This window comes from Allorhizobium sonneratiae, assembly GCF_023700755.1.
Classification (GTDB): Bacteria; Pseudomonadota; Alphaproteobacteria; order Rhizobiales; family Rhizobiaceae; genus Allorhizobium; species Allorhizobium sonneratiae.
In genome coordinates this window covers 56959-113529 of record NZ_JAMKOJ010000013.1, presented here as the reverse complement: position 1 = coordinate 113529, position 56571 = coordinate 56959, and the positions used below count along the sequence as shown (strand labels likewise).

51 protein-coding genes (2 of these 51 cut by a window edge) are annotated in these 56571 nt (G+C 58.8%); 32 read left to right on the top strand and 19 right to left on the bottom strand.

The annotated features are described in order from the left end of the window. Positions 1-985: the 3' portion of a CDF family Co(II)/Ni(II) efflux transporter DmeF gene (gene dmeF, locus NAC44_RS19770; RefSeq protein WP_250943288.1), read on the top strand. Its footprint begins 35 nt before the window's first position; 985 of the gene's 1020 nt are visible here — the last part of the coding sequence; its start codon lies off the left edge, out of view; its stop codon occupies positions 983-985. A 67-nt stretch (positions 986-1052) separates the two neighbouring features. Here the strand turns inward: dmeF and NAC44_RS19765 are convergent, their stop codons facing one another. After that, the gene (locus NAC44_RS19765; protein ID WP_250943287.1) at positions 1053-1619 is read right to left on the bottom strand and encodes a DUF6101 family protein; all 567 of its coding nucleotides are present in this window, start codon (positions 1617-1619) and stop codon (positions 1053-1055) included. 446 nt (positions 1620-2065) lie between these two features. On the opposite strand from NAC44_RS19765, the gene NAC44_RS19760 reads away from it, so the two are divergent. The 4 genes from NAC44_RS19760 (at position 2066) to modC (ending at position 6983) form a co-directional block, all read left to right on the top strand. Then, the gene (locus tag NAC44_RS19760) at positions 2066-4261 is read left to right on the top strand and encodes a DUF1217 domain-containing protein (protein WP_250943286.1); all 2196 of its coding nucleotides are present in this window, start codon (positions 2066-2068) and stop codon (positions 4259-4261) included. Between the two features lie 96 nt (positions 4262-4357). Next, entirely contained in the window at positions 4358-5161 is an 804-nt protein-coding gene (modA, locus tag NAC44_RS19755) for a molybdate ABC transporter substrate-binding protein (protein WP_420839992.1), read from the top strand. Between the two features lie 50 nt (positions 5162-5211). Continuing rightward, the gene (gene modB / locus NAC44_RS19750; protein ID WP_250943284.1) at positions 5212-5901 is read left to right on the top strand and encodes a molybdate ABC transporter permease subunit; all 690 of its coding nucleotides are present in this window, start codon (positions 5212-5214) and stop codon (positions 5899-5901) included. Continuing rightward, positions 5901-6983 (top strand): molybdenum ABC transporter ATP-binding protein, encoded by a 1083-nt coding sequence (modC, locus tag NAC44_RS19745; protein WP_250943283.1) that lies wholly within the window; start codon positions 5901-5903, stop codon positions 6981-6983. Before modB ends, modC begins: the two co-directional genes overlap by 1 nt. Here the strand turns inward: modC and NAC44_RS19740 are convergent. The 3 genes from NAC44_RS19740 to NAC44_RS19730 all read right to left on the bottom strand — a co-directional run bounded on the left by NAC44_RS19740 (position 6965) and on the right by NAC44_RS19730 (position 10146). Beyond that, the gene (locus tag NAC44_RS19740; RefSeq protein ID WP_250943282.1) at positions 6965-7330 is read right to left on the bottom strand and encodes a winged helix-turn-helix domain-containing protein; all 366 of its coding nucleotides are present in this window, start codon (positions 7328-7330) and stop codon (positions 6965-6967) included. The genes modC and NAC44_RS19740 overlap by 19 nt on opposite strands. Next, positions 7327-8760, bottom strand: coding sequence for an FAD-binding oxidoreductase (locus NAC44_RS19735; protein ID WP_250943281.1), 1434 nt, complete (start codon positions 8758-8760; stop codon positions 7327-7329). Before NAC44_RS19735 ends, NAC44_RS19740 begins: the two co-directional genes overlap by 4 nt. Positions 8761-9171: 411 nt before the next feature. Continuing rightward, entirely contained in the window at positions 9172-10146 is a 975-nt protein-coding gene (locus NAC44_RS19730; protein ID WP_250943280.1) for an L-threonylcarbamoyladenylate synthase, read from the bottom strand. A gap of 305 nt (positions 10147-10451) precedes the next feature. Between NAC44_RS19730 and NAC44_RS19725 the strand changes: the two genes are divergently transcribed. Further along, positions 10452-11522, top strand: coding sequence for a GGDEF domain-containing protein (locus NAC44_RS19725; RefSeq protein ID WP_250943279.1), 1071 nt, complete (start codon positions 10452-10454; stop codon positions 11520-11522). 59 nt (positions 11523-11581) lie between these two features. Here the strand turns inward: NAC44_RS19725 and NAC44_RS19720 are convergent, their stop codons facing one another. Together NAC44_RS19720 and NAC44_RS19715 are read right to left on the bottom strand one after the other, a co-directional pair. Beyond that, positions 11582-12664 (bottom strand): FAD-binding oxidoreductase, encoded by a 1083-nt coding sequence (locus tag NAC44_RS19720; RefSeq protein WP_250943278.1) that lies wholly within the window; start codon positions 12662-12664, stop codon positions 11582-11584. A 2-nt stretch (positions 12665-12666) separates the two neighbouring features. Next, a complete protein-coding gene (locus NAC44_RS19715) occupies positions 12667-13926 on the bottom strand; it encodes an aromatic ring-hydroxylating oxygenase subunit alpha (RefSeq protein ID WP_250943277.1) in 1260 nt (419 codons plus the stop codon). Between the two features lie 410 nt (positions 13927-14336). On the opposite strand from NAC44_RS19715, the gene NAC44_RS19710 reads away from it, so the two are divergent. Together NAC44_RS19710 and tcuC are read left to right on the top strand one after the other, a co-directional pair. Beyond that, a complete protein-coding gene (locus tag NAC44_RS19710) occupies positions 14337-15740 on the top strand; it encodes a coniferyl aldehyde dehydrogenase (RefSeq protein ID WP_250943276.1) in 1404 nt (467 codons plus the stop codon). 117 nt (positions 15741-15857) lie between these two features. Then, entirely contained in the window at positions 15858-17147 is a 1290-nt protein-coding gene (gene tcuC, locus NAC44_RS19705) for an MFS transporter (protein ID WP_250943275.1), read from the top strand. Positions 17148-17269: 122 nt separating this feature from the next. On the opposite strand, the gene NAC44_RS19700 is transcribed toward tcuC, so the two are convergent. Then, entirely contained in the window at positions 17270-17875 is a 606-nt protein-coding gene (locus tag NAC44_RS19700) for a DUF6656 family protein (RefSeq protein ID WP_250943274.1), read from the bottom strand. A gap of 420 nt (positions 17876-18295) precedes the next feature. Here NAC44_RS19700 and NAC44_RS19695 point away from each other — a divergent pair, with 420 nt between their 5' ends. Then, positions 18296-18766 carry a BA14K family protein gene (locus tag NAC44_RS19695; protein ID WP_250943273.1) on the top strand — a complete coding sequence of 157 codons (471 nt, stop codon included), beginning with the start codon at positions 18296-18298 and terminating at the stop codon, positions 18764-18766. Positions 18767-18822: 56 nt separating this feature from the next. Here the strand turns inward: NAC44_RS19695 and NAC44_RS19690 are convergent, their stop codons facing one another. Beyond that, positions 18823-19812, bottom strand: coding sequence for a transporter (locus tag NAC44_RS19690; RefSeq protein WP_274706978.1), 990 nt, complete (start codon positions 19810-19812; stop codon positions 18823-18825). Between the two features lie 260 nt (positions 19813-20072). Here NAC44_RS19690 and NAC44_RS19685 point away from each other — a divergent pair, with 260 nt between their 5' ends. The 3 genes from NAC44_RS19685 to NAC44_RS19675 all read left to right on the top strand — a co-directional run bounded on the left by NAC44_RS19685 (position 20073) and on the right by NAC44_RS19675 (position 23196). Continuing rightward, the gene (locus NAC44_RS19685; protein WP_250943272.1) at positions 20073-21845 is read left to right on the top strand and encodes an acyl-CoA dehydrogenase family protein; all 1773 of its coding nucleotides are present in this window, start codon (positions 20073-20075) and stop codon (positions 21843-21845) included. A 10-nt stretch (positions 21846-21855) separates the two neighbouring features. Beyond that, positions 21856-22620, top strand: coding sequence for a crotonase/enoyl-CoA hydratase family protein (locus NAC44_RS19680; RefSeq protein WP_250943271.1), 765 nt, complete (start codon positions 21856-21858; stop codon positions 22618-22620). Between the two features lie 261 nt (positions 22621-22881). Next, positions 22882-23196 carry a hypothetical protein gene (locus NAC44_RS19675; RefSeq protein WP_250943270.1) on the top strand — a complete coding sequence of 105 codons (315 nt, stop codon included), beginning with the start codon at positions 22882-22884 and terminating at the stop codon, positions 23194-23196. A 17-nt stretch (positions 23197-23213) separates the two neighbouring features. On the opposite strand, the gene NAC44_RS19670 is transcribed toward NAC44_RS19675, so the two are convergent. Further along, entirely contained in the window at positions 23214-24470 is a 1257-nt protein-coding gene (locus NAC44_RS19670) for a class I SAM-dependent RNA methyltransferase (protein ID WP_250943269.1), read from the bottom strand. Further along, complete coding sequence (locus tag NAC44_RS19665) at positions 24467-25306, bottom strand: TlyA family RNA methyltransferase (protein WP_250943268.1); 840 nt, start codon at positions 25304-25306, stop codon at positions 24467-24469. Before NAC44_RS19665 ends, NAC44_RS19670 begins: the two co-directional genes overlap by 4 nt. A gap of 329 nt (positions 25307-25635) precedes the next feature. Between NAC44_RS19665 and NAC44_RS19660 the strand changes: the two genes are divergently transcribed. Continuing rightward, positions 25636-27681 carry a HAMP domain-containing methyl-accepting chemotaxis protein gene (locus NAC44_RS19660; protein WP_250943267.1) on the top strand — a complete coding sequence of 682 codons (2046 nt, stop codon included), beginning with the start codon at positions 25636-25638 and terminating at the stop codon, positions 27679-27681. Positions 27682-27766: 85 nt separating this feature from the next. Here the strand turns inward: NAC44_RS19660 and dxs are convergent, their stop codons facing one another. Then, on the bottom strand, positions 27767-29689 hold the full coding sequence (dxs, locus tag NAC44_RS19655) for a 1-deoxy-D-xylulose-5-phosphate synthase (protein WP_250943266.1): 1923 nt from the start codon (positions 29687-29689) through the stop codon (positions 27767-27769). 364 nt (positions 29690-30053) lie between these two features. On the opposite strand from dxs, the gene NAC44_RS19650 reads away from it, so the two are divergent. From NAC44_RS19650 to NAC44_RS19640, 3 genes are read left to right on the top strand one after another with little or no spacing between them, the layout of a single operon-like run. Continuing rightward, positions 30054-30500 carry a MarR family winged helix-turn-helix transcriptional regulator gene (locus tag NAC44_RS19650; protein WP_250943265.1) on the top strand — a complete coding sequence of 149 codons (447 nt, stop codon included), beginning with the start codon at positions 30054-30056 and terminating at the stop codon, positions 30498-30500. Between the two features lies 1 nt (position 30501). Beyond that, a complete protein-coding gene (locus NAC44_RS19645; protein WP_250943264.1) occupies positions 30502-31656 on the top strand; it encodes an HlyD family secretion protein in 1155 nt (384 codons plus the stop codon). After that, positions 31653-33194: a DHA2 family efflux MFS transporter permease subunit gene (locus NAC44_RS19640; RefSeq protein ID WP_250943263.1), complete on the top strand. Its 1542-nt coding sequence runs from the start codon at positions 31653-31655 to the stop codon at positions 33192-33194. The genes NAC44_RS19645 and NAC44_RS19640 overlap by 4 nt, the downstream gene beginning before the upstream one ends. 67 nt (positions 33195-33261) lie before the next feature. Here the strand turns inward: NAC44_RS19640 and NAC44_RS19635 are convergent, their stop codons facing one another. Both NAC44_RS19635 and NAC44_RS19630 read right to left on the bottom strand, forming a co-directional pair. Next, a complete protein-coding gene (locus NAC44_RS19635; RefSeq protein WP_250943262.1) occupies positions 33262-33510 on the bottom strand; it encodes an exodeoxyribonuclease VII small subunit in 249 nt (82 codons plus the stop codon). Between the two features lie 2 nt (positions 33511-33512). Next, positions 33513-34448 carry a histone deacetylase family protein gene (locus NAC44_RS19630; protein ID WP_250943261.1) on the bottom strand — a complete coding sequence of 312 codons (936 nt, stop codon included), beginning with the start codon at positions 34446-34448 and terminating at the stop codon, positions 33513-33515. Positions 34449-34568: 120 nt separating this feature from the next. On the opposite strand from NAC44_RS19630, the gene NAC44_RS19625 reads away from it, so the two are divergent. Continuing rightward, positions 34569-34970 (top strand): hotdog domain-containing protein, encoded by a 402-nt coding sequence (locus NAC44_RS19625; RefSeq protein WP_250943260.1) that lies wholly within the window; start codon positions 34569-34571, stop codon positions 34968-34970. Positions 34971-34977: 7 nt separating this feature from the next. Here NAC44_RS19625 and NAC44_RS19620 read toward each other — a convergent pair whose 3' ends face one another. Both NAC44_RS19620 and pdxH read right to left on the bottom strand, forming a co-directional pair. Then, on the bottom strand, positions 34978-35541 hold the full coding sequence (locus NAC44_RS19620) for a biotin transporter BioY (protein WP_250943259.1): 564 nt from the start codon (positions 35539-35541) through the stop codon (positions 34978-34980). A gap of 32 nt (positions 35542-35573) precedes the next feature. Beyond that, entirely contained in the window at positions 35574-36194 is a 621-nt protein-coding gene (gene pdxH, locus NAC44_RS19615; protein WP_250943258.1) for a pyridoxamine 5'-phosphate oxidase, read from the bottom strand. A 100-nt stretch (positions 36195-36294) separates the two neighbouring features. On the opposite strand from pdxH, the gene NAC44_RS19610 reads away from it, so the two are divergent. The 4 genes from NAC44_RS19610 (at position 36295) to NAC44_RS19595 (ending at position 40196) form a co-directional block, all read left to right on the top strand. Continuing rightward, complete coding sequence (locus NAC44_RS19610) at positions 36295-36705, top strand: RT0821/Lpp0805 family surface protein (protein ID WP_250943257.1); 411 nt, start codon at positions 36295-36297, stop codon at positions 36703-36705. A 630-nt stretch (positions 36706-37335) separates the two neighbouring features. Beyond that, positions 37336-38583, top strand: coding sequence for a DnaJ C-terminal domain-containing protein (locus NAC44_RS19605; RefSeq protein ID WP_250943256.1), 1248 nt, complete (start codon positions 37336-37338; stop codon positions 38581-38583). Between the two features lie 184 nt (positions 38584-38767). Then, entirely contained in the window at positions 38768-39586 is an 819-nt protein-coding gene (fabI, locus tag NAC44_RS19600) for an enoyl-ACP reductase FabI (protein WP_250943255.1), read from the top strand. A 13-nt stretch (positions 39587-39599) separates the two neighbouring features. Beyond that, positions 39600-40196, top strand: coding sequence for a histidine phosphatase family protein (locus tag NAC44_RS19595; protein WP_250943254.1), 597 nt, complete (start codon positions 39600-39602; stop codon positions 40194-40196). A 21-nt stretch (positions 40197-40217) separates the two neighbouring features. On the opposite strand, the gene NAC44_RS19590 is transcribed toward NAC44_RS19595, so the two are convergent. Beyond that, a complete protein-coding gene (locus tag NAC44_RS19590; protein WP_420839995.1) occupies positions 40218-40427 on the bottom strand; it encodes a DUF1344 domain-containing protein in 210 nt (69 codons plus the stop codon). Between the two features lie 773 nt (positions 40428-41200). Between NAC44_RS19590 and NAC44_RS19585 the strand changes: the two genes are divergently transcribed. The 7 genes from NAC44_RS19585 to NAC44_RS19555 all read left to right on the top strand — a co-directional run bounded on the left by NAC44_RS19585 (position 41201) and on the right by NAC44_RS19555 (position 49826). Then, positions 41201-44302: a putative bifunctional diguanylate cyclase/phosphodiesterase gene (locus NAC44_RS19585; RefSeq protein ID WP_250943252.1), complete on the top strand. Its 3102-nt coding sequence runs from the start codon at positions 41201-41203 to the stop codon at positions 44300-44302. Between the two features lie 251 nt (positions 44303-44553). Further along, the gene (aroC, locus tag NAC44_RS19580; protein WP_250943251.1) at positions 44554-45648 is read left to right on the top strand and encodes a chorismate synthase; all 1095 of its coding nucleotides are present in this window, start codon (positions 44554-44556) and stop codon (positions 45646-45648) included. Positions 45649-45772: 124 nt separating this feature from the next. Beyond that, entirely contained in the window at positions 45773-46873 is a 1101-nt protein-coding gene (gene ribB, locus NAC44_RS19575; protein WP_250943250.1) for a 3,4-dihydroxy-2-butanone-4-phosphate synthase, read from the top strand. 7 nt (positions 46874-46880) lie between these two features. Further along, positions 46881-47447: a nucleoside 2-deoxyribosyltransferase gene (locus tag NAC44_RS19570; protein WP_250943249.1), complete on the top strand. Its 567-nt coding sequence runs from the start codon at positions 46881-46883 to the stop codon at positions 47445-47447. A 235-nt stretch (positions 47448-47682) separates the two neighbouring features. After that, on the top strand, positions 47683-48009 hold the full coding sequence (locus NAC44_RS19565; RefSeq protein WP_250943248.1) for a hypothetical protein: 327 nt from the start codon (positions 47683-47685) through the stop codon (positions 48007-48009). 539 nt (positions 48010-48548) lie between these two features. Further along, entirely contained in the window at positions 48549-49139 is a 591-nt protein-coding gene (locus NAC44_RS19560) for a DUF4261 domain-containing protein (RefSeq protein WP_250943247.1), read from the top strand. A gap of 75 nt (positions 49140-49214) precedes the next feature. Further along, positions 49215-49826: an imm11 family protein gene (locus tag NAC44_RS19555; protein ID WP_250943246.1), complete on the top strand. Its 612-nt coding sequence runs from the start codon at positions 49215-49217 to the stop codon at positions 49824-49826. 214 nt (positions 49827-50040) lie between these two features. On the opposite strand, the gene NAC44_RS19550 is transcribed toward NAC44_RS19555, so the two are convergent. Continuing rightward, positions 50041-51231 carry a winged helix-turn-helix domain-containing protein gene (locus NAC44_RS19550; RefSeq protein WP_250943245.1) on the bottom strand — a complete coding sequence of 397 codons (1191 nt, stop codon included), beginning with the start codon at positions 51229-51231 and terminating at the stop codon, positions 50041-50043. Between the two features lie 286 nt (positions 51232-51517). Between NAC44_RS19550 and NAC44_RS19545 the strand changes: the two genes are divergently transcribed. Together NAC44_RS19545 and NAC44_RS19540 are read left to right on the top strand one after the other, a co-directional pair. Then, the gene (locus tag NAC44_RS19545) at positions 51518-52195 is read left to right on the top strand and encodes an energy-coupling factor ABC transporter ATP-binding protein (protein ID WP_250943244.1); all 678 of its coding nucleotides are present in this window, start codon (positions 51518-51520) and stop codon (positions 52193-52195) included. Further along, positions 52192-52836, top strand: coding sequence for an energy-coupling factor transporter transmembrane component T family protein (locus NAC44_RS19540; protein WP_250943243.1), 645 nt, complete (start codon positions 52192-52194; stop codon positions 52834-52836). The genes NAC44_RS19545 and NAC44_RS19540 overlap by 4 nt, the downstream gene beginning before the upstream one ends. Here NAC44_RS19540 and NAC44_RS19535 read toward each other — a convergent pair. Continuing rightward, positions 52811-53842 carry a polysaccharide deacetylase family protein gene (locus tag NAC44_RS19535; RefSeq protein ID WP_250943242.1) on the bottom strand — a complete coding sequence of 344 codons (1032 nt, stop codon included), beginning with the start codon at positions 53840-53842 and terminating at the stop codon, positions 52811-52813. The two genes, NAC44_RS19540 and NAC44_RS19535, sit on opposite strands and share 26 nt — an antisense overlap. Positions 53843-54124: 282 nt before the next feature. Next, complete coding sequence (locus NAC44_RS19530) at positions 54125-55624, bottom strand: MFS transporter (protein WP_250943241.1); 1500 nt, start codon at positions 55622-55624, stop codon at positions 54125-54127. A gap of 80 nt (positions 55625-55704) precedes the next feature. On the opposite strand from NAC44_RS19530, the gene soxR reads away from it, so the two are divergent. Together soxR and NAC44_RS19520 are read left to right on the top strand one after the other, a co-directional pair. Further along, positions 55705-56178 carry a redox-sensitive transcriptional activator SoxR gene (gene soxR / locus NAC44_RS19525; protein ID WP_250943240.1) on the top strand — a complete coding sequence of 158 codons (474 nt, stop codon included), beginning with the start codon at positions 55705-55707 and terminating at the stop codon, positions 56176-56178. 204 nt (positions 56179-56382) lie between these two features. Further along, positions 56383-56571 carry the beginning of a D-alanyl-D-alanine carboxypeptidase gene (locus tag NAC44_RS19520; RefSeq protein WP_250943239.1) on the top strand. The gene runs 1122 nt beyond the window's last position, so only the first 189 of its 1311 coding nucleotides appear in the window; its start codon is at positions 56383-56385; the stop codon falls past the right edge of the window.

Here is a 56571-nt window from a genome sequence, read left to right as displayed (position 1 = left end):
GCACGATCATGCCCATTCGCCGGACCGGTTTTCCTATCCGCATCCGCATGATTTTCTCGGTCGCAACCACGCCCGCAACGAGCGGCGTGCCTGGATCGTCATTGCCATTACCGTGCTGGTCATGGTGGTGGAGATTGTCGGCGGCGAATTGTTCGGCTCAATGGCGCTTCTGGCCGATGGCTGGCATATGGCCACCGATGCAGGCGCCATTCTCGTGTCGGCGCTGGCCTATGGCTTTGCCAGACGCTACCGCAATGATCCGCGCTTTACGTTCGGCACCGGCCAGTTCGGCGATCTGGCCGCCTTTTCCAGCGCCATCATCCTGCTGCTGGTTTCGGTCTTTCTGGCGGTTGAAAGTTTCAGGCGCTTCTTTACCCCGGTGCCGATTGCCTTCGATGAATCCATTGCCGTTGCCGTGCTGGGGCTGATCGTCAATATCGCCTGCGCCTTTCTGTTGCACGACCATGGCCACGATCATGACCATCCGGGCCACAGCCATGCCGGACATGATCACTCAGGGCACGATCATTCAGGACATGGTGCGCATCACGGGTCGGAAGATCGCAATCTCAAGGTCGCCTATCTGCATATGGTGGCCGATGCGATCACATCGCTGACGGCCATCATCGCGCTGGCGCTGGGCGCTCTTTATGGCTGGGTGTTTCTCGATCCGGTCATGGGGCTGGTTGGTGCGGCGGTGATCGGCTGGTGGTCGCTCAAGCTGTTGAAGGATACCGGGCTTGGCCTTTTGCATTTCATGCCGCACAGGACCGGATTGCCGGATCGCATCCGCACCCTGCTGGAAAAAGGCGACACCCGGATCAGCGATCTGCATGTCTGGCAGCTTGGCCCTGGACATTATGGTGTGATCGTTTCACTGCGGACGTCAAGCCCGTTATCGGTTGCCCAATACCGGGAACGGTTATCATGCATATCGGAATTGTCACATGTCACGGTTGAGGTTGACGCGGCATCCTCTGTATGAAAACAAAACAGAGACCGGGTTTTACTCCGGTCCCTGTTGAGAAAATCTTCAGTTTTGCCCGGCCTGATTAACTGCGGGCGATGATTTCTTTGCCGGAAATCTTCATGATCACGCCGAGCGATCCGGTGGTGCGACGCACCAGAAAACGCGGACGGCGCTCGGCAAAATGCGAATGACGACGGCGCGGACGCGGCGCATGGGTCTTGATTGCGCCAAGATGCTCTTCCAGGGGGCGGGCTACGCCATCGGCTTCGACCATCAGCATGGGAATGTTGAAGGTTTCTGCCCAGTTACGCCAGTCGGCGGCGATGTCGGACAGGTCATGCGCCACCAGAAGCGGAATGCAAAGCTCCGGATCGTCATGATAAAGTTCGAGCGTAACGGTGATTTCGCCATTACCATGGTCGATGGCGCGGGCTGCAACCCCACGAAAGGCGCGAGCCGGCAGGGCGAAGGAGAGTGGCAGGCCGCTCTCCGGCAGGATCTTGCGCATGACGGCGCCGCGTTTATCCAGTGTAATCGAGACTTTGCCGAAACTGTCGCGCAACGCATAGGATACATGTTGCGGCAGGCGGGAGGGTTCCAGCCTGAAGGTTGCTCCGGCCCAGACGGGCTTCATAACCGTGTTCGTCATCATTACTACCCTTGTTTTACCTGAGAGCCGTTTTCGTGCTCTTCTCATTGGGACTTGTTCGTCCATTGAGTGTGAGGATAGCGTTGTCCTGTTCCGGAGCGCTTAAGAATTGCGGTTAAGAAAACTTTGCTTCACCAGATGGTTATCGAATTCCAATCATCATAGGTTTCATTTTGGTTTATGAGTTTCATCGAATGCTAACGGTTTTTTTAATGCAAGCCATGACTTCTTATGGTATTAATATTTGAGCGCGCATGATGTGGGCAGCGCGTTGAAAATAACCTCTGTGATCTAAGGTCTGTCTTCCTCCGTGGGGCAGATCAGGATTTGCGATCATGAACGGTGTGTGGGCATCGGGTCGCGTCAAGCGCTGATGGCGTTGTCAGGCAGGGGAAAGGATAAGGGACCATGATGGCACCTTCCTGTGATTGAAGGATGGTCTTGGAATGGTTTCCACCTATGTCAGCTACGATCTCGTGACGCGCGACATGAGCAAGAGTCTGCAACGCGTTTCCCAGGAACCGCAGGTCAGCAAGGATGCCGCCTATTACAAGGCCAATATCGGCAATGTGAAGACGGTTGACGATCTGCTCAAGGACGATCGGCTCTACGATTATACGATGACGGCCAACGGCCTTTCCGACATGATCTATGCCAAAGGCTTCATGAAGAAAGTGCTGGAAAGCGATCTGACCGATCAGAACAGCTTCGCCAACAAGCTGACGGATGATCGATACCGCGAATATGCCGCCTCCTTCAACTTTTCCAAGGAAACCACCGATATCCAGACGTCGAACCAGGAAGACGATCTGATCGGCCTCTATAAACAGTCCCTGACCAATCAGCAGGATGATGCGGCGACCGAAACCAGCTATTTTGATACGGCGATCGATCAGGTGAAGTCTGTCGACGATCTGCTCAACAATTCACGGCTGACGGAATATGTGCTGAAGGCCAACGGGCTCGACACGCAATATTATTCCACGGATTTCCTGAAAAAGGTGCTGACCAGCGACCCGAACGATTCAACCAGCTATGTCAACACGCTGACCACGAACAAGCAGACCTATCTCAATATGATCGCTGCCCTCGGCTTCAACACCGATGGTTCACTGAAGAACAGCACAGCGATGACCGCCTCTGCCAAGGAGGACATGGAGCTTTCCTATCTGGAAACCGTGCCCAGCACGGAGGGCGACTATCAGGCCGGGCGCGAGACCGATTATTACAAGGAAAAACTGGCCACTGTCACCAAGGCCTCCGACATCACCGGCGATTCGCGTCTGTTCAGCTATGTGAAGACGGCGTTGGGGCTGAACCCGAACATGCTGAAATCGACCTTCGAAAACATCGTCACCAGCGATCTTTCCGATCCGAAAAGCTACGCCAATACGGAAAGCACGGATGGCTCCTACGCCAAGATCGCCAAGATGTTCAACTTTGACACCAATGGCGATGTTGCCGCCGGCAATGCACAAAACAGCGACCAGTTATCGACGCTGACGGCGCAATATATGACGAACTATTCCGCCGCCGATGACAAGACCACGCAGAGCAACATCGATTTCTATTCCACCCAGATGAAGTCGATCGACACGGTGGATAAGCTTATGGGCAATGAGCGGGTCTACAACATGGTGATGCAGGCCTTCGACATTGATCAGACGCAATACAGCAAGGCGACGATCAAGAAGGTTCTGACCAGCGATGTCAACGACCCGAAAAGCTATGTCAACATGACGCATAACAAGGCGCTGATCAGTCTGGCCAGCGCCTTCAACTTCAAATCTGACGGCACGGCGGGTGTGCCGCTTCTGGCCCAGTCGGAATCGACCATCACCAACACGGCAAAGGACTATATCGTTCAGAAAACCCGCTTCCTGACCGGCAAGGACCAGACAACCGCGAAGGCAGCGGCGGAAAAGGATGCACAATATTATCAGGACAATATCGTCAAGGTGCGCACCTCGGCTGATCTGATCAAGGATCGCAAGCTGGTGGATTTCGTTCTGACCTCCGATGGGCTCGATCCGAGCAAGGTCAGCAACGACATGTTGAAACAGCTGTTTTCCTCCGATCTTTCCGATCCGAAAAGCTTCGCCAACAGTCAGGATGATGAGCGCTATGCCGAGTTCGTCGCCTCCTTCAATTTCAACACAGACGGCAAGCTGGATAAAAGCACCGTCATGGGCGCGCAAAATCGCGGCACGATGGTCAATACCGAGAATCTCTATCTGCACCAGACGCTGGAAACCGAACAGGGGGACAGCAATGCTGGCGTGCGGCTGGCGCTTTATTTCCAGCGCAAGGCGCCGACGATTACCTCCTCCTATGACATTCTCGGCGACTCGGCACTTCTGGAAGTCTATCGAACCGCCTTCAGCCTGCCCTCTGACATGAGCAGTATGGATATCGATCAGCAGGCCAAGGTCATCGATAAGCAGATGGATCTGAAGGATCTCAATGATCCGACCAAGCTCGACAAGTTCCTCAAACGCTTCACCGCCATGTATGATATCGCCAATAATACGGGTGTCAGCTCGTCTGCCAGCGCCGCGCTGGCCATTCTCGGCGGCGGCACCACTTCCGCCAGCATCAGCGCCGATCTGCTGACGTCCGTCAATGCGCTCAATCACTCCTGATTGAGAGAATCAAAGGCAGGGCGCAGATATTGCGCCTTGCCTTTTTCAGATCTATCGATATATCCGTGAAAATATATCGTAAAAGATCGGCAGACGATGCCGAATTGGGAGTTTGTCATGCGCCTGCCTTTGCTTCGTCTTGTCCTCAGCGCGCTTCTGGCGCTGGCCTGGCCGTTGTCGGCCCTTGCTGCCGATGGCGGTGTCACGGTCTTTGCTGCCGCCAGCCTCAAGGAAACCATGACGGCGATTGCCGCGCAGTGGAAGGAAAAGACCGGTCATGACGTTCGGCTGTCCTTTGCCGGCAGTTCGGCTCTGGCAAAACAGATCGATCAGGGTGCGCCAGCCGATCTCTTTATCTCCGCCGATCTCGACTGGATGGATCATCTCGACAAGGAAGGAACGCTGCAACCGGGAACTCGTATCAACCTTTTGGGCAACCGTCTGGTGCTGATTGCACCTGCATCGTCAAAAATCACCGCCGAGATCAAGCCGGGTCTCGATCTTGCCGGGCTGCTCAAGGGCGGTCGGCTGGCCATGGCCAGCGTCAATGCCGTTCCGGCAGGCATTTACGGCAAGGCGGCGCTGGAAAAGCTCGGGCTTTGGGCGAGCGTCCAGGACAAAATCGCTCAGGCCGAAAATGTTCGCGCCGCTTTGGCGCTGGTCGCGCGCGGGGAAGCGCCGCTCGGCATCGTTTATGAAACCGATGCCCGTGTCGATCCCGATGTGAAGGTCGTCGATCGCTTTCCGGTCGGCTCTCACCCGCCGATCGTCTATCCGGCGGCCCTGCTGAAAACCAGCAGCAATCCCGAGGCAAAGGCCTTCCTCACCTATCTGCAATCGGATGCGGCGCGTGAGATTTTCACCAAGGCCGGTTTTACCGTGCTTGATCGTAAATCATGAGCCGGTAAAGGATTAAATCATCGCAGTATTCAGACAGGCAGTGACAGCGCGTGCAGTTTTCGGCGGATGATATAACGGCCATCGGCCTGACGGTGAAAGTGGCGCTGGTGGCGGCGGTCTTGTCCCTGCCGCCGGGCCTTCTGGTGGCTTGGCTTCTGTCGCGCAAGCGGTTTTTCGGGCGTGGATTGCTCGATGGCATCGTGCATCTGCCGCTGATTATGCCGCCGGTGGTGACCGGGTATCTGCTGCTCATCCTGTTTGGCCGCAAGGGTGTGATCGGGGCGGCGCTGGAGCGCTGGTTCGGCCTGGTCTTCGCCTTTCGCTGGACCGGGGCGGCGCTGGCTGCGGCGGTGATGGGTTTTCCGCTGATGGTCCGCGCCATCCGCCTGTCGCTCGATGGTGTCGACCGCAAGCTGGAAACCGCCGCCGGAACGCTGGGCGCGCCGCCGGTGCTGGTGTTTTTCACCGTGACCCTGCCGCTGATCCTGCCGGGGCTGATTGCCGGAACCGTACTCTCCTTCGCCAAGGCCATGGGAGAATTTGGCGCAACCATCACCTTCGTCTCCAACATTCCCGGCGAAACCCAGACCCTGTCCATGGCGATCTACAATTATACCCAGGTGCCGGGCGGCGATCAGGCAGCGCTGCGCCTGACGCTCGTGTCTGTCGCCATCTCGCTTCTGGCACTATTGGCCTCCGAGCTTCTGGCACGGCGCATGGCTCTCAGGCTGACGCGCTGATGCTGGAGATTTCGCTCACCCATACACAGGGCGCGTTCCGTCTTGCTGCCGATCTCAGGCTCGGCGCCGGGCTGACGGCGCTGTTCGGCCCATCCGGCTCCGGCAAGACGACGCTGATCAATGCTGTGGCCGGGCTGATCCGGCCCGAGGCGGGGCGGGTGGTGTTTAACGGCACGGTGTGGAGCGACAGCAAAAGCGGCACCTTTTTACCAGTGCATCGCCGCCGCATTGGCTATGTGTTTCAGGAGCCGCGGCTTTTCCCGCATCTGAGCGTCCGGGCCAATCTGCTCTATGGCCAAAGGTTTGCTCCCCATGGCGACAGGCGCGATAGCCTTGATGCGGTCGCCGATCTGCTCGGCATTGCGCCTCTCCTTGATCGTGCGCCAAACCGGCTCTCCGGCGGTGAAAAACAGCGGGTGGCCATCGGCCGGGCGCTGCTGTCTTGCCCGCGCCTGCTGGTGATGGATGAGCCGCTTTCGGCGCTCGATCAGACGATCAAGGCGCAGATCCTGCCCTATATCGAGCGCATCCGCGATGAGGCGGGCGTGCCGATCCTCTATGTCAGCCATTCGGCTGAGGAGGTCACGCGGCTTGCCACCCATATCGTTGCCATGCGCGCCGGTGAAGCGAGCCTGCTGGATGGGACAGGCGATCTGCCCGGTCCCTTGCCCGATCTCGGAGACAACCGCTCCGGCAGTTTCATCCGGGCGGTCATCACCGGCCACGCGCCGAAGGAAGGGCTGACCTTTGCCGCAAGCGATGCCGGAACGCTTTATCTGAAGCGCACCGATCTGCCGGTCGGTCAGGCAATCCGCCTGTTTTTACCGGTCAGTGATGTGGTGCTGGCCGGGCCCCATGTCGGCGATGTGTCGACGCTCAACCGCCTGAACGGGAGGGTGCGCAGCATCAACGATCTGGGCGAAAGCCTGATGGTCGAGGTCGACTGCTCCGGCGAGATCATCCGCGCCGAAATCACCCGTCGTTCCGAACAGGCATTGCAGCTTGCCCCCGATGCACCGGTGACGGTGCTGTTCAAGGCGGTGTCGATCCGGCGTGGCGGGCTTTACCGGGGCGCGGAATAATCCGCATTGGTCTGCGCCTCCAGCCAGGCAATGTCCTCGGCCAGCAGCTTTCGTGCCTTGTCATCCATCGCCTCGGCACGCGCCAGAAGCTGCTCGCCAAAGGCGGTGAGACCCGCCCCGCCGCCGCTTGCACCGCCATGGCGGGTGGCAATGGCGGGTTCAACGAACATGCGGTTGATCTCGTCGGCCAAAAGCCAGGCACGGCGATAGGACATGCCGAGCGCCTTTCCCGCAGCCCGGATCGAGCCGGTGTCACCGATCAGCCGCAACAGCTGGATCTTGCCGGGTCCAAGGCGTGTGCCATTGTTGAGATCGATGCGCAGCAGGCTTTTGGGCGGCACGCTCATGGCAGGCGCACCATCTTGCCCGGATTGAGAATGCCCTTCGGATCGAAGGCCTGTTTGATCCGGTTCATCAGTTCGGTCTCGATGGCCGGGCGGATCTCGATCAGCTCGTCGCGCTTCAACTGGCCCACACCATGTTCGGCGGAAATCGAGCCGCCGTGAGCGCGCACGATGGCGTGGACAATGGCGTTGACCTCGCGCCAGCGGCCAATGAAGGCCGCCTTGTCGGCCCCGACGGGCTGGCTGATATTGTAATGAATATTGCCGTCGCCGAGATGGCCGAAGCCGCAGATGCGCGCGCCGGGCACCGCCTGCAAAACGGCGGTTTCGGCCTCGCGCATGAAGGCGGGAATGGCGGCAACCGGCACCGAGACATCGTGCTTGATCGAGCCGCCTTCCGGCTTTTGCGCCTCCGACATGCTTTCGCGCATGTGCCAGAGCGCCCTTTGCTGTGCAACGGTTTCGGCCATGACCGCATCTTCGATCACGCCGGTCTCATAGCCTTGTTCCAGCACGGTCTCCAGCATGGCGCGGGCGGTCTCGGCCCTGTCGGAGGTGGAAATATCGATCAGCACATACCAGTCATGCGGGCTTGTCAGCGGGTCTCTGACGTTTTCGATATGGCGGCTGGTAAATTCCACCCCGATGCGGGGCATCAGCTCGAAACCGGTCAGTGCCGAGCCGCAGATGGCGCTGGCTTTCTCGAACAGTTTGAGGGCGGCCTCCGGCGAGGCAAGCCCGGCAAAACCAACCTCATGGCCGAGCGGTTTCGGATAAAGCTTCAGCACAGCGGCGGTGATGATGCCGAGCGTGCCTTCCGCGCCGATGAAGAGATCGCGCAGGTCATAGCCGCTATTGTCCTTTTTCAGCCGCCGCAATCCGTCCCAGATTTCCCCTGTCGGTAACACCACCTCCAGCCCGAGGCACAGATGCCGCATATTGCCATAGGTGAGCACCGCCGTGCCGCCGGCATTTGTCGAAAGATTGCCGCCGATCTGGCAAGAACCCTGCGAGCCGAGCGACAGCGGAAACAGCCGGTCGACGGCATCGGCGGCCTTGTGGACGGCATCCAGCACCACGCCCGCCTCGGCAATCACGACATTGCCGACAGGATCGACCTCGCGGATGCGGTTCAGCCGCTCCAGCGACAGAAGAATGTCCTCGCCGTTTTCGCGCGGCACCTGGCCGCCGACATGGCCGGTGCGCCCGCCAACCGGCACGATCGGTGTGTGCGTCGCGCTTGCCAGCGCCATGATCTTCGCCACCTCCTGTGTCGAGCCGGGTTTGAGCACCAGCGACGAGGCGCCGCGATAAAGTCCGCGATTTTCGGTGAGATAGGGTTCGATGTCATCCGGCGCGGTCAGGGCATGGGCTTTGCCGACGATGGCGATGAAATCATCAAGACGGGCAGGGGTCGGCAGCGCGTCGGTCATCGGTTTGCACCTCCTAAATCATGTCGCGTTTTATGGTCCTCTACAGCGCGGTTGCGTTTTATAAAACGCACAAAGGACGCTGTAGTCCTTTAAATTTGCTGCATCATGTTCGCCTTCAATCTCACCGGATTTAAGCAATGATGCACTAGGGTCAAAACTCACTCAGGATGGGTGTTCTGTTGAACGGGATGGGATTGTATGGCAGCGAACAAGCGCAAGACAAGGCCGGTTTGCCTTGTCGCGCATTGTTCGCAATCAGGCGGCCCATCCCGTACAACCCTTTGGGCAAGGCGTAATTTGTGCCTGCGGGCGTCGGAAAGGTTTGAAAATGGGGAGCATTTCCTGCACCTTTCCTTCTCCTCCGACACAAAATACGCCTTGCAGAACAACCATCCTGATTGAGTTTTGACCCTAGGCTCTGGGAGCCGCCGCCCGTTCGATCCGGTCGTTGATCGCCTCGCCGAGACCCTGCATGGGAATGGGAACGAAGGCAATGCGGGCCGCACCGCTGGCATCGGCCTCCTTCATCGTTTGAAACAGCGCCGCAGCGGCCTCGGCAAGCTTGCCTTCGGGGCTCAGATTGCGAATGAAATGCGCCTTGTCCAGCCCTGCCGGCGTGTCTCGGCCGAAAAGGATAGCCGCCTCTCCGGCATGAATTTCAAGCGCATTCAGCCTGACTGGCGCATCCGGCGCGTAATGGGAGGCCAGCATGCCCGGCGCTTCGATAATCGCGCCTGCTTTTTCGGGCCGGATGAGCGAAAGACCAAGACAGGCTTCGATCTCTTCCGCCGCAAGCCCGCCGGGACGAAGCAGATGTACCGCCCCATTTTCCACCTTGACGATGGTGGATTCCACTCCGACACCCGCCGTGCCGCCATCGAGGATCAGCGGGATTTTGTCCCCAAGATCGGCCTCGACATGGGTCGCCGAGGTTGGGCTGATCCGCCCGGACGTGTTGGCGCTGGGGGCGGCAAGCGGTTGGCCGAAGGCGGCAATCAACTGCCCGGCAAAACCTCTGGGGCAACGCACACCCACCGTATCCAGCCCGGCTGTTGCCAGCGGATGGATGGGCGAGCCATCTTGCAATGGCAGAATGAGCGTCAGCGGTCCCGGCCAGAAGCGTTCGGCAAGGGTCCGTGACAGGGGATCGAAACGGGCATGACGCTCCGCCATGGCAAGATCGGCCATGTGGCAGATGAGCGGATTGAAGCGCGGGCGGCCCTTGGTCTCGTAAATCCGGGTGATGGCTTGCGGATTGGTGGCGTCGGCGGCAAGCCCATAAACGGTTTCGGTCGGAATGGCGATGGCGGCCCCTTGCGCAAGCAGCGGCAGTGCCGCCGCAATCGCTGTCTTCGGCTCTCGTTCAATCGATATGCACTCGGCCATGATCTTTCACCCTTTCGGGCACGATCCATAACGCCGAACCGGTCAGGGGGCAAATCTTTTGCATCCGGCGGTCTTGTCGCCTGCCGCGTAAGTGCTGTGTTAGGCTTCAACCTTGCAGGCAGGGGCCGGAAGAGGCTGTTCATGCTGTTTCAGCCAGCCGTAACGTGCCGGAAAATGACGCACTGTTAAGGCTTTTCCCCAACCTCGCAGCAATCGATAAAATTTTAAAAACCGCCGTAACCGAAATAAAGAACTGTCGGCTTATTGTCTCCCACATCAATGATTCCAGATGGGGAATGCGTTCGATGCAGCCTTTGAAAAATCCGGCTTCCAGTATCGCGCTGCGTGTTGCGACGGCCATGCATCAGATGGGAATAGAGGGACTGCCGCGCAATTACGAACTGGTCTATGAGGCCTATTCGGGCAGCAATCCCGATCTCGTCAGGGATTTCATCGCGCTGGGCAAGGTCAAGACCCAGGAAGCGCTCGATGCGCTGGGGCGCAAATATCTGCCGCATCATCACGAAGAATCGATTCTGGCCCGACACAACAATACGGTTCGCGCCGAGATGAGCAGTTTCATCAATCTGCTCAACCGGGAAAAACTGTCGCTGACCGATTATGGCCGTCTGATCGGCGATGCCACGCGCGGCATGATGACCCATACCGATCTGGCCAATTCCGATCTCAGCCATCATATCCAGGCGCTGAAGGCGGCGACGGAAAAGCGGGCGGCGGAAAACAGCAATGTCGTCAAGACCGTGGTGGAAAAGACCGAGCAACTCGCCGATGTCCAGCGCGAGGCCGATCACGTGGAACTGGCGAAATTCATCGATCCCTTGACCGGCATGGGTTCGCGCCGCGCCTTCAACAAGGCGCTGGCCAAGGTCTATGCCAATCCCGACCTGCCGCTTCTCTGCGGTTTGGCGGTGGGCGAGATCGACGAATTCGCCCGTCTTGCCGATCATCTCGGCCCGACGGTGACGGAACGCTTCATCAAGCAGATCGCCAAGGTGGTGAAAGCCATTGCCGGCAAGGATGACCTCGTCTGCCGCATCGACGGCAGCCGTTTCGGCCTCCTGTTCTATACCTCCGATCAGGATGAGATCAACCGCATCGTCAATGCCGTGCGCGCCAAGCTGAAAGCCACCGCCGTGGTCAATCCCGGATCGAACGGCTCCTTTGGTCCGCTGACCATGTCCTTCGGCCTGTGCCTGTCCGAACAGGCGCCCAACGCCTTCGACCTGATGACATTTGCCGAGCGGGCGCTGGGATCTTCACGCGCCTCCGGTGGTGACAAGATCACCGTTTATGGCGCGGTTGAAAGCAGCTATGTGCCGAAAGACTGGATCATCTACAAGCCGCATGTGGTGTGATGGAAGACAGCATAAGACAGGCCGTGTCTGAACCCGGCCCGTCACACGCAAAAGACCCGTCAGGCCTCGATCTCGACATCACCCCTGGGCCGTGAGCAGCAGGCGAGGATATAGCCTTCCTCGATTTCCTCATCGAGAATGCCGCCATTATGGGCCATGTCCACCTCGCCGGACAGCTTCATCACCCGACACGTTCCACATAGGCCCGATTCGCAGGCCGCACCGATGCGCACACCGATGGAACGCGCCGCCTGCAGCACGGTGAAGCCGGGCTCGCAGGTCGCTTTCTTTCCCGCCTGACTGAAGGAGACGGTAAAGGGCTTGGCCTCGCCGGAGGTTTCCGCCACCGCCACGGGCAATTGCGGCGCCACCGGCTGAAAGGTTTCCTCATGATAGCGGCTCATGTCGAAGCCGGCGCCCTCGAGCGATTCGCGCACCGTTGCCATAAAAGGCTCGGGCCCGCAGCAGAACACGGTGCGCTCGAGAAAATCCGGCGCCAGAAGCGCGATTTTCGCCTTGTCGATAAAGCCGCGCAGACCCGTCCACAATTGCGAGCGCTTGACCTCCTCGACAATGAAACCGGTCTGGAAATACGGCAGGTATCGCGCCTTGTATTCCAGCTCCCAGCGGAAGATGATGTCGTCAGGTGAGCGGGCGCAATGGATGAAATTGACGTCGCTGTCCGGCTCGCGGTCGGCCATGTCGCGGCTCATCGACATCATCGGGGTAATGCCGGAGCCGGCGGAGATGAACAGATATTTCTCGCCCGGATGGTTCACATAGGAAAAATCGCCGAGGGGACCGATTGCCCGGATTTTCATCCCCGGCTTGAGGTTTTCAAACATCCAGCGTGTGCCGATGGACCCCTTCTGCGCCTTGACCGTGACGGCCACCGTATAGGGCCGTGACGGGCTGGACGACAGCGTATAGGTGCGCAACACCGGCTCGGGTCCAACGGGAAGCTCCAGCGTGACGAACTGACCGGGCCGGTAGCGGAACCACAGTCCCGGCCGGTCCGGCTTGAAGGTGAAGGTCATCACATCCGGTGCTTCTGGCGTCCAGGCGACACATTCGAGCATATGCTCCCGGTCCGACCAGGGTTTCAGTTCATCCACATGCCGGTAATGCCTGTCCTTCGCCATGATCAGGCCACCACCGACAGCGGCGTCTTGTCGCTGCCCGATTTGTCCCCCTGCAGCCGGTCGGTCATGAAGTTGGCATACCATTCAACAAACTGCATGACGCCGCCCTCATGGTCGGGCGAATAGGGGCCGGGCTCGTAAGCGGGCGAGCGGATGCCGAAGGCGTTTTCTTCAACGATCGACCGGTCCTGATCATTGGTCATGGTCCAGACATGAGTGAGGTCGTGCAGATTGTAATCCACACCCTCGACCGCATCCTTGTGTACCAGCCAGGTGGTGGTGACGGCGGTTTCTTCCGCGCTCAAAGGCAGAACCCTGAAGGAAATCGCATGATCGCCAAGCAGGTGGTTCCAGGTGGTCGGATAATGGAAGAGCAGCATGGTGCCGATATGAGAGATGGTCACATCGTCGGAGAGGGGGCGTTTCACCGCCGGCCTGCCGTCCATGGTGTAGCTTTCGGCATCCTGGATGAGTGGCATACGCGCCACGCGGAACTGGCCGGTCTCATGCATGGTGAACTGGCTCGGCAGGCCTGCCGTTTCGCAGCGCTGCCAGTGTTCGGAAATGAAGGGGTCGTCCTTGGCGCCCTGCACGCCGGTGGCGCTCGGGGCTTCCGGATAGGTGCGGCACAGTTCCGGATGGTTTCCGGCGCAATGGTAGCATTCGCGGTTGTTTTCCCAGACGAGCTTCCAGTTGCCCTTTTCGACAATGGTGCTGCGATAGGCGATTTTCGCCTCCGTCAGCCGGTGCGGCAGCATGTAAGGCTCGACCGTGGAGCGGAAGGTGGAAAAATCGGCAGGCTGTTCGGCAAGACAGATGAAGATGTAACCGGCAACGCTTTCGAAAGCGACCGGCTTCATGCCGAATTGCGCCTTGTCGAAATCCTCGCCCATCTGCCGGGCAAAGACCAGTGAACCGTCGAGATCGTAGGTCCACTGGTGATAGGGACAGACCAGCTTGGCGGATGCGCCGCGCTCCTGCGTGCACACGCGGTGGCCGCGATGGCGGCAGGTGTTGTGGAAGGCGCGGATGACGCCGTCGCGCCCACGCACCACAACGACCGGATAATCGCCGATCTGCACGGTGAAATAATTGCCGGCGCGCGGGATTTCGCAATCATGGCCGATGAACAGCCAGTCGCGATACCAGATCATTTCCATGTCGAGCCGGTAATAATCCGGGTCGGTGTAAAAGGGCTGTTCCAGGCTGAAGCCATCCCGGCGGTTTTTCAGCTGGCGCAAGACGGAACTGCGAAAATCCATGACATCCTCATCTGGATAACCGGCACGGGAGAAACGGAGACGGGCGATTTGTCCTGTCGGGCGCTCACTGTTCTTTTATGGCCGTCTCCCGGCCTTCATGGCATCCATCTAGCCACAAGCCCGCAGGTTGCGCCGATTGGCCTACGACATCGCAAATAGGGTTTGCGACATTAAGGCCCATCAGCAGCGATCCGGCCCGTTTTGCCGGGCCACGATCATTCTGACCGGGAGGTGATTTTCCGCTTTTGCCAATACAGATTTCTCTCCTGAAGCCCGTTGCCGCAAGTAGAATGGGCTGCGACGGCTACAGCTCTTTTTTCGCATGCGCGTTATCGTTTTCTTGAGGACAATAAAACGCGACATGCTTTAAAACGGACACGGGGATCAACTTTATCAAGGACAGGGACCTTATGGACGCTGCCGCATCACCGCTCAATGCCCTGCTTGCCGCCCAGAAAAATGCCTTTCAGACCGATTGCATGCCCTCCCATGCCGCCCGCATCGAACGGCTCGTGCGGCTGGAAAGGCTGATCGAGACCTATGGGGGGCGGTTCAGCGCGGCCATTGACCGCGATTTTGGTCACAGACCCGATTCGGAGACGGCGCTTCTCGAGCTTGCACCGCTGAAAGCGGCACTGCGCCACACGAAAAAACATCTGAAAGCCTGGATGCGGCCTGAGCGCCGTCACGTCAGTCTCGAATTTCTCACCTTTCGCAACCGGGTCTATTATCAGCCGCTCGGCGTTGTCGGCATCATGGCGCCGTGGAATTATCCGCTGATGCTGACGCTCGGGCCGCTGATCGACGTGCTTGCGGCGGGCAACCGTGCCCTGATCAAGCCGTCTGAACTGCTGCCGGAGACGGCTGATCTGATCCAGGCGGCCATAGGCGAGCATTTTGCTGCGGAAGAGGTGGCGGTGGTGACGGGCGGGCCCGAGGTGGCGGCAGCTTTTGCCGCCTTGCCCTTCGACCATCTGGTATTCACCGGTTCCACCGCCGTCGGGCGCAAGGTGATGGCGGCGGCAGCAGCCAATCTCACGCCGTTGACGCTGGAGCTTGGCGGCAAATCGCCTGCCATCGTCACCGAAAGTTTTCCGCTGAAAAAAGCTGCCCGCGATCTGGCCTTCGGCAAGATGATGAATGCCGGGCAGACCTGTATCGCGCCCGATTATGTGCTGGTGCCGCGGCCGTTGATGGAGCCGCTTTCCGAGGCGATCATGGCGCGCATCGCCGCCTTTTATCCGCAAAAAACGGCCGGGCGCGATTATGCCGGTCTTGTGGGCGCGCGAAGCCTTGAACGGCTGCGGAAGGGCATCGGCGAGGCGCAGGCGGCGGGTTGCACGATCCTCACGCATGCCGATGCGCTCACCGGGGCGGGACAACGGCTTGCCCCGACGCTGGTGCTCGACCCGCCCGCCGACTGTCTTTTGATGCGCGAGGAAATTTTCGGCCCGGTTTTGCCGCTGGTGCCCTATGAAACGCTGGAGGAAGCCATTGCCTTCATTCGCGCCCGCCCGCGGCCCTTGGCGCTTTATCTGTTTTCCCATGATCGGGGTGAACAGAAAGAGGTTCTGGTGAACACTTATTCCGGCAATGTCACCCTCAATGGCACCCTGTTGCACATCGCCCAGAATGATCTGCCCTTCGGTGGCATCGGCCCAAGCGGGCTGGGGGCCTATCACGGCCGCGACGGATTTTATCGCTTCTCCCATGCCAGGGGCGTTGCGGATGTGCGCGGACCAAATCCCAGCCGTCTAGCCATGCCGCCCTACGGAGCGATAACCAGAATGCTGCTCCGATTCCTCTTGAGATAAGGATAACCCGGCTTGACAGGAGCAAGTCCTTGCAGTCCATACACGGCGATGCTGTCGATATCCTTCACCGTGCGTGCTGGAAGGTTGCAGCGCTACGATCGACACAGGACAGGTAAAATGCAGGAAAAACGAGGCGAAAAAATAAAAACAGTGCTGCGGGTGACCAGTGGCAATTTTCTCGAAATGTATGATTTTTTCCTGTTTGGCATCTATGCCACCTCGATTGCGAAGACGTTTTTCCCCAATGAGAACCCCTTTGTCTCGCTGATGGCGACCTTTTTGAGCTTTGCCGCCGGGTTCGTCATGCGTCCGATCGGGGCGCTGGTTCTCGGCCCCTATATCGACCGGATCGGTCGCCGCAAGGGGTTGATCCTGACCCTGACCCTGATGGCATTCGGTACGGTTCTGATTGTCCTGGTTCCCGGTTATGCCACAATCGGCATCGCCGCACCGCTTCTGGTGCTGGCTGGCCGTCTGTTGCAGGGTTTTTCCGCCGGTGTCGAACTCGGCGGCGTCTCGGTTTATCTGGCCGAAATGGCCACGCCCGGCCATAAAGGCTTTTATGTCAGCTGGCAGTCGGCCAGCCAGCAGGTGGCCATCATCGTGGCGGCGCTGATTGGCTTCGTCATCAACAAGACATTGATGCCCGCGCAGATTGCCGATTGGGGCTGGCGCATTCCCTTCGCCATCGGCTGCATGATCGTGCCGTTCCTGTTCATCATCCGCCGTTCCTTGAGCGAAACGCAGGAATTTGCCGCGCGTAAGCATCATCCGACGACGCAGGAGATTTTTCGCACGCTGGCGGCAAACTGGGCCGTGGTGCTGGGCGGCGTCGGCATGGTGATCATGACCACGGTTTCCTTCTACCTGATCACCGTCTACACACCCTCCTTCGGCAGAACGGTCCTGAAACTGCCGGTCTCCGATGCGCTTCTGGTCACCATTGCCGTCGGCGTGTCGAATTTCATCTGGTTGCCGATCTCCGGCGCACTCTCGGACCGCATCGGCCGCAAACCGCTGTTGATCCTTTTCAGTCTTCTCGCCATTCTCACCGCCTATCCGGCGCTCGACTGGCTGATCAGCAACATTACCTTTGGCCGGATGCTGGCCGTGGAATTGTGGCTCTCCTTCATCTATGCCTGCTATAATGGAGCCATGGTGGTGGCACTCACCGAAGTCGTGCCCACCAGTGTCCGCACCGCAGGCTTTTCGCTGGCCTATAGTCTGGCGACGACACTGGGCGGCTCGTCGCTGGCGATATCAACCTGGCTGATCGAAACCACCCATGACAAGGCCGCGCCCGGCTACTGGATGGCCTTTGCCGGATGTTGCGGGCTGATTGCCACGCTGTTTCTCTATCGCCGCAAAGACGTGGCCCCTGCGGCAAAAGATGCCGTTGTGCACTGACGCGTTCACTTGGGTCATGCAGAGTTTGGTCTGAGGAAAAATGGTTGCCGGTTTTCCCGATCAGGACAAACAACAACACAGAAATCGACAACCTGTCAGGTTCAATCTGAGCCTGACAGATTCTAAAGACCGGCGATGATCTTGCGCAGCATGTCGTTTTTCGCACCCAGCATCAGCACTTTTTTCAGTGCTTCCTGCGGGTCGCTGGTGCGAAACAGCAGGCCGTCGGAACGGATCGAGCGGTCGATCACCATGGCGCGACGGTCTGCGTCCGGTTTGAGTGCGACAGCGAAATACATCCTGCCATAACGGGGCGTCACCCGAGTGAAGAAACTGTCGTCCTCACCGATCTCGGCATTGAAATTGGCGATATAGAACGACCATTTGACATCGGCATAGCGGGCAAAACTGGTGCGTGATGCCGTGACATGGCAGTAGCCAAGATGCGGCATTTCCTCGAGTGTCCTGTGAAACAGGATTTTCGGCAGCTTGATCGCCCTGTGTGCGCTGTTGATGCGGTTATGGGTGCGCTCGCCGGCGGCTTCAAGCCGTTTTCCCGTGCGCTCGGCGACCTCTTCATAGGTGAGGTAGCGTTTTTCCTCCGCCAGCCAGTCTTCCTCATCGCGCAGAATGCGACCGGTGCGCAGAAATTCCGTATAGACTGCCTTGGGCAGCTTGGCCTTGGCCGTTTCGACGGCGGAGGCGGCATAATATCGCAGTTTCGACATGGCGACGCTGGTCCCGTTTTGACTGCATCATTCCTCAAACAACGCCTCGTCTGAGAAATCATGACATGGACGCCTGAGCCAATGCTTTGTTCCCGATCCGGGCCGCGTCCCTCCGCCGGAAAAGAGAGGAGGGTTAACGCTGTCTTTTCGCGTTCTGGAACGGCACATTGGCGTCCGTCCCGGTCAGGATGGCGGTCGATATGGCCTTCAATCCTGCCCGGTTCGGCTAAGCAGAGGGCAGTGTAGAAATCGGGCTTTACGCCAGGCTTGCGTTGAGGAGGTCATGTCTGGTGCAGACGGGAAGATGACAGCAATATCATCTTTTATTAATCCGTGGTTCATGGCGGTTTTTCTAAGATCACCCATATAGAAGAGAGTATGAAGCGGATCGTTGCTGTGCGATCCTTTTGGAGGTCGAAGATGGCTGTTTTGAAAACATTTTCGGCGACAGGGGCGGCCCTTGCCGTTCTTGCCAGCCTGTCAGGGGTGGCGCAGGCCATGCCCCTGGTACCGGCAGCGTCGGTTCAGGCGCAGATGGCGCCGCATGTTGAAACGGTGCAGTGGCGTCATGGTCCGCCGCCGCCCTATTATTATGGTCATCCGGGCTATTATCATGGTTATCACGGCTATCGCGATTACCATCCCGGCTATCGCCGCCACCATGACGGCTACTGGTATCCGTTGGCTGCCTTTGCCGCGGGCGCGATCATTGGCGGGGCAATTGCCGCCGAGCCGCGTCCTGCCCCACCGCCGCCGGTCTATTATGACAATGGCATCAATCCGCGCCATTATCAGTGGTGTGAGTCGCGCTACCGCACCTATGATCCTTACAGCAACACCTTCGTCAATTATAACGGGGTGCGCCAGCAGTGCTTTTCGCCCTATTATTGAGGCGGGATCAATCCAGCAGGCAGCGTCCGGTATAAGCCGGGCTCTGTCTGCTGCATTTACAAAATCCTTGCCCGCTTGAGGATGAACCAGGCAAGCGCCATGGAAATGAAGATCAGGCAGATGGCGTAGAAGGAGCCTTCCGGTTCGCTGGTGAAGGGCAGGTGTGATGTGTTCATGCCGAAAAAGCCTGTAACCAGCGTCGGCGGCAACAGAAAAGCCGTCATGATCGACAGAATATAAAGATGCCGGTTGGTTTCCGAGGTCAGGCGGGAATCGATTTCTTCATGCAGCAGCCGGGCGCGCTCATGCAGGGCCTGAATGTCGTGGTCTGCCGCCTCCAGCCGATTGATCAGCCGTCCGGCAATATCCTCGAAATCCTCGGGCATTTCATCCTCGTCGGCGGCGGCGGCATGGCGCATCAGGCTGAGCAGCCCGCGCAGATGCCGGTGCAGCCTGACGATCATCCGCCGGATCGGCGCAAGACGGCGGCGCTCGTCGCGCAGGTCCTCGCTATAGATCACTTCCTCGATGCTGTTGATCTCGTCGGTCAGCTCGATCACCATAGCGATAATGCCGCGCTGGAATTCCGCCACCAGCACTTCATAGAGTGAGAGCGGTGAATAGAATTTTGCCGGATTTTTCTCAATCGCCGCCCTCAAGAGATCGACGGAGCGGATCGGTTGTAGCCTTGTGGTGATGATCAGCCGGTCTGACAGGGCAAAATGCAGCCAGCCGAGATCGCGGGTGGCGGCATCGAAATTGCGCTGGAAATCAACCAGCGTGCCGCTCAACTGCTGATCTTCCACCGTCAAGGCCGGATTGTGCTCATGATTGATCAGGGCGGCGTGAGCCGTCTCGGTCAGCCCCGGAAACTGCTCCAGAAAGGCGGGAACGCGCGCATCCGCAAGGCTTAGGTGCAGCCAGAGAAAGCCGCTCTCTGGAAGAAGTGCCTCGGACTGTGTGTTCATCGGCAAATGCACAGCCTGCCGCTTCTCGGCATCGATGTGATAGGCCCAGACCAGTCCGGGTATGGCTGTTTCTTCCATCAGCACGATTTGCCCTCATATCCATTGTACCCCGATGATCCATAAACGGCATCAGCAGGTCAGGGCAAGCTGAACTAGGGCAAGATAGGGTAAAGACAAGCCGGTGAAGAGCAAGATCAATGTGCGTGGGGCAGAGCGGAAAGTCTGTTGAAAAATATTGACGTTTACGTAAAAATAAATTAGCTAAAAATGGGATATCAAGAAACTGGCAGCCTGCTTTGCGCCGATGCGCAGTGGCGGAATGAGGAGGAGGTGACGCGATGTACAAGGCTCCCGTGGAGGAAATTGCCTTTACCCTGAAACAGGTGGCGGGCTTGGGCGAGGCGCTGGAGGATGGCGTGTTCGGCGATCTGTCCGAAGATGTCGTCGATGCCATTCTGGAAGAGGCGGGCCGTTTTGCTGCCGAAGAGATTGCGCCACTGGCCGATAATGGCGACCGGCAGGGGCCGCGCCTGAAGGATGCCACCGTCACCCTTCCAGACGGCTGGGCCGATCTTTATCGACGCTGGGCGGCGGCAGGCTGGAACGGCTTGACGGCGCCAGAAGCCCATGGCGGGCAGGGTCTGCCGCATCTTCTGCATGTCGCGGCCCTTGAGATGTGGAATTCCGGTTCCATGGCCTTCGTTCTCGGGCCGACGCTGACGGTGGGCGCGGTTGAGGCGCTGATCGCGCATGGTGCAGACGCGCTGAAACAGACTTTCCTCGAGCGCATGGTCTCGGGCGAATGGATGGCGACCATGAACCTGACCGAGCCGCATGCCGGCTCCGATCTCGGCGTATTGAAAAGCCGGGCCGAGCGCCGCGATGACGGCAGCTACCGGATTTTCGGCCAGAAAATTTTCATCACCTGGGGCGAACATGACGCCACCGACAATATCATTCATCTGGTTCTGGCCCGTCTGCCTGATGCGCCTGCCGGAACCCGCGGTATTTCGCTGTTTCTCGTGCCGAAATTCCTGGTAAACGAGGACGGCACGCTTGGAGCCCGCAATGATCTTTTCTGCCATTCGCTGGAGCACAAGCTTGGCATTCACGGTGCGCCAACCTGCACGATGATTTTTGGCGATGGCCGTTTTGGCGATGAGCCGGGCGCGGTCGGCTATCTGATCGGCGAGGAAAACAAGGGTCTCGCCTGCATGTTCACCATGATGAACAATGCGCGCCTTGCCGTGGCCATGCAGGGCGTCGCCATAGCCGAAGCCGCCACCCAGAAGGCGTTGGCCTATGCGAAGGAGCGCACCCAAGGCAAGGCGCCTGGCTGGAGCGGTTCCGGCATGAGCCCAATCATCGAGCACCCCGATGTGGCGCGGATGCTGTTGACGATGAAGGCGCTGACTCAAGGGGCGCGGGCCATCAGCTATGCCTGCGCCCATGCCATCGACATGAGCCACCGGGCCGATGAAGACAAGCGCCGCCATTTTCACGAGCGCGCCGCCCTTCTCACCCCGATCGCCAAGAGCTTTTCCACCGATATCGGGGTGGAGGTCGCCTCGCTGGGCATACAGGTGCATGGCGGCATGGGCTTTATCGAAGAAACGGGCGCGGCGCGCTATCTGCGCGATGCCCGCATTGCCCCGATCTATGAAGGCACCAATGGCATTCAGGCCATCGATCTGGTTGCGCGCAAACTGCCCCTGTCGGGCGGCGACCATGTGCGCGGCTTTATCGAGGAATTGAAGGCGATTGCCGTCTTTGTCGATGCCAGCAACCTGGATAGCTTTGGCGATACCGCCAGCCGGCTTTTTGCCTCGATCCGTGATCTGGAAGAGGCAACCGAATGGCTGCTTTCCCGCCTTGATGACGGCGCGATGATGGAGGCGCTTTCGGGAGCCACGCCCTATCAACGCCTGTTTGGTCTAACCCTGACGGGCGCTTATCTGGCCAAAGGCGCACTGGCGGAAAGTGAGGAAGGGCGGCAGACGCCGCTTTGCCGCTTTGCCGCCGAAAACCTTTTGGCGGAAACGGCAGCGCTGAAACAGGCGGTGGTCGGCGGGGCGGAAAGCCTGGCCCTTGCCCGCGCCGTCCTGGTTTGAGGAGCGTATAATGACCGATCATGTGCTGATCGAGCGGCCGCAAGCTCATCCGGGCGTGCTGGTTATCCGCTTCAACCGGCCGGAGAAGAAGAACGCCATCACTGCCGATATGTACCGGCAGATGACTGAGGCCTTGGTCGAGGCGGAACGCGATGACAGCCTGCGCGTCATCGCCTTTCTCGGCACGGATGGCTGTTTTTCTGCCGGAAATGACATGGCGGATTTTCTCGGCTATGCCCTTTCCGGCAGCGATGAACCGCCCGCCGCTGCCGTTTTTATCAAGGCACTTGCCAAAGCGACTAAGCCCATGGTTTCAGGCGTCGATGGTCTGGCCATCGGCATCGGCACGACGCTGCACATGCATTGTGATCTGACGGTCGCCTCCAGCCGCAGCCTGTTCAAGACCCCCTTCGTCGATCTGGCGCTGGTGCCGGAAGCGGCCTCCAGTCTGCTCGGACCTGCGATCATGGGGCCGCAGCGCGCCTTTGCACTGCTGGCGGCAGGGGAAGGCTTTTCGGCAGAGGCCGCGCGTGAGGCAGGCCTGATCTGGAAAGTGGTCGCGCCGGAAGCGGTTGAGGCGGAGACGCTGGCGCTGGCATCGTCGCTGGCCGCCAAGCCGCCGGAAGCGCTCACCAGTGCCCGCGCCCTGCTTCGTGCCGACACCAAGACCGTTCTGGAGCGGATCGATCGGGAACTGGCAAGTTTTTCCAGGCAATTGCGCAGTGCCGAAGCGCGCTCGGCCTTTGAGATGTTTTTAAAGGCAAAAGGCCGATAACCTGACCCGGGTGGTGGCCTCTGTGCAAACCTGTCCGGTTCTGGAGGTTTGAAAGCCCTGCGCTTCTTTGATAAGGCAGTATTGCTGCTGCAATCATGCCTTAAACTGAAACCGGTTTCAGGAATGATGTAGAAAATTACTGCATAATTCCTTAAATCGGAATTGATTTAAGGGTAAAATTATGCAGCAGATTTAAAGTGTTACAGCGTCCTTTGTGCGTTTTATAAAACGCACGGCGCTGTAAAGAACAGGGAGGCTGCCATGCGCGGTAGACTGGTTGTTGTGGCAGGGCTTGCCTCCTGCCTTATGTCGGCTTTGCCTGTCTGGGCGGGCGGCGTGATTGTTGGGTCGCCGAATGCGGTGACCACCCAGACCCCCAATGTTATCACGCGCGATCTGGGGACACGGCAGCCGGGTGAGCCGCCGGTGCGCCCGACACGCTATTACTGCGTGATCAAGCCACCGCCAAGCGAGCATGATGTTGCCTTTTATTCCTGTCCGAAACCGCCGGGCAGGGTGGGTGAAACCTGCCGCTGCGACAATGCGGTCGGCAGCGGCAGGCTCAGGGCCTATTGAGGTCGCTCCTGCTGCGCTCAAACCTTGCTGAGCACTGCCACCACTTCCACATGTGGCGACCATAAAAACTGGTCGATGGGCGTGATGGTATCGATGCGATAGCCGCCTGCGGTCAAGATCTGCAGATCGCGCGCCAGCGTCAGCGCGTTACAACTGACAGCCACCAGCGTTTTCACGCCAGAGCGCGCCAGTTCGGCTGATTGCGCTTCGGCGCCTGCGCGCGGTGGATCGAAGACCACGGCATCGAAGCCCTTCAGCTCCGCCGGGGTCAGCGGACGGCGGAAGAGGTCGCGCCGCTCAACCTTGACCGGCTTCAGGCCTTGGGTGGTGCGGGCGGCAAAATCGAGCGCGGCAAGCGCTTTCTCATCGGATTCCACCGCCAGAACCTGGGCTTTGCGTGCGAGCCTCAGCGCGAATGTGCCAATCCCGGCAAAGAGGTCGGCCACTTTTTTGGCCTTGCCGACATGATCGAGCACCAGTGCTGCCATGGCCTCTTCCGCCTGCCGGGTCGCCTGGGTAAAGGCACCGGGTGGGACGGCGACCAGCGCTCCGGCAAAATCGAGCAGCGGCTTTTGCGGCTCGATGACGATCTCGCCATTGACGGAGACGCGGGCAATGCCCTTGAGCGTGAGCACGGTCTCCGTGATGGCGCGCCGTTCGCGCTCCTTCAGCCCGCCGCGCACCCCATCGAGTGAGACGTCGAGCCCGGTCGTGGTCTCGATCACCGTCATGCGGAAGGCGTCCGAGCCGGAGGCCATGGCCCGGCAGATGGCTTTTAGCGCCGCAAGACGGTCGAGAATGCCCGGCGTGGTGATCGGACAGTCTTCCACCGGCACGACATGATGGGTTCCGGACTGATTGAAGCCGAAAATCAACCCGCGCTCGCGGTTGCGCACCGTATAGACCAGCCGCCGCCGCTCGCCCGGATGGGCTTCGACCAGGGCCGAAACCTCGGCCATAATGCCGCGTGCCTTCAGCGCGTCGATCACCAGTTGCCGCTTGTATGTGCCATAGGCAGGGCCTGCCATATGTTGCAGCGAGCAGCCGCCACAGGCGCCGCCTTTGCCCTCCGGGCCGAAATGGCGGCAGACCGGCTCGATCCGGTCCGGGGAGGGGGTGAGGATCGAGAAAAGACTGGCCTCGTTTTTCACCCGCGCCACCGTGACCGTTTCCCCTGGCAGGGAATAGGGCACATAGATGGGGCCGTCAGGACCATGGGCGATGCCATCGCCTTCTGCGCCAAGGCTGTTGATCGTCAGGGTCTCGGTGCTCATGGTCTGTCCTTGGACGGTGATGATGAGGGCGTTTGTGATGATGAGGGTTTATGCCCGGCAAGCAGAAATTCCTGATTGCCGTCGCCACCGGTGAGTGGCGAAGGGGCAAGGCCAAGGCTTTCCCAGCCCATCTCGGCGGTAAGCCAATGTTCCAGTTCTGCGGCAATCGCAGGTGCAGTGTCCGGAGCTTTCAGAAGTCCGGCCTTGCTGATGGCGTCCCGGCCCGCCTCGAATTGCGGCTTCACCAGCAGCAGACACTGGCTGCCGGGCTCGGCAAGAGCAAGGGCAGGTGCCAGCGCCAGCTTCAGCGAAATGAAAGAAACATCGGAAACGAGAAAGGTGAAAGCCCGGTTTGCGATTGTCTCGCGCGCCAGAAAACGGGCATTGACGCCTTCGTAATTGCTGACGCGGGCATCTTCGGCAATCTGCCTGTGCATCTGGTCATGGCCGACATCGACGGCGATGACATGCTCCGCACCGCGTTCCAGCAGCACTTGAGTAAAGCCGCCGGTCGAGGCCCCGACATCCAGACAGACCTGTCCCGATGGATCAAGGCCGAAGTGGTCGAGACCGGCCACCAGCTTCAGCGCCGCACGCGAGACATAGTCCTGCGCCGGGTCGTCGATCTCGATTGTGACATCCGGGGCGAAAACCTGCCCCGGCTTGGTCACGATCCGGCCATCCACGCGCACCGTGCCGCGGGCAATGGCGTCGCGGGCGCGTGAGCGGCTGGCGAAAAGGTCAAGACTGAGAAGCAACTGGTCGAGCCGCTGCGCGGGTGTAAGAGGTGCGGCGGTGGCGGGTGTTGGAGCTTTGGGTGGTGTGGTTTTCGACATGGGCTGGTGAATGCCTGTTTCCGTTCCCTTATGCAAGAGCTGGCTTTTTTGCAGGGCCTGCGCGCCGAAAGCCGGTCTTTCCCGACAGCAATGAATATAGGCAGGGAAAGCTGGCGATTGTGCCGAAAAAATAACCGTTTTTTTACATGCCACCTGCCAGAGTGCGACGCAACGTAGGAGAGTAGAGCAGACTTGCCAATATCCAAGTCTGTATCATGTCGGAATGCTGCGCGACGGGGCAATTGCTGCAGGATGGTAAGGCACTTCAGGTGATTCTGTCGTCTAAACGGGGATTGGCTCTGTGGCCGCACGGCTGAAAGTGGAAGACCATGTCGTTTAAAAATTTGCCTCTCAGTCAAAAACTCTATCTGACCTTTTGTGCCATCATGGCGTTCTGCTTTGTCGCTTCCGCCGTGGTCTTCTGGCAGGGCAGGCTGGCAAGTAATGCCTCGGAAGACATGATGCGCTCGCAGGCGGTTATCGATAGCCTGCAAGAGGCCTGGCAGGGTGTGCTGCAGCAGCATCTCGATGCGCGCGGTTACATCCTCACCAAGGATCCGTCGATCCTGAAGGATATGCCGGCCCATAACGCCGCTCTCCTGCAGGCCATTGATGATGCCCGCTCGCTGGCGTCTTCTGATCCGGATGCGCCCCTTCAACGGTTTTCTGACCTGAAAAGCGCCGTAGAGGCCTATCTTGCCCTGATGGGTCCGGATCAGATTGCCAAGGCAATGGAGGAGGCGCAAAAGGACCCGCAGGCCTATAACAGCAGGGTCAAGAGCAGCAATGTTCAGCTGCAAGCCGTTCGCCAGGGTTTCGATTCGCTTTTTGCCCATGAACGCAAGGATAAGGCGGCCAGTCATGCGATCGTCACCAGTGCCCATGACACCTTGCAGATGTCGCTGGTGATCGGTTGCGTGATCGCAGGCGGTGTGGCCGTCGTCCTGATCTGGTTACTGGCCCGCTCCATGGTCGTGCCGCTTGTTGGCATGACACAGGCGATGACAGCGCTGGCTGGCGGTGACAGGACCGTGGACATTCCCGCAACCGACCGTGAGGACGAGGTTGGCCGCATGGCACAGGCCGTGCTGGTGTTCAAGCAGGCCGCGATTGAAAATCACCGCATGGCAGAAGAGGCCGACGCCATGCGCAACAAGACCGAGGCCGAGCATCGCGAAACAGAGATGCGCAAACAGCAGGAAGCCGATGAAATCGGTTTCGCCATGGCAGAACTCGCCTCCGGTCTTGCTGCACTGGCCGAAGGCGATGTCGCTAGGCGTCTGGACAGGCCCTTTGCCGAGCGGCTGGACAGTCTGCGCGTGAATTTCAATGAATCCCTGTCCAAACTGCAAGGCGCGCTGATCACTGTGGGAGAAAACGCCCGGATGATCCATTCCGGGGCCGCGGAAATCCGCGCTTCCGCCGACGATCTGGCCAAGCGCACCGAACAGCAGACCGCAAGTGTCGAGGAAACGGCAGCGGCGCTGGAAGAGGTGACGACCACGGTGAAGGATACCGCCTCGCGCGCCGAAACCGCCGGTGCGCTGGTCAACACCACCCGCAAGGGGGCCGAACGTTCCGGCGAGGTGGTGCGCAAGGCCGTTGCCGCCATGACCGAGATCGAGAAATCCTCCGGTGAAATCGGCAATATCATCGGGGTGATCGAGGATATCGCGTTCCAGACCAATCTTCTGGCCTTGAATGCAGGCGTCGAGGCGGCCCGTGCCGGCGATGCGGGCAAGGGCTTTGCCGTCGTGGCGCAGGAAGTGCGGGCGCTGGCTGAGCGTTCGGCCAATGCGGCCAAGGAGATCAAGGGCCTGATCGGCGCATCCTCCGCCCATGTCGCAACTGGCGTGTCGCTGGTCGATGAAACCGGCCGCGAACTGGAAGAGATCGTCGTTGCTGTCCGCGATATCAACGAACATGTGACCGCGATCGTCACCGCCGCGCGCGAGCAGGCGATCGGTTTGTCGGAAATCAACGAATCCGTCACCAGCATGGATCAGGGCACGCAGAAAAATGCCGCCATGGTCGAGCAGCAGACGGCGGCGAGCCATACGCTGGCGTCCGAAGCCGATGCGCTGATGCAATTGCTCAGCCGCTTCAAGCTGGGCGATCAGAGGGCAGCAGGCGCCAGCCTGAACCATCAGACATCCATGCAAGCCCCCTCCCGGTCAACGCAGGCACAGGCTGTCAAGCCGTCTGCTGCGCAAGTGCCATCGCGGGCGCAGCCGCTTTCGGCTCCCGTTGCGGCAAAATCCACGGCACGACCGGTTGCCTCTCCCGCGCGCAAACTGGCGGACCGGTTGGGCAAGGCCTTTGGTGGTGCCGCAGCGCCGGCCCAGCAGGCCCAGCAGGATTGGGAAGAGTTCTGAGATCATCATCACAGGGCAAAGACAAAAGGCCGGTTGCATCATGGGTGCAACCGGCCTTTCTTGTGTATGATCACCGATATCCGGGTCAGCGATGGATCCGGTCGCGTCCGGATTCGTCTTGCGACAGGGCGGCAAACACGGTGGAAACAATGCCTTTGGCGTCGAGACCGGCCTTGGCATACATTTTTTCCGGCTTTGCCTGATCCATCCAGACATCCGGCAGCACAAGGCTTCTGACTTTCAGTCCGCTGTCGAGCAAACCGGCATTGGCCAAAAGATGCAGAACCTGACTGCCAAAGCCGCCGACCGCGCCTTCCTCCACCGTCACCAGCACGGCATGGTGGCGGGCAAGCTGGCGAATGAGGGCTTCATCCAGCGGCTTGGCAAAGCGGGCATCGGCCACAGTGGTCGAAAGGCCGGCGGCCTCCAGATCCTCGGCGGCGCTCAGGCAGGCGGCAAGCCTTGTGCCGAAAGACAGAAGCGCGACTTTCGTGCCCTCCTTCATGATCCGGCCTTTGCCGATCTCAAGGATGGCGCCGCGTTCTGGCAGGTTGACGCCCACGCCTTCGCCGCGCGGATAACGGAAGGAGATCGGCCCTTCATCATAGGCGACAGCGGTGCGCACCATATGTTTCAGTTCCGCCTCGTCAGCGGCGGCCATGACGACGAAGCCCGGCAGGCTTGCCAGAAAACCGGTGTCGAAAGACCCGGCATGGGTCGGCCCGTCCGCGCCGACAAAACCCGCCCGGTCGATGGGAAAGCGCACCGGCAGGCCCTGAATGGCCACATCATGCACCACCTGATCGTAACCGCGCTGGAGAAAGGTGGAATAAAGCGCGCAGAATGGCTTGTATCCTTCCGCGGCAAGGCCTGCTGCAAAGGTCACCGCATGCTGTTCGGCAATGCCGACATCGAAGATGCGCTCGGGAAAGACCTCCTGCAACTTGTCGAGCCCGGTGCCGGACGGCATGGCGGCGGTGATGCCGACGATTTTCTCGTCAAGGCGGGCCTCTTCCAGCAGGGCTTCGGCAAAGACGGCGGTATAGCTCGGTGCATTCGGCTTGGCCTTGGCCTGTGCCCCGTTGATGACATCGAAGGTGTTGACGGCGTGATATTTGTCTGCGGCGGCTTCGGCGGGCGGATAACCCTTGCCCTTTTGTGTGACGACATGGATCAGCACCGGCCCCTGGGCATGGTCGCGCACATTGCGCAGCACCGGCAGGAGATGGTCGAAAGAATGGCCGTCGATGGGGCCGATATGGTAAAAACCCATTTCCTCGAACATGGTGCCGCCGGTGACATAGCCGCGCGCATGTTCAACGGCGCGGGTGATCGCCCGGTCGATATTGCGCCCGAGATAGGCGGTGAGCTTCTTGCCGAATTCACGAAAGCCCATATAGGTGCGGCCCGAGGCTAGCCTTGCGAGATAAGCGCTCATCGCGCCCGTGGGCGGGGCAATCGACATGTCATTGTCGTTGAGGATGACGATCAGGCGCGCATCAAGGCTGCCGGCATTGTTCAGCGCCTCGAACGCCATGCCCGCCGACAACGCTCCGTCGCCGATGACGGCGATGACCTTGCGGTCGGTCTTTGACAGGTCCGCCGCCACCGCCATGCCGAGACCGGCGGAAATCGAGGTGGAGGAATGGGCCGCACCAAAGGGATCATAGTCACTTTCGGCCCGTTTGGTGAAGCCGGACAGACCGTCTTCCTGACGCAGCGTGCGGATGCGCTCGCGCCGTCCGGTGAGGATCTTGTGAGGATAGCATTGATGGCCGACATCGAAGATCAGCCGGTCATGCGGCGTGTCGAACACCTTGTGAATGGCAATCGTCAATTCGACAACGCCGAGGCCGGCACCAAGATGCCCGCCGGTCACCGAGACCGCATCGATCATCTCGTCGCGGACTTCCCTTGCCAGTTGCGGCAGGGCGCGGTCGTCGATCTCCTTGAGGTCGGCGGGAAGGGCGATCTGATCCAGCAGGGGCGTCTCAGGCTTCGATGTCACGGGCGTTTGCCTTTTTCTCGTATCGTTTCACACGCAGACAGGGGCCGGGCCACTCATTCCGGGTGAAGGTGAAGGCTTATATAGGCTTTTACCGCGCGCGGGCAAAGAGAGAATGCGCCCTCATGCCGCTCCTTGCTGCTTTGCAGCGCAAGAAAACCGTGAAGAACGGTCTGCGACTGGGTTTCCCAGCCAGCTCAGGTGGTTGCATTTTGTAAACCCTGTTGGTGTCTTGCGTTGTTCATAACTATGCGACAGCCTCTGTGCGACTTGACAAATATTAGAATATAAATCATAAGCACACTCATGATAACGGTGCTTATCGACCTTCGGCACATTCTTTTTCTTCGGCTTTTTCTCCGGCACCATGACGCAAAATCCGACCCTTGGTTTCCTTCTGAATGACGTTGCGCGGCTGCTGAAGAAGCGGTTCGAGCAGCACACGCGCGATATCGGCCTGACGCGGACGCAATGGCAGACGCTGGTCTATCTTGCGCGCTGCGAGGGGGCGAGCCAGAAACAATTGGCCGAAATGCTGGAAATCGAGCCGATCACGCTCGCCCGCGTGGCCGACAAGCTGTGCGAAAAGGAGCTGGTCGAGCGTCGGCCCGACGAGACGGATCGCCGGATCAACCGTCTTTATCTGACGGAACTGGCGCGGCCGCTTCTGACGGAACTCCGTGCCCATGGGGATGCCACCCGCGCCGAGGCGCTGGAGGGATTGAGCGCCGAAGATCGAGAGCGCCTTTATGCCATGCTTTTAGTAATGAAAACCAATCTTCTGGGGGCTTGCCGCTCGACGGCTTGCGAATGACATGTCTGATACCATGACCATGCGCCACACCGAAACGGACGCAAAAGAGGCAGCAGCAGTGAGCCGCGACAAGGCCCGGCGCAGCCGCAAGGCGCGCACCCGCCTCATCCTGTTTTCCCTGGTGCCGGTCGCGCTTGCCGTTGGCGCCTATGCCTATGTCAATGGCGGGCAGGTGATGACCACCGACAATGCTTATATCGAGGCCGATATGGTCGGCGTCACCACCGATGTTTCCGGCATCGTCAAAAGCGTCGATGTGCATGAGGGCGAGACGGTCAAGCCCGGACAGGTTCTCTTCACGCTGGATCCGCGCTCTTTCCAGGCAGCGGTCGATGGCGATCAGGCCCGGCTCGATGCCGCACGCAACACCATTCTCAATCTGCAGCAGGATTATCTTCAGGCGCTGGCCGAGCTTGCCCAGGCCAAGGCCGATCTGCCCTATTACGAAAGCAATTTCAAACGCCAGCAGACATTGCAGAATACCTCTGTCTCCAGCCAGTCCAGCCTCGATGATGCCACCCATGCACTGGTGGCGGCGCGCCAGAAGGTGGATGTGGCCGAAGCGGCGGTGAAGGTCAAGCTGGCGGCGCTCGGCAACCGCCCGGATGCCCCGGTGGACACCTATCCGGCCTATCAGGAAGCCAAGGCCGCGCTCACCGAGGCCCGGCGCGAACTCGACCACACCGTGGTGCGCGCGCCCTTTGGCGGCATCGTCACCAATGTCAGCAGCCTGCAGGTCGGTAGCTATCTGGCCGCCGCACAGGCGGGTTTCCAGCTTGTGTCGGACACGCATATGTGGATTGACGCCAGCCCGAAAGAAACCGAACTCACCTATGTCCGCCCCGGCCAGGATGCAGTGATCACCGTCGATAGCTATCCGGGCGTTGAATGGCATGGCAAGGTGGAGAGCGTCAGCCCGGCATCCGCTTCAAGCTTTTCGCTGCTTCCGGCGCAGAATTCTTCCGGCAACTGGGTCAAGGTGGTGCAGCGTATTCCCATGCGCATTTCCGTCGAGGATAGCGCAAACAAGCCGCCGCTCAGGGTCGGCATGAGCACGGAAGTGTCGATTGACACCGGCCATCGCAACGGACTGCCGCTCTTCGTCAGGTCGATCTTCGGCGGCACGACCGCCTATGCCGATGAGAGGGTGAAATGAGCACTGCCGCTGCCGCGCAGGCAGGCCCCGGCGTCGCCAATCGCGGCGCCATCACGGCTTGCGTCATTCTGGCGGTGATCATGCAGGCGCTGGACAGCACCATCGCCAATGTGGCGCTTCCCTATATTCAGGGCAGTGTCGCCGCCAGCGCCGACCAGATCAACTGGGTTTTGACCTCTTATATCGTCGCCGCCGCGATCATGACGCCGCCCTCCGGTTTCATCGCTGCCCGTTTCGGCAGAAAGCGCGTGCTGCTGGTGGCGATCTGCGGCTTCGTCTTTGCCTCGGTGCTCTGCGGTCTGGCGCAATCGCTGAACCAGATCGTCGCCTTCCGCCTGTTGCAGGGCTTTTTCGGCGCGTCGCTGGTGCCGCTCTCTCAAGGTATTCTGCTTGACATCTATACGGTGGAAGAGCGGGGTGGGGCCATGGCGCTGTTTGGCGTTTCGGTCATGGTCGGCCCGGTTCTCGGCCCGGTTCTGGGTGGCTGGCTGACCGATCACCTGAGCTGGCGCTGGGTGTTTTACATCAATGTGCCGATCGGTCTGCTCGCCTTTATCGGCATTACCGCCTTCGTCACCGAAACCAGGATCGACTGGAATGCCCGGCTGGACTGGCTGGGCTTTTCCCTGACCAGTATTTCCATCGGGGCGCTGCAACTGTTTCTCGACCGCGGCGAACAACTCGACTGGTTTTCCTCCGGCGAGATCGTCATCGAGGCACTGGTCTGCGGCGCGGCCTTTTACATGCTGATGGTGCATACCTTCACGAAGGAGCGCTCCTTCATCAATCCACGCCTGTTTCTCGACCGCAATTTTGCCGTCGCCTTTCTGTTCATCTTCGTCGTTGGCGTTACCTATTTCGCCTCGCTGGCATTGATGACACCCTATCTGCAGACCCTGATGGGCTATCCGGTGGTCACGGCAGGCATTGTCATGGGGCCGCGCGGGCTTGGCACCATGGTCTGCATGTTCATTGTCGGGCGGCTGATCGGCAAGGTCGATACCCGCATCCTGCTGGCGGCGGGTCTTGCCATCACCGCCTGGGCCATGGATGCCATGAGCGGCTGGACGCCGGACGTGTCGCAATGGACCATCGTCTATGTCGGCTTCATTCAGGGGGCAGGGCTCGGCTTTCTCTTCGTGCCGCTGACCACGGTCGCCTTCGTCACCTTGCCCGCCCATATGCGCGGCGATGGCACCGGGCTTTATAATCTCTCGCGCAATATCGGCTCCAGTGTCGGCATTTCGGTGATGTCGGCGCTGCTGGTCCGAAACGGGCAGGTCAACCATGCCGAGATCGCCGCGCAGGTCACGCCTTATAATCACGCCTTCCAGGCAACGGCAGCGCAAAGCCTCAGCCCCTGGACCGCAGCAGGCCGGGCGGCACTGGAAAGTGTTATTGAAACGCAATCCTCGATCATCGCCTATATCGACGATTTCCGCGCATTGATGCTGATGTCGCTGGTGGTGATGCCGCTGCTGCTCTTGCTGAAAAAAGGCGGTCCGGCCAAGGTCGATCACACCATTGCCATGGAGTAAGGCAAGGCAACTAAAGAGCGAGGCCCAAAGGCCTCGCTCTTATTCTTCGTATCTCACTCCCCGTCTCTCATTCCTTGTCGAGCGGTTCGGTGCCGGTTGGCTTTCCGGCGCGGTCGAGGCGGATTTTTTCGATGCGGTTTTCGGCGGCCGTCAACAGCGCTTCGCAATGTTTTTTCAGCAGTTCGCCGCGCTCGTAAATGGCGATGGATTCGTCCAGCGCCACATCGCCGCGTTCCAGCCGGGCCACGATGTTTTCCAGTTCCGCCACCGCCTTTTCAAAGGAATAGCTGGCGATGTCGTTGGCGGTCTCGGTCATGATCAACCCTTCATCAGTCTCAAAATATGCATGGCGGCCGATTCGGCCAGTCCTTCCAGATCATAGCCCCCTTCGAGCAGGCTGACGACCCGGTTTGCGGCAAAACGGTCGGCAACCTCCATCAGCCGCCCGGTCGCCCAGTCAAAATCCTCGCCGACCAGATTGATCTGCGCCAGCGGATCGCGGTGATGCGCATCAAAACCGGCGGAAATCAGGATGAGATCGGGGGAAAAATCATGCAGCGCCGGCAGAACCCGCGATTTGAACGCCTCACGGAAATGGTCTGAACCGGTATTGGCCGAAAGCGGCGCATTGACAATGGTACCATGCGTGCCGACCTCGTCCTTTTTTCCGGTCCAGGGGTAAAGCGGCATCTGGTGGGTGGAACAGAACAGCACGGAGGCATCGTCGAAGAAAATATCCTGCGTGCCATTGCCGTGATGCACATCCCAGTCGACAATGGCGACACGCTCGACACCATAGGCCTTCTGCGCATGGCGCGCGGCAATCGCCACAGTGTTGAACAGGCAAAAGCCCATGGCCTTGGTCTTTTCCGCGTGGTGGCCGGGCGGGCGGGCGGCGACAAAGGCATTGTCGGCAGCGCCGCGCATTACATCGTCCACGGCGGCCATTGCGCCGCCTATTGCCGTCAGCGCCGCCTGCAGGCTCTTCGAGGAGGCATAGGTGTCGGCCTCAAGCTGGTTGATCCGGTCTTCCTCTTCCGGAACCTGCCGCATCACTGCAAAAAAATGCTCTTCCGGGTGGGCGAGCATCACCGCATCCTCATTGGCCTGGGGTGCTTCTTGCCGCTTCAGCCCGGAAAAATTCGGATGTTCGAGGGCAATATTGAGCGAGCGCAGACGATCCGGTCGCTCGGGATGGCCCTCCGGCGTCAGATGCTCAAGAAAGATGGGGTGCTCGTAAAGGCGGGTCGTCATTGGAAATCCTTTGGCGCGCCGAAAGAAACTGGCTTCTTTTACCTTGACCAAACCGGCTGGTCCAGTCTTGTGCTGGGATAGGTTTTTCTTTTACATCCCATTTATAAAATGGAGAGGTTCATGGCCAAGAAGGACAGACCGGATGTGACGGAGACCGCAATCGGCCTTCGCGATGTCGGGATGACGGGGCGTATCCACAACGGTGCGCTTCTTGCGCTGGCCGAAGAGGCGCTGTCCCGCTTCTGGCAGGCAAGGCCTGTGGAAGAGAACGAGCCGGAATTTCGTGCAACGAAATTCGAGGCGCGGCTCTATGAAGCGCTTGAGGCTGGCGAAAAACTGCGTTTCACCGTGACGGTGGACAAGATCGGCGTCAAATCCGTCGGTTTCGCCATTGCCGTCGATTGCGGCAATCGCCGCGCTGCCGATCTCGAAATCGTCTGGACGGCGGTGGAACCGCAAAACAGCGAGGCCGTCGCGCTGCCGGAAGACCTGCGCGACTGGCTTTATCAGTGGCTGCCGTGATCCTGGATCACGCCCGCTTTGGCAACAGCGGATAGCCGACCATGACGGCGCGGGCGGCAAGGGCGGCAATACCGGCCTTGATCAGGTCGCCGGGGAGGAAGGCGAGCGAGCCGATCAGCACTTTGTCGAGCGGTGTGCCGGCAACAAAGCTCCACCACGGCATGCCGCAGGCATAGACCACGCCGATGCCGCCGATCACGCTGGCGATAAAGAAGCCGATGATCTGGCGCGGGCCGGAATCCTTGGCGCGTGCCAGCCGTTCGGCGCACAGGCCGGTGATGAAAGCCCCGGCAATCCAGCCGAAAATATAGCCGCCTGTGGTGCCGAACAGGCTGGCAAGCCCGCCATTGCCACCTGCCAGCACCGGCAGGCCGATGGCCACGAGCAGCACGAAGAGCGCATAGGCAAGCGCCCCGCGTTTTGCCCCCAGAATGCATCCAGCCAGCATCACGCCCATCGACTGGGCTGTGATCGGCACCGGAATGAAGCCGAGCGGCACCGGCGGAATGAGGCCGAGCACGACGACGAGAGCCGCAAAAAGCGCAATCAGAACAAGGTCACGGGTGGTCAATTCACGCTCCTGAAATGGTTACCTGATTGTGATCAGGGATACATCCGCACCTTTTCCCAGCTCTCGTCAAGCGATCCACGGCGGAATTCGATGCGGTCATGCAGGCGGAACTTGCGGTCATGCCAGAATTCGATGGTCAGCGGGCGAATGCGAAAGCCCGACCAGTGCGGCGGGCGGGGAATGTCGCCCAGCGCATAACGGGCGGTATATTCGGCCACCGCTTTTTCCAGTGCAAAACGGCTTTCCAGCGGGCGCGATTGTTTCGAGGCCCAGGCGCCGATGCGGCTGCCGACAGGCCGCGATTTGTAATAGGCATCTGCCTCTTCGTTCGAGACGATCTCGGTCAAACCGCGCAGACGCACCTGACGGCGCAGCGATTTCCAGTGGAAACACATGGCCGCCTTGCCGGAGGCGAGAATTTCCGTGCCCTTCTGGCTCTCGAAATTCGTATAAAAGACAAAACCGCGCGAATCGAAATCCTTGAGCAGCACCATGCGAACATTCGGCAGACCCGCCTCATCCACTGTCGCCAGCGCGACAGCGTTAGGATCGTTGATCTCCGAGCCCTTCGCTTCCTCCAGCCAGGCGCCGAAAAGACGGAAAGGATCGGTCTCGTCGGCGAAGTTACTGCTTGTTAACTCTCTCTCAGACATATTATGTAAAACTCTCCGTATTGGCTGGCATAGATGTTCGGCGTTAACGACAGGAACGGTCTTGATTATCATAGCAAAGCCTGATCGGTGCAGAAAGTCCATGGCAAAAGGCCTTTGCCGCCTTGCCGCGGTTGCCGCCGTCAGTCTCGCGCTTGGCGGATGCGTGAGCAACACCATGGATGTCGCTGACAGTGCAGGCGTCGATCGTTCGATCGCGACCGGCACAATTCCGGTGCAGCCGGAGAAGAAATCCGATCAGGACACGGTGCGCAATGCAGTGTCCTCCGCCGATGTCAGCAAGACAGGCCAATCGCCGATCCCCTGGGCCAATGCGGCAACAGGCAGCGCCGGGGTGATTACATCGCTGAGCGAAGAGCGCACCAATGGTGTTGTGTGCCGCGATTTCGTCACCAGCCGCCATGCCTATGACGGCATCGCCAATTTCTATGGCCGGGCCTGCATGGTGGGCGATGGCCAATGGCAGATGGTCAATTTCACCCAGCAGTCCTGACGATCCGGTCTTTACAGCGCCCTGCGCCAAATATGGCGCACAAGGGTCGCTGTAACAGGCTGTTATAGACGCAGCGGACCATTCATTCTTCATTAAACAGGGTTTTGATCTTGCCCTGATCTGTTCGTTATTGTGCCGGAATGGTGGATGGGGCGCGATTGACGTAACGTATGATTAGTATCTTTTTCCTAACATGCCTTTCCAACGCTGGCGCGGAGAGCATCTTCTGCCGGCAATCGAATGACTTCGGGAACCGGAAGCTTCGATCGGACTTTATATGGGCAGTGCGGTTTTGAAACCATGAGGCGTTTCAGGATATGTGACGGGCCCAAAGCGGCGCATTGCCAGCAAGACCGGTAACGGATTTGGCTGGTGGGGTCGCTGAACGTGTCTACAGCAGCGTCTAGGCAAAATTATACAACGGTTTCGCCTTCATGACATGCGGTAAAACAAAGACTGAAGAGCGCCGATCTTTCTCGGATACAGCGATCGGCGCCTGCAACGGCTCTTCGCGTGTCATGAATGGCAAGCGGCGCTGTAACGTTTGAGGCGGACAGGCGATGCCCGCTTTGGTGACGGTGCAAGGTTGTAACGACATAACCGCTTGTTTGTATTGTGTTTGGTGGTCATATGCGCGATCCTTACTCTCTTCTTGGTGTCAAACGCGATGCCGGGGCCGATGAAATCAAGGCGGCCTGGCGGGCAAAGGCAAAATCGTCCCATCCGGACCAGAACCGGGATGATCCGGGCGCGACCGAACGCTTTGCCGAGCTCGGTCAGGCCTATGATCTTCTGAAGGATCCGGAGAAACGCAATCGATACGATCAGAAACGGGCACAGCTGGATGCGATGAAACGCGAACAGACCATCATGCAGCAGCGCGAGGAAGCACGCGCCGCCGCTGAGCGCGCCCGTCAGGCCCGCGCCAATGCCGAGCGGATCATGGCGGAGCTTGCCCGCATCGAAGCGGAGAAGGCAAAGGCCGAAAAGGCAGCGGAAAATCTCGCCGCCAAGGTCGAAGCCGCCCGCGCCCGTGCCAGTGACGCCCAGGCGCAGGCCAGCAGGGCTGAAAAAACCGCCGACCCTGAAAAGGCTGCAAAGACTGCAAAAACTGCCGAGGCCCGCGACGAGGCAAAGCCATCATCGCCTGAACCCGATGCCACGGAAGATGCCATCAACCGCATTTTCGGCGCAACTGCGAGCGCAGGCGCCAGTCCTGCCTCAGGGGCGGCCTCCGGCACGGCCAGTCGCGACGAGCCGCTGGACGATCATGGCAATGAGCAGGCGAGGGGACGCGGTTTCGGTCTGCCCGTCATCGGTCTTTTCAGCTCGATTGTCCGATTGATTCGGAAACCGGCGCCCGTGCCTGAAAAAGCACCCGATATCATGGTGGATGCCACCATCGCCGTCGAGGACCTGATCAAACAGTCGATCATCACGGTTGCGCTGAGCGATGGCCGCGATCTGCGGGTGCCGCTGGAGCCGGGCCATACCGACGGTTCCATCCTGCGGCTTGCCGGCAAGGGGCTGAAGGTGCAGGGCATGACGACCGGCGATGTCGTGGTGACACTCAGGGTGCTGAGCGGCGGCCCCTTCCGGGTCAATGGCTATGATCTCCATTGCGATCTGCCGGTGACGCTCGATGATGCGGTTCTGGGCGTCGAGACTGAGATCCAGGGCCCGTCCGGGTCGCTTGCTGTCATTGTTCCGCCGTGGAGCGGTTCGGAACGGCGCATCGTCGTGCCGCAGCAGGGCCTGCCCAGTGCACCGCAGGAACGGGGCGATCTCATCGTCGAAGTCCGGGTGGTTTTTGCGCCGGAGCCGGATGAGAAGATCACCGATCTGATCAAGCTGGAGCGCCACGGCCTCTATATTTGATGCGAGTGAAAGGCCGCGCCCTGTTTCCTGCCGGGATGGACAAGCTCGGGGGCTCACACCCTTTATTACCGTTTCTAACAGTTTTTGTTGCGCTGCGGCCTGATGGATTGTCATGCAAGTGCTTGAACCCTCAGCCACGCTATGCCATAGGCAGGTTCGGTCGAATATTGTCAGGGAGCAGAGCATGGCTCAACTATCGGGCCTTATGGCAGGCAAGCGTGGCGTGATCATGGGTGTCGCCAACAACCGGTCCATTGCGTGGGGCATTGCCAAAGCCTGCCGCGAGGCTGGCGCTGAAATTGCGTTGACCTGGCAAGGGGAAGCGTTGAAAAAACGGGTCGAGCCTCTGGCTCAGGACCTCGATGCCTTTTTGGCCGGTGATTGCGATGTCACCGATCTTGCAAGCATCGACGCCGTGTTCAAGGCGCTTGAGGACAAGTGGGGCAAGATCGATTTCGTCGTTCATGCCATTGCCTTTTCCGACAAGGACGAACTGACGGGCCGCTATATCGATACGACGCGGGAAAATTTTGCCCGCACCATGGATATTTCCGTCTATTCCTTCACGGCGGTAGCCAAACGTGCTGAAGCCATTCTCAATGATGGCGGTTCGCTGGTGACGCTGACCTATTACGGCGCCGAAAAGGTCATGCCGCATTATAACGTCATGGGCGTGGCCAAGGCGGCGCTGGAAGCCAGTGTGCGCTATCTGGCCGTGGACATGGGCGGGCGCGGCATCCGCGTCAATGCGATTTCTGCAGGGCCGATCAAGACACTCGCGGCCTCCGGCATCGGCGATTTCCGCTATATTCTCAAGTGGAATGAGTATAACTCGCCGCTGAAGCGCAATGTCACCACGGATGAAGTCGGCTTGTCCGGTCTTTATCTGCTGTCGGATCTGTCGACAGGGGTGACCGGCGAAGTCCATCATGTCGATTGCGGCTATCACACCGTTGGCATGAAGGCGGTGGATGCGCCGGACATCAGCACGGCAAAGGAATAGTGGGTCCAAGCCAATGGCCGTTTCGCTTTATCTGGTCCGCCACGGTCAGACGGACTGGAATGCCGAAGGGCGGTTTCAGGGGCAGACGGATATCCCGTTGAATGCCACTGGGCGGGGTCAGGCCATGCGCAATGGCCAGACGCTCGCCCATATTCTTGGGCCCCGTATCCAGGATTTTGATTTCGTTGCATCGCCGCTTGGTCGTACCCGTGAGACCATGGAGCGTATGCGTACCGAAATGGGCCTTGATCCGAAAGAATACCGGATCGATGACCGGCTGAAGGAAATCTGTTTCGGTGACTGGGAAGGTCACACCACAGCCGAGCTGAAAAAACTCTATCCTGGCAAGGTCAAGGGGCGCTCACTCGGCAAATGGGATTTCATCCCGCCCGGCCCCCATGCGGAAAGTTATGAAATCCTCTCCTGGCGCACAGGTGCCTGGCTTGCCTCGGTGGAGAGGCCAACGGTTGCCGTCACCCATGGCGGCGTCATTCGCAGCTTTTTCCGTCTGATCGGCAAAGTGGCGGAAGATGATGCCTGTGCCATGCCCATTCCGCAGGACAGCCTGCTGTCCATCGATCTGGCGGGTGGCAATCTGGTCTGGCTCTGAGCTCGGGCGCTCCCGTGTGGGTCAATCCTCAACATCGAGATCGTCAATGACGCGTTTGCCATCGACAAGCGAATAGCTGACGGAAACCTTCTCCCCCACAGTCAATCCGTTAAAATTGAATTCTGCAGGAACCTGATAGGTCTTGCCATCAGCAAGAGTGATGGTTAGCCGGGTAACATCTATGGCCTTGATCGTCGTTTCGATCGTGTTGTTCTGTGCCAGCACGGTCATGGGAACGATAAGAGCGACAAGCGCTGCAATATTGAGGAGCAACAACCGCATTCAGGCCGTCCTGTTTTCATGTGGTCTAAACAATGCCGCATTTCATTGTCGTCAATGACACATTAAGGTCGATGCGTCAAAACAAGAGATAAATCGTGTCTTGTAGAATTGCGCATTTTATAGAGCAGGATGCTATTAAAATTTTAATCTCATGCACAATTTTATCCTCTTTGCATTTTCGTTTTCATGACAATACGAAAATGCTGTCATCTTTTTTAACGCATGGTAGTACGCAATATTCTTGCACTCTTTTTAAAGGCAATGCGTTCGATCGATTCCGATTTTCGGCACGATACTCTAACGCGCGGTTGCGTTTTATAAAGCGCACAAAGGACGTTGTAGCACTTTAAATTTGCTGCATCATTTTCTGCTTAAATCTCACCCGATTTAAGGAATTATGCAGGAGCAGAGAGGTGACAAGAACGGCAAAGCAAAAACACCCTTGGCATTTGCCGGGGATCGTCGAATCCTCTCATCTCATGAAAGTCTAAATTAACACATCCCCCGATATAATTGCTGCGGGGTATGTAAGAAATATTTTCTCTTGCGCAACTGTCGTGCAACGATCTTTCAAGGCTGAAAGTATAGTGACGTCATCGGAATGAAGAGCGCCTGCAGCTTTTCGGTACTCCTTTGGCGACATCGTGAAAGACGCAAGGGTTTGGCATGCGAAAGACAAGGGGCATATGGCCGATTTTTTCAAAAACAGGATGACACTCATCATGTCCGGACTGCGGCTTTCGTCAAGCCGGGTGATTCTGATATGTCTTGCAGGATTGATTGTCTGCCTTTTCGGTCTTTGCATCGTTCTCGATGGCATGAATGCGCGACATTATAAAGAGTCGATACGCAACGAAGTCGCCGATGATCTGACCCATGCCGCCTTACAGCTGGAAACGCATTTTCTCAAAACACAGGATCGTTTTGACCGGCTTGCCGGTCTTCTGAACAGCGGGATCGATCCGGCCTCGCAGGACGTTGAAAAGGTGGCGAGACACGTCCTGACCGACAACAGCGAGATTTTGGCAATCGCGATGACCGTTGACGGGAAGCCCGTCAAGGTCTGGGCGACGCAGGACGTGGGCATTCAGCCTTCAGATTGGTCTTCAGCGTCCGTGTCGTGGCCGACAATGGTGTCTGCCGACCGGCTTGAGATGGTTGTTCCGCTTCTTTGCTGCCAGCAGGGCACGGGCAGAAAGGCGAGCTTGTCGATACTGATGGATCCGGAGCAGTTTTTCACGGCGGCTATGCAGTCTCTTCCCGGGATATCGGCAAGAGAGGATATTCCGTCGAAAGCGCTGCATTTTCGCATTCTACAGGTGGATGAGAGTGGTTTGAAGCCGGTGCTGGGCTGGAAAACCAGGTTTGAGGAGCCGCAGGTTTTGGGCTTTGCGCTTGGCAGTGCCCATTGGCGTCTGGAGGCGGAGCCGGAGGGGGGCTGGAATGCCCCTGTTCCGGACGTTTTGCAGTTTCGCCTTATCCTGATGGGTTTGATGCTGTTTTTTCTCATTCCGGCAACCGGTGTTGCCATCCTGCTGATCAAGAGAAATTACTATGCCGAGTGTTTGAACAAGCGCGATGCCGAGCATATGGCGCTTGCTGCACGCTTTGGCCTTGCCATGGAAAGTGCCAATATCGGCATATTTGAAATGGATGAGCCGCATGGCAGTGTGATCTTCGACAGTCGGGCTGCACGGCTCCATGGGCTTTTAGCATGGCAGGCGAATGAAACCGGGCTGGCAACATGGCATGGTGTCCTGCATCAGGAATGGCTTGGCGTTATCCATCCGGAAGATCGCGGTGAGATGGACGCCTATCTCCAACGCTGCATCGAAAGCGATGCGCCTTGTCAGATGATTTATCGGGTCATGATGGTCGATGGTGCGGTGCGTCGTCTGCGCTCCGTCGCCCTGCGCGACCGGCAGTCCGGTCGCTTTCGCCTGACTGGCCTGTTTTTCGATATCACAGACGACCTGGCGCTGAGAGATGATCTTCTGGCCGCCAAGGAAAACACCGATATCAAGAATGCCGAGCTTGAGCTGGCGCTCGATGAATTGTCCGTGCGTGAACAGGAATTCGAAGATCTGTCCCATCGCCTGGAACTGGCGCTGGTGTCTTATGATTGCGGTGTATGGGAACATGATTTTGCCACAGGCGTCACCATCTGGGACGCACGGATGTTCCATCTTTACAATCTGAAGCCGACGCGCAATCGGCATGTTACGGAAGAACAGTGGCTGCGCCATGTTCCTGAGGAGGATCGCAGTCTTCTGCTCAAGGCCAGTCAGAAGGCGGAAATCGAGAATGGAAAACTGGATATCACCCACCGTGTGCGACTGGATGACGGCTCGATCCGCCATGTCCGCAGTGTCGGCCAGATCCATACTGCGCGCGACCGCCGGCGCAAATTCATCGGCGTGGTTTTCGATGTGACCGCCGATGTGCGCATGACAGAGCAGCTGAAAGCGGCAAAAGTCGAGGCTGACAGCCGCAATGTCGAACTGGAACTGGCAAAAACCCGCATCGAATACAATGCCTTGCATGATTCGCTCACCGGCCTGGCCAATCGCCGCAAGCTGGATATGGAACTGGATGCCTTGCAGTCAGAGCAGCAGTTCTTGCCGATGGGATACACCATCCTGCATCTGGATCTCGACCGATTCAAGGAGATCAACGATACACTCGGTCATGCCGCCGGCGACGCCATGCTGGTCAATGCCGCTCAGGTCCTGACGCGTCACGTCGGTTCGAAGCATCTGGTAGCGCGCATCGGCGGCGATGAATTCGTCATTCTCATGCGTTCACATATCGATACCGAGGCGACGACAGCGCTGGCCAAAACCATCATCCATGATATGAACCTGCCGGTCAATTACGATGGCGCCACCTGCCGGTATGGCGTGTCCATCGGCATTGCCGAGGTGAAGGGCGTCGGCGATGCCCGCAAAAGCCTGATCAATGCCGATCTTGCGCTTTATGAGGCCAAGCGCAAGGGGCGCAACGGTTTTGAATTCTTCACGCCCGGTCTGCAATCGGCGGCTTCCAGCAGCAGACGTATGGCCGATGACCTTTTGTCGGCGCTGGAGCAGGATGAAATCCAGACCTGGTATCAGCCGCAATTTTGCGCCAAAACGCTTGAACTGATCGGGGCCGAGGCCCTGATCCGCTGGCGCCACCGTGAACATGGCCTGGTCAACACCTTGAGCTTCCTGCGCATCGCCGATGATCTGAACATTACCGGTCGTCTCGATCAGGTCGTGCTGGAACAGGTGCTGCGCGACAAGATGCGCTGGGCTGCCATGGGACTGCATGTGCCGAAAGTCTCGGTCAACGTCTCCTCGCGCCGTCTGCATGACGACCGGCTGGTTGAAACGCTGGAGAGACTCAGTATCCGCCGTGGAGAAATCGCCTTCGAATTGGTGGAATCGATTTTCCTCGACGAGAGCGAGGAGGTGGCAACTGACAATATCGAACGGATCAAGGCGCTCGGCATCGATATCGAGATCGACGATTTCGGCACCGGCCATACGTCCATCATCAGTCTGCTCAGATTACAGCCGAAGCGATTGAAGATCGACCGCCAGCTGGTCATGCCGATCCTCAATTCGGGCCGGGAACGGTCTCTGGTGCGCTCCATCGTCGACATCGCCCGCTCGCTCGGCATCGAAACGGTGGCCGAAGGGGTGGAGACCATCGAACACGCCGCTATTCTGAATGATCTCGGCTGCGATGTGCTGCAAGGTTATGCCTATGCCAGACCGATGCCCTATGACGAATTCACCGCCTTCGCACTGTCTGGAAACCAGCGAAAGCGTGCATCCTGATGGGACAGGCAGGAAAAGCGTCAGGCACTTGATAAACCGCATGGCGCTATAAAATTTTAAATCTGCCGAATGATTTTGTTTTCAATTCAATTTCCGATTCCTGGAATTATGCAGTAAGACACGCAAACGTCACACCCGGCCTTCCCGTGACATGTCATGCCAGTGGGAGGGAAGGGGCCGCCTCGTTTCGTTTGTCTTGCCGGGGAAATACCGTTTTTCCCGAGGAAAACGCCAGAATACCGGTTTCATCGATGTCGCATAACAGTTTCGGTCATCTTTTCCGCGTCACCACCTGGGGCGAAAGCCATGGACCCGCCCTTGGGGCGGTTGTCGATGGCTGCCCGCCCGGCCTTCGCTTCGGTCTGGACGATATCCAGATCTGGCTTGACCGGCGCAAGCCCGGCCAATCGCGTTTCGTCACCCAGCGCCGTGAGGCCGATCTGGTCAAGGTGCTTTCCGGCGTGATGCCGCAGGAGGATGAAAGCTTCATCACCACCGGCACGCCGATATCGCTGATGATTGAAAACACCGATCAGCGCTCGAAGGATTATGGTGAGATTGCCCGGCAATATCGCCCCGGCCATGCCGATTATACCTATGATGCCAAATATGGCATCCGTGATTATCGCGGCGGCGGACGCTCCTCGGCGCGTGAAACGGCGGCGCGCGTTGCTGCCGGCGCCATTGCCCGTCTGGTTCTGCCGCAGGTCAACATTCGCGGCGCGCTCGTTCAGATCGGCAAGCACAGGATCGACCGGGCCAACTGGGACTGGGCCGAGGTGAATAACAATCCCTTCTTTGCCCCCGATCCGAAAATCGTGCCGGTCTGGGAAGACTATCTCGATACGATCCGCAAGGCGGGCTCGTCGGTCGGTGCTGTCGTTGAAGTGGTCGCAGAAGGCGTTCCCGCAGGCCTTGGCGCGCCGATCTATGGCAAGCTCGATCAGGAGATTTCCGCAGCCCTGATGTCGATCAATGCGGTCAAGGGGGTGGAGATCGGCAACGGCTTTGCCGCCGCAGAGATCACCGGCGAGGAAAACGCCGATGAAATGCGCATGGGTAATGACGGCAAGCCGCTGTTTCTGTCCAATCATGCCGGCGGCATTCTCGGCGGCATCTCCACCGGTGAGCCGATCATTGCCCGCTTTGCCATCAAGCCGACCTCTTCGATCCTGACCGAGCGCAAATCCATCGATGCCGATGGCAACAATGTCGATGTGCGCACCAAGGGGCGCCACGATCCTTGCGTCGGCATTCGCGCCGTGCCGGTGGGGGAGGCAATGCTCGCCTGCGTGCTGGCCGATCATTATCTGCGCGACCGTGGCCAGACCGGTCGGTTGAGGTGAACCTTTGGCGCGTCCGGTGAACACCGGTTTGCCTGACGTGGTCTAACCTACTGTTGTTTCGCATGTCCGTAATCGCTTTATTGAGGACAATAAAACGCGACATGCTTTAGAGGGATTTGCGGCCATGAGTTTTGATCAGAAACGGGTTGTTGACGCCATCCGGGCGTTCGAGGCGGGCGAAATCGTCGTGGTAACCGATGATGACGACCGGGAAAACGAAGGCGACCTGATCGTGGCCGCCACCCATTGTACGCCGGAAAAGATGGCTTTCATCGTGCGCCACACTTCCGGCATCGTCTGTGCGCCGATGCCGAAGGAGGAGGCGAAGCGCCTTAATCTTTCGGCCATGGTGGCTGAAAACGATAGCGCGCATACCACGGCCTTCACCGTCAGCGTCGATTTCAAACACGGCACCACCACCGGCATTTCCGCCGATGACCGGACGCTGACCGTGCGCAATCTGGCCAATCCCAATGTCGGCGCAACCGATTTCGTTCGCCCCGGCCATATTTTTCCGCTGGTCTCGCGCGAGGGCGGGGTGCTGATGCGCTCCGGCCATACGGAAGCGGCGGTCGATCTCTGCCGCCTGGCCAATCTGCCGCCGATCGGGGTGATTTCCGAACTGGTCAATGATGACGGCACGGTGATGCGCGGGCCGCAAGTGGCTGATTTTGCCGTCAAGCACGGATTGAAGCAGATTTCGGTCGCCGATCTGATCGCCTATCGCCAGCGCAAGGAAACGCTGATCGAGCTTGCCTCCAGCTTCGAGATCGACACGCCCTATGGCAAGGCCAAGGCTCACGCCTATTCGCTGCCCTGGGACCCGATGCAGCATCTGGCGGTGGTGTTCGGCGACATTCGCGATGGCGAGGATATTCCGGTGCGGCTGCATCTCGAACATGTCGGTGCCGATGTCTTCGGCAGGGAGCGCCAGATCGACACGATCATGAAGCGCATGGCCGAAAAAGGGCGCGGCGTCATCGTTTATCTGCGCGAAGGTTCTGTGGGGGTTGGCCTTTCGACAACGGCCCGCAGCGGCTTGCGCGATCGCGAGGCCCATCACGAAGCCCAGGCACGCGAAAACGAATGGCTGGAAATCGGCCTCGGCGCCCAGATCCTCAAGGATCTCGGTGTCACCTCCATCCGCCTGATTTCCTCGCGCGAGCGCCATTATGTCGGGCTCGAGGGGTTTGGCATTTCCATCTGCGCCACCGAAATCCTGTGAGACGTCCATGACCGTGAAGCTTTATCTTGCCGGGCCGGAAGTATTCCTGCCCAATGCCCGCGATGTGATGGAGGCCAAAGCCGCTTTGACGCGTCGCTACGGCTTCGAGCCGATCTGCCCCGGCGACATTTCCATCGAGCCTGCGCCGACCCTGCATGAATTTGGCCTGAAAATCAGCGCGGTGGATGAGGATATGATGAATGCCGCTGATGGTGTCATCGCCAATCTCACGCCGTTTCGCGGTATCGCCGCCGATCCGGGCACGGCTTTTGAGCTGGGCTATATGTGTGCCCAGGGTAAGCAGGTCGCGGCCTATACCAATGTCCTCGACAATCATTACGAGCGCACCGCAGGCTTTTATGACGGTCAGGTGGTGAAGGGAGAGGATGGCTACAAGCGCGGACCGGATGGGTTGTCGCTTGAGGATTTCGACATGATCGACAATCTGATGTTGCATGGCGGCGTGGAGCGCCGTGGCGGACCGATCTTTGCCCATGCTGCAGCGCCGGATGCGCTCTACACCGATCTGACCGCTTTCGAGAAATGTCTGATATTCTTGTCCAAAAGGACCTGACTTGTCGTCGACTGACACGGGGTTTTGCGATCTTTTTTGGGTGAGCCTGCCTGTTGTGGTTGTATCTGACAATGGCCAAATATCGAACTTTCATATATAAAACAATGCGAAAACAAGATATGGTCCCCTGTTGAGGGGCTGCTACCAATGGTCGTTGCTGCAACGCATCTTTCCAGCTTCGCGCAAGGTTCAATCGTTAATAAATGGTTAACGAACGAAACGGAAAGGGCCTGCGATGAGGATCGACAGCAGCCTTAGCAATTCTTACTCCTCTGCACGCGGTGGCGTTAGCATTGCCGGTGCAGCCGATGCTGGCAAGGCGGCCGAGCAGGCCGTTGTGTCTCGCTCGCGTTCGGCTGGAGGCAATTCGACCAGCACGCTGTTGTCGGCCTCGCTTGCCAATGCGTTGTGGAGCATTGATAGCGCTCGCCAGAGCGGCGGGGCAAAAACATCTTCATCGGTTTCAGCAGCCGCTGACGGTGGCGATGAAAACGGTATGTCGCCAACCGAAAAAGTGCAGGCGCATTATCTCGAATACATGGACACCGAAGACGAGGCGTAGCCGGGGCATCAACCATCGGCTATTGAAAAAGGGACATGTGGCGGCATGTCCCTTTTTTCATGCGCCAGTCTTTCTGGTGGCAAGTGCCGTTATCGCAAAACGGCACTGCAGTCGTGCGTGGCATGGTCAAAAGCGCATGCGCGTGCAATGCTGTTTTTCGAATTGAGACCCTACTGCATAATTCCTTAAATCGGAATCGATTTAAGGATAAAATTATGCAGCAAATTTAAAGTGCTACAGCGACCTTTGTGCGCCATATATGGCGCACGGCGCTGTAGAGCATCATATTGATCGCACGGTGCTCTAAACATTCGGAGGGCAGACGGATGTCATCATCTCAAAATCCGCAATCACAGCAGAAGACGTCCCCCGAAGCGATGACGGCTCTGGTCTTTCTGGGCAAATCCGGATTTACGGACGGGGATTATCTGCAAGCGGCTTTCCGAGAGGCATGTCCCGAGGCAGCCGGAGACATCATCAGGGGGACAGACAAAGACCCTTCGTTTTTCTTTTTGTACGAGGGCGTTCTCTGCAATGTGATGTGCATTGATGCGCAGGCTCCGCTGGCGGAAACGGACCCGGAATTTCGCAATGCGGCCTGGCTGTGGCCCAAAGCCTGGGATGAGCTTCGCCAGCACAGAGCGCATATGGTCGTCTCGGTCGCAGGTGGGCGGGGGGTAAAGCACCGCGCACTGATCCTGCAGCGATTGCTGCACGCCATTTTCTCCGTTTCGCCTTCGGCTCTTGGCATCCATTATGCCTCCGGCACGCTGCTGCCGAAAAAGATGGTCGTTCCCCTGCTGCAGCAGGGCGGTCAGCTGGCGCTGATGCTGTTCGTGTCCTGTTATTTTGCCCGGGAAGCCGATGGGCGGTTTCCTCGACCAGGTATTCTGGCCTCCACCAAAGGCCTTACGGACTTTGGCAGCATGGAGATCGAAGTGCGCGGCTTTAGCGGATCGGTTCAGGATCTTTACGCATGGATTCTCTCCCTCGCGTCGGGCCTGCTGGATCAGCAATTCCAGATCAAGGACGGAGACACATTCAGCGTCGGTGAAGGCGAACCCGTCAAAATCACGATCGAGAAATCCATGTTCTACGACGCCAAGGTCTATTGTCTGCATTTTCAGTAATCGAGCATTGCGAACACATCAGAAGCCAAACGGAGCTTGGCGGTCATGAGGAAAAAGAAGTGCAGGATTTTCGATATGGATTTCACGACGAGCGAGCGCGGCCCGTGTTGGGATTTTGTGAATTACGATACACTTCAGGCCGATGAAAGAGGGTTAGATCCAAAGGTCCCGTGGCCCGACGGATTGTTTGCGGTGACACGCGGACCATGGACGCCCCCGCCTTACCTGGAGCCGCCGCGTTTCATCATCGACCCCAGGCTTGGAAATCCCCTTCGTGATGCCGAGGTGAGAGATAATTTTCTCTTCATATCCGGCAAATTCAAACGCTTGATCGAGGAGATTGCACCGAACACCTGTGAATTTCGCGCCTGCGTCACGGAACATCGCAACGGCGAGCCGGGGCCGGAAATATGGCTTTGCGCGCTGGTCAAGGCATTTCGAGACTCCATCGACATGGCTGCGTCGAAGGTGACGCTGAATAAAATGGGCGGATACATGTTCTCGGAAGAGATTTATCTCTGTTTCAAGGAGAAAGAGATGCTTGATGTCCATCTATTCAGGATCGCCGAGAATTCTAGCGGTTTCTTCTGTGATGAATACTTCAAGTCAAAATGCAAGGAACATGGAATAAAGCGAATTTTATTCAAAGAGATTGGTGAGCTGAAGCTTCATGCTGAAGAAATGTGATCTCCTGTCGTGAAAATGTTGAGACCATTTTCGATATGATCGGCATAACATTGAGCCAGCTTGATCGCGGCAGACGGCGCATTTTACTTGCATCATTCCTGAAATCGGCTGAGATTTGAGGTGAAAATCATGCAACGGATTGAGAGCATCGTGCCAAAAATCGGTTCCCACTTTTCGGCCGATGCCAAAGCCTCTCGCGTTTCCTGACGCCGTCTTACAGGCCAAGCCAGCCATCGGCATAGGCAACCCTCTCCACTCCGGTAAAGCGGGCAAGGCGCTTGAGTTCCTGATTGAGTTTCTCCAGCCGGCCGGTGCTTTGGCGCACACCCGGCTCCAGCCAGAGGCGGCGCACGGCTAGCACCCCCGTCCGGCGCTCGGCCTTCATGTCGATGCGTCCGATCAGCCGGTCGCCCTCCAGCAGCGGAAAGACGTAATAGCCATAGACCCGTTGCGGCTCCGGCACAAAAACCTCGATGCGGTAGGAAAAGCCGAACAGGCGTTCGCTGCGCTTTCGGTCGCGGATCAGCGGGTCGAAGGGGCTGAGAACCCGGATTCGGCCAGGCGGTTCAGGGGGTGACAGCAGCCGGGATGTCGCTTCAGCCAGCATGAAAGAGGCGCGGCACTTGCCGTCTTCGCAAAGCAGCGTCACCGCCTGCAATGCATCGCGCTTCTCCACGCACCAGCGTTTTGCCTCTTCCGGTGACACCAGATTCCAGAAGGCGGCAATCTCGCCCGATGTAGCAAAGCCCAGCCTTGTGAGTGCCGCGCGGCAGGCCCAGTCGATAAACTCCGCTTCCGAAACCTCCGCCTGATAATGATCGGCAGGGATAACCCTTTCGCTCAGATCGTAGATTTTCTGAAAATTTTCCCGCGCCGTAATGGCAAGCTTGCCGGTGCGCCAGAGAAATTCCAGCGCCGTCTTGTTCGGATGCCAGTTCCACCAGCCGCCGGAAACATGGCCTTCCACCTTCATTTCACGCGAAAGGATCGGGCCGCCCTCGGCAATGCGGCGATAGGTGTCGGCAAAGGCCGTCTCGAAGCCGGGCTCACGCCATTTGCGCCAGCGCTCCAGAATCCGCTGCTCTTCCCGGCGAAACCGGTGTTTCCAATAGGGAAAGAAAGCCGTGGGCACAATCGAGGCATCATGGGTCCAGTGCTCGAACAGGACGCGGTCTTTTTCGAGCAGCACCGTCAGATCGGCACGCCTGTAGGTCTGGTTGCGGGAAAACAGGATCTGCTGATGCGCCCGCTCCACCGTGGCGATGCTGTCCACCTGAACGAAGCCGAGATCAGTGATCAGGCGGGCCAGTCCCTCGCGCCCCAGCGCGTGACCGGGCGGGCGCGAAAGTCCCTGTCGCTCCAGAAAGATGCGTCGCGCCACTGCCGTGTCAATCTCGATAACCATGGAAGGAGGCTAACGAATGTTCTCTTTTTGTTCAAGGTGTAATCGCAAACCACTGCGATTTTATCATCGCGTCTGCCGTGCTCCTGTTTTCGATGCAATCAGGCGTCTCATCACCTTCTGCATCATGTCTTCAATCCACTGAGGTATGGGGGGAATCATGCAGCACATTTAAAATGTTACACTGTCCTTTGTGCGTTCTATGAACCGCACGGCGATGTCCGCAAACTTTACAGCGTCCTGCTGTCATCCTATCAGATGGCTCTGATCATAAAGATGGAAGACCAGCGTGCGGATAGAGTTTCATGATGCCGGGATGGCTTTCGAGGGGCGCACGGCCCTGTCGCCGTTGACGCTTGCCTTTGAGCAAACGCGGTTGGGGGTGATCGGGCTGAACGGCTCCGGCAAATCCACCTTTGCCCGGCTGGCTGGCGGGCTGATCAAGCCCAACTCGGGCAGGGTGCTGATCGACGGGCTCGACAGCGCCCGCGATGCGGCGAAGGTGATGGGGCTTTGCGGCTTTATCTTTCAAAATCCGGCCAACCAGATCATCCTGCCCTTGGTGGGCGACGATATTGCGCTTGGGCTCAAGGCCCGTGGCATCAAGGGTGCGGCGGTGACGGCGGCGGTGGAGGCGGCGGCGGAACGGCTCGGCATCACAGCGCTGCTTGTCCGCCGCCCGCATGAACTGTCCGGTGGCGAGCTGCAACTGGCCGCTCTGGCTGCCGTTTTGGCGGTGCAGCCGAAACTGGTGATTTTCGATGAACCGACCAATCAGCTCGATCTGAAGAACCGCGCCGTCGTTGCGCGCACCATCGAGGCTCTGCCGGAACAGGCCATGGTCATCAGTCACGATCTGGAACTGATCGCCGGGTTTGAGCGGGTGCTGGTGTTTCATCAGGGCGGGCTTGCCTTCGATGGTCCGGCTGCCGAAGCCATCGCCCATTACCGGATGCTTGCCGCATGATGGATGCGCTCAATGTCGAAGGCCAGACCTGGCTGCATCGCCTGCCGGTCACGCTCAAGCTTGCCGTGCTGGTCTTTGCCGGCCTCGGCCTGTCCTTCAGCCTGTCCATGCCGCTTCAGGCGGCTGCGGCGCTGGTGACGCTTGTACTCTATGCCCGTGTCGGCCTGAGCCCCAAGGCGGCTTTTGCCCGCATCCGTCCGTTGCTCACCACCATTTTGTTGCTTGGTCTTTTCAACATCTATGCACTCGATATGGTCAGCGCGATCACGCTGACCTTTCGCCTGCTCGCCATTCTGTTTCTGTCTGCGGCCATCACTGCGACGACGCCGCTTGCCGATTTCATGGCGGCATTTGCCCGCCTGCTGGCGCCGCTGGAACGACTGGGGCTGGTCAATGCCGCCGATGCCAGTCTGGCGGTCGGGCTGGTGCTGCGCTTCGTGCCGGACATTGCCGCCCGCTATCAGGCGCTGAAACTGGCGCATACGGCTCGCGGCATTCCCGTGCGGCTGCACCGGCTGATCGGTCCGCTGGCGATCGGCGTTTTGAAAGACGCCGATGCCATTGCCGATGCTATCGATGCCCGCGGCATCCGCGCGCGCAGGGAAAAGCAAAAGATCAGTTCCGGCGCACCGCCGGTTTGAGCCGGAAGGGAATGCCGGAGGCCAGCGCCTGCACATCCTGCGGCGACTGGAAATGACCGTTCAGCGAAATGCGGGGCAGGGTGAAGATCCGCTCGCCGCTGGTTGCCTTCAGCGTGCCGGGCAGTGTGGTCACTGCCAGATCGAAACCAGCCTGGCGCACCTGTCTTGCGGTTCTCAGATCGACACTGCGCCCGTCACCGTAAGGATAGGCGAAGCTCAAGGGTTTTTCGCCGCTGATGCTTTCCACATAGTCGGCGGAAGCGAAAACCTCGCGCTTCAGGTCGAGATCGTCGAGAAAGGTCATCGCCTGATGGCTGACACTGTGCGCGCCAAGGCTGACCAGCGGATGGCGGGACAGCTGACGGAGACCCTCGGCATCGAGGATGGCCTCTTCGACCAAGGCGCGGGCGTCGATGCCGTGGTCGGCTGCGACCATATCCAGCGCGCCAATGGCCTCACTCTCGCGTGGCCCAGCAATCTCGGCGGAAATCCGGCGAAACGCAGCCTTCTTGCGCGCCACGGTGTCGGTCAAAAGATCGAGCGGGCCGGAGGGCAGCTCGATCTCGATCCGTTCGGCCTGACGCACCAGCCTGGCGAGCGTTTCCCACCACATGGTGTGGCTGCGTTCGCACAGACCCTTGCAGACGAAGACGGTGAAAGGGGCGGAAAACCGCTCGAATACGGGAAGCGCAACACGTCTGGTGTTGATATAAGCGTCATCGAGGGTGAAAACGGCAAAAGGGCGCTCGCCCGGTGAGGCAAGGCGGCTGGGCACCTCTGCCAGCGGCAGGAATTCATAACCTTCTTTTTGCAGGGTTTGCAGGGACAGATCGAGAAAATCCGGAGTGATTTCCAGATGACGATTGAGATCGGGCTGCGGCGCTGCATAAGGGCGCACCTGATGCAGGGTGAAGATCGCCCCCAGCCCGCGCGCGCCTTTCATCAGTTTCATGCGCTGCAAGAGCAGGGAAAGCTTCAGCCCCCCGCTGATCAAACTGTATCTCATGCCCGCCCTGTCCGTCGTCCGCACCCTGTTGGAAGGCGATGGATGCGCCGCTGCCGTCCGTCTTCGTTCCTATCCCATGACCTCATCAGCAGAACCTTGTATTTATCCTGTCCGGATTAAGGAGAGAGCGCCTTTCAGTGAAAGCAGCATAAGACATGCCGAGTTGGCACGATGCTCATATCTTTTGCTTTGGCCTTGAAATAAGCCTCTCATCTTCAATTTGGCGTCATCAAAACCACGATTGTGATCTCTATCATCATCGTCATCTTAATGGGCATCTCTTTACATCCTCTTGACGAACAGGCGGGCGCAGACCAATCCGATAACAGCCATGAGCAAACCGACCGTCAGGCTGACGCCGATGGCATGGCCAAGTGTCTGTGGCAAGGCATGGGCGGAAAACCCCGCTTCATTGGCGGCAAGACCGGCAAGGGCAGCGCCGATGGCATAGCCTGCCGATTGCAGGGTCGGGATCAGGCCAGCGGTCGCATCGCGCTCGCCCAAGGGGCTGAGAGCCATGAGCTTCTGGCTGAGAAAGGCCCATGCCAGACCGAAAGCTGTTCCGGTGAGGATGATACCGCCAATCATCAAGGAGAGGTTTTGCCCGGCAAGACTGAGGATTTGCAGACAAAGTCCGGCAAGCTCGGTCAGGACACCGGCAAGGATCAGCCGGTTCTTGACGCTTTCATCGCTTTGGCGGGAAAGCAGCATGGCGGCAAGTGACCAGCTGAGCGCACCAAGCATCGACATGGCACCAGCCAGGCCAGGCGAAAGAGCCCAGATATGTTGCAAGGCATAGACGTTGAACACCTGACCGCCCGCCTGGGCCAAAGGCATGAGCAGCACCAGGAACAGCCCGGGACCGATTGCGCTGGCGCGGTCGAAGGTGGCGCGGGGAAAGAGACCCTGTGCGGCATGGCGGTCGAGCTGGACGGTCACGACCAGAGCAAACAGGGCCAGACCGATCATAGCCCGGCGGGAAATGGCAAGAGGCGTCAGGCCTGCCGTCAGAAGCAGCAGCAGCCCGATCACCGTCAGCATCAGGCGGCCGATGGGAAACGGGGCGGCAGGCACGTGGCTGGATGGCTGGCCTGGTTGCTGGCCTGATTGCTGGCCTGGTTGCTGGCCTGATTGCTGGTTTGTGTGCTCATGTGGCAGCGGCGCAAGTGCCACAAGGGCCAGAAACAGCGCAATCAGCGGCATATTCAGCAAAAAGCCCACTCGCCAGGACAGATACTGTGTGACGAGGCCCGCAAGCAACGGACCTGTCGCGGCGGCTCCGGCCCAGACGACGGCTTCCAGTCCGAAGAGTGCTGCAATCAGGGCTGGCGGATAGACCGCCGGGATTAGCATGGTGCAGAGGGCGGCGACCATGCCTTCGCCCGCGCCCTGAAGACTGCGCCCGGCCAATACCATGCCCATGCTTGACGCTGCGGCGCACAGCAGCGTGCCCGCGCCAAATGCAAGGCTTGCCAGCACCAACGCCATGCGCATCGACAGACGCTGGCGCAGAGAAGGTGCTGCCACGCCCGCCATGATGAACGCCATCAGGAACAGGGAGGAGGCCCAGGACAACAGTTTTTCCCCGCCAATGTCCAGGATTGCCGTCGGCAAAATGGTGGCCACGAGAAAGGCGTTAAAGGCATAAAGCCCGACACCGAGAAGAATTGTGATGGTCACCAGCCGGTATGCCGCGCCGAACAGCGTGCGCCACAGCGGCGGCACCTTGGCCGTGGAGAGGTGATCCGGCTTTCTATCGGAGCGGGCGCGGGTATCATGCATCGAAACGATCCTTGCGGGTGGTCAAATAACGATTGGCACGCTACAACCTTAACCAAAGTTGAGGTAAAGAGGGAAAATGCATGTCAGCACAGAACCAGCAGGGACTGAGCGTGGGCGAGGTGGCGATGAGAAGCGGTGTGGCGGTCTCGGCCCTGCATTTTTACGAGCGCAAGGGCCTGATTGCCTCGGATCGCAGCAGTGGCAACCAGCGCCGTTATGGCCGCGATGTGTTGCGCCGGGTGGCAATCATCCGGGTAGCGCAGACACTCGGTATTCCGCTGAAGGAGGTGGCGGCTCTGTTTTCCACCTTGCCGCAGGGCCGCATCGCCGACAAGGAGCATTGGCGGGCCATGGCGACGCTGTGGACCGAAGCGCTGGATGAGCGCATCCGGGTTTTGAACCGGCTGAAGACCGATCTGGACGGCTGTATTGGCTGCGGCTGTCTGTCCATGCGCCATTGCGCGCTGTTCAATCCGGATGACACGGTTGCCGCGCAGGGGACGGGTGCTGTGCTTTTGGCGCAAAGGCGGCAGAAGCAAGGAGAGGGGGATTGATAAAAATCCTGTTAAAACAGAGTGATCACGATAGAATTCACAAACTTGCCGCAATTTCGAAAGGAATCGTTAACAGTTTTTGGCAAGATGGTGGGACTGAACGAAATTCGCCCCATTTGGGGGATACCGACCGGTTCGCACGAGCCGGTCGGTTGCGTTTGAAAATGAGTCGATTGCATGTCACGTTACCAGTCTGGAGGCCCCATGCTGAGACCCTTCATCGGGCTTTCCGTTGTTCTTCTGTCGATGAGCCTGATGGTTACAAACGCCTTGGCGGGCGGGGCGCAACTGTTGCTTGATGCCCGCACTGGCCGGGTTCTTGCCGCCGATCATCCCGATACGCTCAATCATCCGGCATCGCTGACCAAGATGATGACGATCTATCTGGCTTTC

Excerpts from the sequence above, each read along its gene's own strand:
- NAC44_RS19660 (WP_250943267.1), top strand. The coding sequence starts at position 25,636 with ATGTCGTTTAAAAATTTGCCTCTCAGTCAAAAACTCTATCTGACCTTT.
- NAC44_RS19685 (WP_250943272.1), top strand. The coding sequence starts at position 20,073 with ATGTACAAGGCTCCCGTGGAGGAAATTGCCTTTACCCTGAAACAGGTG.
- modC (WP_250943283.1), top strand. The coding sequence starts at position 5,901 with ATGCTGGAGATTTCGCTCACCCATACACAGGGCGCGTTCCGTCTTGCT.
- NAC44_RS19730 (WP_250943280.1), bottom strand. The coding sequence starts at position 10,146 with ATGGCCGAGTGCATATCGATTGAACGAGAGCCGAAGACAGCGATTGCG.
- modA (WP_420839992.1), top strand. The coding sequence starts at position 4,358 with ATGCCGAATTGGGAGTTTGTCATGCGCCTGCCTTTGCTTCGTCTTGTC.
- NAC44_RS19570 (WP_250943249.1), top strand. The coding sequence starts at position 46,881 with ATGACCGTGAAGCTTTATCTTGCCGGGCCGGAAGTATTCCTGCCCAAT.
- NAC44_RS19610 (WP_250943257.1), top strand. The coding sequence starts at position 36,295 with ATGGCAAAAGGCCTTTGCCGCCTTGCCGCGGTTGCCGCCGTCAGTCTC.
- NAC44_RS19645 (WP_250943264.1), top strand. The coding sequence starts at position 30,502 with ATGTCTGATACCATGACCATGCGCCACACCGAAACGGACGCAAAAGAG.
- soxR (WP_250943240.1), top strand. The coding sequence starts at position 55,705 with ATGTCAGCACAGAACCAGCAGGGACTGAGCGTGGGCGAGGTGGCGATG.
- aroC (WP_250943251.1), top strand. The coding sequence starts at position 44,554 with ATGTCGCATAACAGTTTCGGTCATCTTTTCCGCGTCACCACCTGGGGC.
- NAC44_RS19740 (WP_250943282.1), bottom strand. The coding sequence starts at position 7,330 with ATGAGCGTGCCGCCCAAAAGCCTGCTGCGCATCGATCTCAACAATGGC.
- NAC44_RS19560 (WP_250943247.1), top strand. The coding sequence starts at position 48,549 with ATGTGCATTGATGCGCAGGCTCCGCTGGCGGAAACGGACCCGGAATTT.
- NAC44_RS19720 (WP_250943278.1), bottom strand. The coding sequence starts at position 12,664 with ATGGCGAAGGACAGGCATTACCGGCATGTGGATGAACTGAAACCCTGG.
- fabI (WP_250943255.1), top strand. The coding sequence starts at position 38,768 with ATGGCTCAACTATCGGGCCTTATGGCAGGCAAGCGTGGCGTGATCATG.
- NAC44_RS19670 (WP_250943269.1), bottom strand. The coding sequence starts at position 24,470 with ATGAGCACCGAGACCCTGACGATCAACAGCCTTGGCGCAGAAGGCGAT.
- NAC44_RS19650 (WP_250943265.1), top strand. The coding sequence starts at position 30,054 with ATGACGCAAAATCCGACCCTTGGTTTCCTTCTGAATGACGTTGCGCGG.
- NAC44_RS19690 (WP_274706978.1), bottom strand. The coding sequence starts at position 19,812 with ATGGAAGAAACAGCCATACCCGGACTGGTCTGGGCCTATCACATCGAT.
- NAC44_RS19595 (WP_250943254.1), top strand. The coding sequence starts at position 39,600 with ATGGCCGTTTCGCTTTATCTGGTCCGCCACGGTCAGACGGACTGGAAT.
- NAC44_RS19585 (WP_250943252.1), top strand. The coding sequence starts at position 41,201 with ATGTCCGGACTGCGGCTTTCGTCAAGCCGGGTGATTCTGATATGTCTT.
- NAC44_RS19605 (WP_250943256.1), top strand. The coding sequence starts at position 37,336 with ATGCGCGATCCTTACTCTCTTCTTGGTGTCAAACGCGATGCCGGGGCC.
- NAC44_RS19540 (WP_250943243.1), top strand. The coding sequence starts at position 52,192 with ATGATGGATGCGCTCAATGTCGAAGGCCAGACCTGGCTGCATCGCCTG.
- NAC44_RS19635 (WP_250943262.1), bottom strand. The coding sequence starts at position 33,510 with ATGACCGAGACCGCCAACGACATCGCCAGCTATTCCTTTGAAAAGGCG.
- NAC44_RS19535 (WP_250943242.1), bottom strand. The coding sequence starts at position 53,842 with ATGAGATACAGTTTGATCAGCGGGGGGCTGAAGCTTTCCCTGCTCTTG.
- NAC44_RS19550 (WP_250943245.1), bottom strand. The coding sequence starts at position 51,231 with ATGGTTATCGAGATTGACACGGCAGTGGCGCGACGCATCTTTCTGGAG.
- NAC44_RS19675 (WP_250943270.1), top strand. The coding sequence starts at position 22,882 with ATGCGCGGTAGACTGGTTGTTGTGGCAGGGCTTGCCTCCTGCCTTATG.
- NAC44_RS19530 (WP_250943241.1), bottom strand. The coding sequence starts at position 55,624 with ATGCATGATACCCGCGCCCGCTCCGATAGAAAGCCGGATCACCTCTCC.
- tcuC (WP_250943275.1), top strand. The coding sequence starts at position 15,858 with ATGCAGGAAAAACGAGGCGAAAAAATAAAAACAGTGCTGCGGGTGACC.
- ribB (WP_250943250.1), top strand. The coding sequence starts at position 45,773 with ATGAGTTTTGATCAGAAACGGGTTGTTGACGCCATCCGGGCGTTCGAG.
- NAC44_RS19565 (WP_250943248.1), top strand. The coding sequence starts at position 47,683 with ATGAGGATCGACAGCAGCCTTAGCAATTCTTACTCCTCTGCACGCGGT.
- NAC44_RS19625 (WP_250943260.1), top strand. The coding sequence starts at position 34,569 with ATGGCCAAGAAGGACAGACCGGATGTGACGGAGACCGCAATCGGCCTT.
- NAC44_RS19630 (WP_250943261.1), bottom strand. The coding sequence starts at position 34,448 with ATGACGACCCGCCTTTACGAGCACCCCATCTTTCTTGAGCATCTGACG.
- NAC44_RS19680 (WP_250943271.1), top strand. The coding sequence starts at position 21,856 with ATGACCGATCATGTGCTGATCGAGCGGCCGCAAGCTCATCCGGGCGTG.
- NAC44_RS19715 (WP_250943277.1), bottom strand. The coding sequence starts at position 13,926 with ATGGATTTTCGCAGTTCCGTCTTGCGCCAGCTGAAAAACCGCCGGGAT.
- NAC44_RS19695 (WP_250943273.1), top strand. The coding sequence starts at position 18,296 with ATGGCTGTTTTGAAAACATTTTCGGCGACAGGGGCGGCCCTTGCCGTT.
- NAC44_RS19725 (WP_250943279.1), top strand. The coding sequence starts at position 10,452 with ATGCAGCCTTTGAAAAATCCGGCTTCCAGTATCGCGCTGCGTGTTGCG.
- NAC44_RS19590 (WP_420839995.1), bottom strand. The coding sequence starts at position 40,427 with ATGACCGTGCTGGCACAGAACAACACGATCGAAACGACGATCAAGGCC.
- NAC44_RS19760 (WP_250943286.1), top strand. The coding sequence starts at position 2,066 with ATGGTTTCCACCTATGTCAGCTACGATCTCGTGACGCGCGACATGAGC.
- NAC44_RS19700 (WP_250943274.1), bottom strand. The coding sequence starts at position 17,875 with ATGTCGAAACTGCGATATTATGCCGCCTCCGCCGTCGAAACGGCCAAG.
- pdxH (WP_250943258.1), bottom strand. The coding sequence starts at position 36,194 with ATGTCTGAGAGAGAGTTAACAAGCAGTAACTTCGCCGACGAGACCGAT.
- NAC44_RS19765 (WP_250943287.1), bottom strand. The coding sequence starts at position 1,619 with ATGACGAACACGGTTATGAAGCCCGTCTGGGCCGGAGCAACCTTCAGG.
- NAC44_RS19555 (WP_250943246.1), top strand. The coding sequence starts at position 49,215 with ATGGATTTCACGACGAGCGAGCGCGGCCCGTGTTGGGATTTTGTGAAT.
- NAC44_RS19710 (WP_250943276.1), top strand. The coding sequence starts at position 14,337 with ATGGACGCTGCCGCATCACCGCTCAATGCCCTGCTTGCCGCCCAGAAA.
- NAC44_RS19640 (WP_250943263.1), top strand. The coding sequence starts at position 31,653 with ATGAGCACTGCCGCTGCCGCGCAGGCAGGCCCCGGCGTCGCCAATCGC.
- NAC44_RS19665 (WP_250943268.1), bottom strand. The coding sequence starts at position 25,306 with ATGTCGAAAACCACACCACCCAAAGCTCCAACACCCGCCACCGCCGCA.
- NAC44_RS19735 (WP_250943281.1), bottom strand. The coding sequence starts at position 8,760 with ATGACCGACGCGCTGCCGACCCCTGCCCGTCTTGATGATTTCATCGCC.